The 57671-nt window shown below is 61.1% G+C and carries 42 protein-coding genes (2 of these 42 cut by a window edge); 21 read left to right on the plus strand and 21 right to left on the minus strand.

The features are described 5' to 3' along the window. From T370_RS0103795 to T370_RS0103810, 4 genes are all read right to left on the minus strand, one after another. A protein-coding gene (locus T370_RS0103795; protein WP_029434796.1) for an FAD-dependent oxidoreductase crosses the window boundary here: on the minus strand, nt 1–597 show its start. Its footprint begins 1092 nt before the window's first position; only the first 597 of its 1689 coding nucleotides appear in the window; the start codon lies at nt 595–597; its stop codon lies beyond the left edge, outside the window. A gap of 204 nt (nt 598–801) precedes the next feature. Then, nucleotides 802–2436 (minus strand): FAD-binding protein, encoded by a 1635-nt coding sequence (locus tag T370_RS0103800; protein ID WP_248604201.1) that lies wholly within the window; start codon nt 2434–2436, stop codon nt 802–804. Between the two features lie 2 nt (nt 2437–2438). Next, nucleotides 2439–4376 (minus strand): TRAP transporter permease, encoded by a 1938-nt coding sequence (locus T370_RS0103805; RefSeq protein WP_029434798.1) that lies wholly within the window; start codon nt 4374–4376, stop codon nt 2439–2441. A 173-nt stretch (nt 4377–4549) separates the two neighbouring features. Beyond that, on the minus strand, nt 4550–5542 hold the full coding sequence (locus T370_RS0103810; RefSeq protein WP_005024628.1) for a TAXI family TRAP transporter solute-binding subunit: 993 nt from the start codon (nt 5540–5542) through the stop codon (nt 4550–4552). A 240-nt stretch (nt 5543–5782) separates the two neighbouring features. Between T370_RS0103810 and T370_RS0103815 the strand changes: the two genes are divergently transcribed. Further along, nucleotides 5783–6700 (plus strand): LysR family transcriptional regulator, encoded by a 918-nt coding sequence (locus T370_RS0103815; RefSeq protein ID WP_009368625.1) that lies wholly within the window; start codon nt 5783–5785, stop codon nt 6698–6700. Nucleotides 6701–7009: 309 nt separating this feature from the next. Here the strand turns inward: T370_RS0103815 and T370_RS0103820 are convergent, their stop codons facing one another. The 5 genes from T370_RS0103820 to fdnG all read right to left on the minus strand — a co-directional run bounded on the left by T370_RS0103820 (nt 7010) and on the right by fdnG (nt 17188). After that, a complete protein-coding gene (locus T370_RS0103820) occupies nt 7010–11041 on the minus strand; it encodes a DEAD/DEAH box helicase (RefSeq protein WP_029434799.1) in 4032 nt (1343 codons plus the stop codon). Between the two features lie 519 nt (nt 11042–11560). Further along, complete coding sequence (gene mobA / locus T370_RS0103825) at nt 11561–12160, minus strand: molybdenum cofactor guanylyltransferase (RefSeq protein ID WP_029434800.1); 600 nt, start codon at nt 12158–12160, stop codon at nt 11561–11563. A 327-nt stretch (nt 12161–12487) separates the two neighbouring features. Continuing rightward, entirely contained in the window at nt 12488–12967 is a 480-nt protein-coding gene (locus tag T370_RS0103830; RefSeq protein ID WP_005024624.1) for a cytochrome c3 family protein, read from the minus strand. 24 nt (nt 12968–12991) lie between these two features. Further along, entirely contained in the window at nt 12992–13696 is a 705-nt protein-coding gene (locus tag T370_RS0103835; protein WP_029434801.1) for a 4Fe-4S dicluster domain-containing protein, read from the minus strand. 441 nt (nt 13697–14137) lie between these two features. Beyond that, complete coding sequence (fdnG, locus tag T370_RS0103840; RefSeq protein ID WP_081847476.1) at nt 14138–17188, minus strand: formate dehydrogenase-N subunit alpha; 3051 nt, start codon at nt 17186–17188, stop codon at nt 14138–14140. A gap of 587 nt (nt 17189–17775) precedes the next feature. Between fdnG and thiM the strand changes: the two genes are divergently transcribed. The 6 genes from thiM to T370_RS0103875 all read left to right on the plus strand — a co-directional run bounded on the left by thiM (nt 17776) and on the right by T370_RS0103875 (nt 25400). Further along, a complete protein-coding gene (thiM, locus tag T370_RS0103850) occupies nt 17776–18612 on the plus strand; it encodes a hydroxyethylthiazole kinase (protein ID WP_029434803.1) in 837 nt (278 codons plus the stop codon). Between the two features lie 484 nt (nt 18613–19096). Continuing rightward, entirely contained in the window at nt 19097–20008 is a 912-nt protein-coding gene (locus T370_RS0103855) for a formate dehydrogenase accessory protein FdhE (protein WP_029434804.1), read from the plus strand. 754 nt (nt 20009–20762) lie between these two features. Continuing rightward, nucleotides 20763–21719 (plus strand): tripartite tricarboxylate transporter substrate binding protein, encoded by a 957-nt coding sequence (locus T370_RS0103860; RefSeq protein ID WP_029434805.1) that lies wholly within the window; start codon nt 20763–20765, stop codon nt 21717–21719. Nucleotides 21720–21776: 57 nt separating this feature from the next. Continuing rightward, nucleotides 21777–23756 carry a tripartite tricarboxylate transporter permease gene (locus T370_RS0103865; protein WP_029434806.1) on the plus strand — a complete coding sequence of 660 codons (1980 nt, stop codon included), beginning with the start codon at nt 21777–21779 and terminating at the stop codon, nt 23754–23756. A gap of 193 nt (nt 23757–23949) precedes the next feature. After that, nucleotides 23950–24234: a UxaA family hydrolase gene (locus T370_RS0103870; protein WP_005024615.1), complete on the plus strand. Its 285-nt coding sequence runs from the start codon at nt 23950–23952 to the stop codon at nt 24232–24234. Between the two features lie 5 nt (nt 24235–24239). After that, nucleotides 24240–25400 (plus strand): UxaA family hydrolase, encoded by a 1161-nt coding sequence (locus T370_RS0103875; RefSeq protein WP_005024614.1) that lies wholly within the window; start codon nt 24240–24242, stop codon nt 25398–25400. Between the two features lie 114 nt (nt 25401–25514). On the opposite strand, the gene T370_RS0103880 is transcribed toward T370_RS0103875, so the two are convergent. After that, a complete protein-coding gene (locus T370_RS0103880) occupies nt 25515–26243 on the minus strand; it encodes a GntR family transcriptional regulator (protein WP_005024613.1) in 729 nt (242 codons plus the stop codon). 104 nt (nt 26244–26347) lie between these two features. Here T370_RS0103880 and T370_RS0103885 point away from each other — a divergent pair, with 104 nt between their 5' ends. From T370_RS0103885 to T370_RS0103915, 7 genes are all read left to right on the plus strand, one after another. After that, nucleotides 26348–27277, plus strand: coding sequence for a hydroxyacid dehydrogenase (locus T370_RS0103885; RefSeq protein WP_029434807.1), 930 nt, complete (start codon nt 26348–26350; stop codon nt 27275–27277). Beyond that, nucleotides 27274–28272 carry an Ldh family oxidoreductase gene (locus T370_RS0103890; RefSeq protein WP_029434808.1) on the plus strand — a complete coding sequence of 333 codons (999 nt, stop codon included), beginning with the start codon at nt 27274–27276 and terminating at the stop codon, nt 28270–28272. The genes T370_RS0103885 and T370_RS0103890 overlap by 4 nt, the downstream gene beginning before the upstream one ends. A 244-nt stretch (nt 28273–28516) precedes the next feature. Further along, the gene (locus tag T370_RS0103895) at nt 28517–29206 is read left to right on the plus strand and encodes an RraA family protein (protein ID WP_029434809.1); all 690 of its coding nucleotides are present in this window, start codon (nt 28517–28519) and stop codon (nt 29204–29206) included. Nucleotides 29207–29342: 136 nt separating this feature from the next. Beyond that, nucleotides 29343–29795, plus strand: a complete 453-nt coding sequence (locus T370_RS0103900) for a methylglyoxal synthase (protein WP_005024609.1) — start codon at nt 29343–29345, stop codon at nt 29793–29795. An 871-nt stretch (nt 29796–30666) separates the two neighbouring features. Further along, a complete protein-coding gene (locus T370_RS0103905) occupies nt 30667–32043 on the plus strand; it encodes an FAD-binding oxidoreductase (protein WP_029434810.1) in 1377 nt (458 codons plus the stop codon). A 252-nt stretch (nt 32044–32295) separates the two neighbouring features. After that, nucleotides 32296–33423, plus strand: coding sequence for a (Fe-S)-binding protein (locus tag T370_RS0103910; RefSeq protein WP_029434811.1), 1128 nt, complete (start codon nt 32296–32298; stop codon nt 33421–33423). Between the two features lie 135 nt (nt 33424–33558). Further along, a complete protein-coding gene (locus tag T370_RS0103915; protein ID WP_029434812.1) occupies nt 33559–34839 on the plus strand; it encodes a nickel pincer cofactor-dependent isomerase, group 22 in 1281 nt (426 codons plus the stop codon). A gap of 359 nt (nt 34840–35198) precedes the next feature. Here the strand turns inward: T370_RS0103915 and T370_RS0103920 are convergent, their stop codons facing one another. Further along, nucleotides 35199–35711, minus strand: coding sequence for a helix-turn-helix domain-containing protein (locus T370_RS0103920; protein ID WP_051643729.1), 513 nt, complete (start codon nt 35709–35711; stop codon nt 35199–35201). A 1654-nt stretch (nt 35712–37365) separates the two neighbouring features. On the opposite strand from T370_RS0103920, the gene T370_RS0103935 reads away from it, so the two are divergent. The 7 genes from T370_RS0103935 to T370_RS0103970 all read left to right on the plus strand — a co-directional run bounded on the left by T370_RS0103935 (nt 37366) and on the right by T370_RS0103970 (nt 46083). After that, nucleotides 37366–37578, plus strand: coding sequence for an ATP-binding protein (locus tag T370_RS0103935; RefSeq protein ID WP_005024604.1), 213 nt, complete (start codon nt 37366–37368; stop codon nt 37576–37578). Beyond that, nucleotides 37575–38729: a 2-oxoacid:acceptor oxidoreductase subunit alpha gene (locus T370_RS0103940; RefSeq protein WP_029434816.1), complete on the plus strand. Its 1155-nt coding sequence runs from the start codon at nt 37575–37577 to the stop codon at nt 38727–38729. The genes T370_RS0103935 and T370_RS0103940 overlap by 4 nt, the downstream gene beginning before the upstream one ends. 1 nt (nt 38730) lies before the next feature. Next, complete coding sequence (locus T370_RS0103945) at nt 38731–39531, plus strand: 2-oxoacid:ferredoxin oxidoreductase subunit beta (RefSeq protein ID WP_005024602.1); 801 nt, start codon at nt 38731–38733, stop codon at nt 39529–39531. Between the two features lie 3 nt (nt 39532–39534). Continuing rightward, a complete protein-coding gene (locus T370_RS0103950; RefSeq protein ID WP_005024601.1) occupies nt 39535–40092 on the plus strand; it encodes a 2-oxoacid:acceptor oxidoreductase family protein in 558 nt (185 codons plus the stop codon). Nucleotides 40093–40302: 210 nt separating this feature from the next. After that, the gene (gene sucC / locus T370_RS0103955) at nt 40303–41487 is read left to right on the plus strand and encodes an ADP-forming succinate--CoA ligase subunit beta (protein WP_029434817.1); all 1185 of its coding nucleotides are present in this window, start codon (nt 40303–40305) and stop codon (nt 41485–41487) included. Then, nucleotides 41484–42356, plus strand: a complete 873-nt coding sequence (sucD, locus tag T370_RS0103960) for a succinate--CoA ligase subunit alpha (protein ID WP_029434818.1) — start codon at nt 41484–41486, stop codon at nt 42354–42356. Before sucC ends, sucD begins: the two co-directional genes overlap by 4 nt. A 715-nt stretch (nt 42357–43071) precedes the next feature. Beyond that, entirely contained in the window at nt 43072–46083 is a 3012-nt protein-coding gene (locus T370_RS0103970) for a proline dehydrogenase family protein (protein ID WP_029434820.1), read from the plus strand. A gap of 303 nt (nt 46084–46386) precedes the next feature. Here the strand turns inward: T370_RS0103970 and T370_RS0103975 are convergent, their stop codons facing one another. The 10 genes from T370_RS0103975 to T370_RS0104020 all read right to left on the minus strand — a co-directional run. After that, on the minus strand, nt 46387–47133 hold the full coding sequence (locus T370_RS0103975; RefSeq protein ID WP_005024597.1) for an ABC transporter ATP-binding protein: 747 nt from the start codon (nt 47131–47133) through the stop codon (nt 46387–46389). A gap of 156 nt (nt 47134–47289) precedes the next feature. Next, a complete protein-coding gene (locus tag T370_RS0103980) occupies nt 47290–48051 on the minus strand; it encodes an ABC transporter ATP-binding protein (protein ID WP_029434821.1) in 762 nt (253 codons plus the stop codon). Further along, the gene (locus T370_RS0103985) at nt 48048–49088 is read right to left on the minus strand and encodes a branched-chain amino acid ABC transporter permease (protein ID WP_029434822.1); all 1041 of its coding nucleotides are present in this window, start codon (nt 49086–49088) and stop codon (nt 48048–48050) included. Before T370_RS0103985 ends, T370_RS0103980 begins: the two co-directional genes overlap by 4 nt. Then, on the minus strand, nt 49085–49990 hold the full coding sequence (locus tag T370_RS0103990) for a branched-chain amino acid ABC transporter permease (RefSeq protein WP_005024594.1): 906 nt from the start codon (nt 49988–49990) through the stop codon (nt 49085–49087). The genes T370_RS0103985 and T370_RS0103990 overlap by 4 nt, the downstream gene beginning before the upstream one ends. A 141-nt stretch (nt 49991–50131) precedes the next feature. Next, the gene (locus tag T370_RS0103995; protein WP_029434823.1) at nt 50132–51256 is read right to left on the minus strand and encodes a branched-chain amino acid ABC transporter substrate-binding protein; all 1125 of its coding nucleotides are present in this window, start codon (nt 51254–51256) and stop codon (nt 50132–50134) included. A 1182-nt stretch (nt 51257–52438) separates the two neighbouring features. Further along, entirely contained in the window at nt 52439–53614 is a 1176-nt protein-coding gene (locus T370_RS0104000; RefSeq protein WP_005024524.1) for an AI-2E family transporter, read from the minus strand. Between the two features lie 416 nt (nt 53615–54030). Further along, nucleotides 54031–54732 (minus strand): Crp/Fnr family transcriptional regulator, encoded by a 702-nt coding sequence (locus T370_RS0104005; protein WP_029434824.1) that lies wholly within the window; start codon nt 54730–54732, stop codon nt 54031–54033. A gap of 69 nt (nt 54733–54801) precedes the next feature. Then, nucleotides 54802–55125, minus strand: a complete 324-nt coding sequence (locus T370_RS0104010) for a 4Fe-4S dicluster domain-containing protein (RefSeq protein WP_029434825.1) — start codon at nt 55123–55125, stop codon at nt 54802–54804. Between the two features lie 32 nt (nt 55126–55157). Beyond that, complete coding sequence (locus tag T370_RS0104015) at nt 55158–56930, minus strand: adenylyl-sulfate reductase subunit alpha (protein WP_029434826.1); 1773 nt, start codon at nt 56928–56930, stop codon at nt 55158–55160. A gap of 107 nt (nt 56931–57037) precedes the next feature. Continuing rightward, on the minus strand, nt 57038–57671 hold the end of the coding sequence (locus tag T370_RS0104020) for a tripartite tricarboxylate transporter permease (RefSeq protein ID WP_029434827.1). Its footprint extends 857 nt past the window's final position; 634 of the gene's 1491 nt are visible here — the last part of the coding sequence; the start codon falls outside the window, past its right edge — the gene reads right to left on this strand; its stop codon occupies nt 57038–57040.

The following is a 57671-nucleotide window of genomic DNA, read 5'->3' on the forward strand; positions in this document are numbered from 1 at the left end:
GTAGGTGTCGAGCAGGCTTTGCAGGGTGATGTCGCGGCCCACGGTGACGTTGGTGCGGACCTGCACGCCGGAGGCTACTACGGCCCCGGTTTCGCGGTCCACCACATCCTTGGGCAGCCGGAAGTCGGGCACGGCATGGCGCGGCACCCCGCCCATGACCGGCGCGCTCTCGTAAACGGTGACGGCGTGCCCGAGCAGGGCGGCGAAGCGGGCGGTGGTGAGCCCGGCGGGACCGGAACCGACCACGGCGACGCGCTTGCCCGAGGCGGGCAGGGGAATGAAGCGGGTTTCATGCCCGGTGTCGGCGGCAAACCGTTCCAGCGCATGGATGGCGACGGGCTCGTCGTATTCGGCCCGGTTGCATTTGGTTTCGCACGGATGCGGGCACACGCGCCCGGTGATGCCGGGGAAGGGGTTGCGGGCGTGCAGCCGGGCGAGGGCCTTGCCGGTTTCTCCGGCGGCGATCAGCGTGTGCATCTGCTGGATGCCGTTGCCGAGGGGACAGGCATGTTCGCAGGGCGACGTGCGGCCCTGGCGGTGATCCCCGCGTACCTGTATGGTGATCCTGTTCCATTCCTTGCTGTAAATCGGAGGCATGATGCGTTCCTTCGTATTGACCGGATGCTCCGGCGTTGCGTCTGATAAGGCGGCTCCGTTTTCGGATCGGCCGGGGAGAATGCTCCTCCCGCACCGGGGCCGTTGCGCCGGAGGCGAAACGGCCTTGCCGGGTCAAGGGGCGGCTCGCCCCTTGCGGGGTTCCGAGGGGCAGCGCCCCTCGGCGGGGTTCGGGGCGGCGCCCCGTCAGAGCCAAAAAACTTCAGGCCCGTCCGCGCCCCGGCGTACGGCGAGCACGCGGTCGAGCGCCGGGTCCTTTTCGGGATAGTCGCTGCGGCGGTAGATGCTGCGCCCGCTTTCCCGGCGCTCGAGCGAGCACAGGGTGGACAGGGTGGAACTCTGGAGCAGGTGCAGGGACTCATGGGCAAGCATCAGTTCGTGCATGTTCGAAGCGGAAAGCTTGTCTGCCTGCGAACCTATGAAGGCAAGGCGCTCCAGCGCGACTTCCATCCCCTTGCCGTTGCGGACGAACCCCATGTAGTAGGACATGACCTGCCGGATCGAGGCTTCAAACATCGCTTGCGGCAGGGCGTCCCCGCGCGGGGCCAGAGGTGCGGCAATCCGGGCGCGCTCGGCTTCGATCTCGGCTTCCAGCCCGTCGAGATCCGGCACCGCACCGGCTTCACTTGCGGCGGAACGGCCCGCAAGGTAGCCGCTGCACATGGAGCCGGAGAACGTGTAGAAGACGCACCCGTTGTACAGGCCGGGCACCGTGCTCCTGAATCCGTCGTCCGTGGCGAGCATACCGCTGAACTCGATTTCGGAAAGCTCCACTTCCATCGGCGCGGTGGCGAAATCCACGCCGCGCTGTTCGCAGTAGTCAAGGAACGTGGCCTTGTCGCCGGGCATCAGCGTGTACTGGAGATGCCGCAGGCTTTCGGCATCGATATGGCGCATTTCCATGTAGAAAGGCGGCCCGTTGCCTTCGACCTGCTGCTGGTAGGTGCCGCCCACCTGAAACTGGCGGGGGCAGTTTTCCATCATGGGATGGTAGCGGCCCATGAACCGCTCGCCGAGGGCGTTGAGCTCGTGCGCGCCCGCGCTGTTGATGCCGTTCATCCCGGCGCAGCCGAAGCCCTTGGGGACGAGCGTGGCCTGTTGCTTGATGTCCATGTTGATGATGTCCGCCCCGGCTTCGTAGGCCAGTACGAACTGGCTGCCGGTATTGAAGGGGCTGTGCCACGTGTTGTAGGGGTTGCCCGTGGAGTTGGCGGTGGCGCGGTTGCAGCTGTTGCCGAGCGCGAGGATCACCCCCGCCGCCCGGATGACGTAGAAGGTGCCGTCGAGCACGTTGTATCCGGCCGCGCCGACCACCCGCCCGTCCTTTTTGAGGAGCTTCGTGATCATCACGTGGTCGAGCACGTCCGCGCCCATTGAGCGTATCTTGCGGGCTATGAGGCGTTTGATCATCTGCCCGTCGGCGATGTTGATGTACCACGCGGGTTCGCCGCGCCCCGCCGTGCGCAGGTAGCTGCCGTCCGGGTTGTGGAGCAGCTTCACCCCTTCGCCTTCGAGGAAGTCCATCATGGCGGGCATGACTTCGCCCCAGTCGCGGATCTGCTTTTCCGAATAGCCGCTGCTCGGCTTGAGGTAGGCTTTCACCAGATCGTCGATGGTGTCCTGCGGCTCGTCCGTATTGAGCACGGCGATGAAGTGGTCGTTGCCGCCGCCGAGGCAGCCGGAGCTTTCGAGTTTGCCCTTATCCACCATGAGAGTACGGATGCCCGCCTGCCGGGCCGCGAGGGCCGCCCCGCAGCCCGCGGCCCCGGTTCCGAGGATAAGGAGTTCGGTTTCAAGCCGGATGGTCTGTGATGCCGTCATAATCATTCCCCTTGGGGCTGCGCGAGGCAGACCGGATCAGGATTGTTCTTGCGGATAGCGTATTGATGGGCCGTGACCGCGCCGAGGATGGCGAAGCCGGTAAGGTCGGCCCACGTGTCGGGCCATACGAAGACCACGCCCGCCGCCATGAGCGCCAGCCGGAGCGGGAAGCGCAGGCGTCCGTGGAGATAGCCTTCAAGGCCGCTGGCGAAACTGTAGACCGCCGCTGTGGCGACCACCGCCGTCCAGAGGATTTCGGGGAGCGAGCCGTCGAGGATGAGCGCGGGCCGGTACATGAACACAAAGGGAACGATGTAGGCCGCGACGGCCAGCCTGACGGCCTGTACCCCCGTCGCGTTGGGGTCACCCTCCGAAATGCCCGCGGCAGCGTAGGCGGCCACGGCTACGGGAGGCGTAATGGCGGAGATGGCCGAGAAGTACACGATGAACAGATGCGCGCTCATGAGTGAGAACTTGAATTCCAGCAGGGCCGGGGCCGCCAGCGTAGCGGTGAGCACATAGGCCGCCGGGACGGGCATACCCATGCCGAGGATGATGCAGACGATGGCCACCATGCTGAGGCACAGGCCGCTCTGGCCGCCCGTCGCCGCGAATACGAGGCTGGTGAACTTCCCGCCGAGGCCGGTGAGCATGATCCCGCCGATGACCATGCCGGCGGCGGCCGAGGCGTTGGCCACGGTCAGGATGCCGAGCCCGGTCTTACGGATGACTTCGTATAGTTCCTTGATGCCCATGCGGTGGCCGGGAATGAGCCAGCTGATGACGACTACGGACGCGGTGGCGAGAAGGCCGACGACCGTGGGGTTCACGCGCTGGATGATCAGGGTCACGAGCAGCGCGATGGGAATGATGTAGAGCCAGTTTTCCTTGAGGACGGTCCACGCGCTTTCGTGGTCGGTATCTTCGGAAATGGGGCGCATCCCCTTGAGCACGGCGCGGTAATGGACCTGCATCATGAGGCCGAAATAGTAGATGATGGCCGGAAGGGTGGCGGCGATGGCGATCTCGATGTAGGGGATGCCCGCCACGTCCACCATGAGGAAGGCCGCAGTGCCCATGATCGGGGGCAGGATGGAAGCGCCGGAACAGGCCGATGCCGCCACGGCCCCGGAGAACGTCTCGCCGTAGCCGAGGCGCTTCATGAGCGGGATGGTGATGCTGCCGGTGGTGACGACGTCGGACACGGGGCTGCCGGACAGCGTGCCGTACAGGGCGCTGGCGATGACGCATATCTTGGCTGGCCCGCCGCGCATACGTCCGGCGATGGAAGCCGCGAGCCTGAAGAAGAAGTTGCCGCCGCCCGCCGCGTTGAAGACCTGCCCGAACAGCACGAACATGAACACGTAGGTACAGGCCACGCCGACCGGGGTGCCGAAGATGCCGTCGTAGGTGTAGACCATGCGGTCAAGGAAGACTTCCATCGTGGAGCCGCGATGTCCGAAATAGCCGGGCAGGTATTCGCCCACGAAGTTATAGACGATGAACACGAGGATGATCCCGAGCAGAACCGGGCCCACCGTGCGCCGCGTGACTTCCAGCGTCAGCAGCACGAAGGTCGCCGTGACCGCCCAGTCGGCGGGCGTCAGGGGATCGACGCCGGTCCAGCGGGTGACGAGTTCCGCCCCGTTCAGCACCATGTAGGCACCCGCCGCGAGGCTGATACAGGCCAGCAGGATGTCGGGCACGGGGACGTTTTCGGACTGTCCGGGCTCGGTGCGGATCGGGGTGTAGCAGATGAACGTCAGCGTTATCGCGAACGAGACGAACAGCGAGCGCAGGATGAACGAGTCAATGAACCCGAACGGCGCTCCATACAGTTCCACCGCCGCAAAAAGGACGACGAGCACGCCGACGATCCTGCTCCATAGGGGGGACAGCTTTCTGCGTCTGCCTTCCTTGAAGAACAATCCTAGCCTCATAACCATACTCCTTGGGGCGAACCCCCTCCGCGCGGCGCCGCCTGCGGAGTTTCCCCGCCCGCGCGGGGGATTGGCGTTTTCCCTATGGGCCGTTTTTCAGGGACGAGTCGAGCCCTGCGGGGAAAATCCCCGCACATGGGGGCCGGTGAAGGCCCCCGGGCAGGATGCGACAGTTACTTCTTGAGTTCGCGGAAGAACTTTTCCGCTGCGGGATGCATGGGGATGGATGTGTTGGCCGACATCGTTTCGGGCGAGAGGTCGCGCAGGTTCGCGTGGACGCTGTGCAGGTAGTCGATGTTCGCCGTCATGGCCTTGAGGACGCCCGTGATCACTTCGTCGGGCTGATCCGCGCTGGTGATGAGCAGGAGCTGCGAGGAGACGGTGGGACAGTCTTCCTTCTGGAAGGAATAGGTGCCGGCGGGGATGGTCAGGGAAGAGGTGCCGAGTTCCTTGTTCAGCTTTTCCTGATTGGCCGGATCGATGGGCAGCATGATCAGGTCATGCTTCTGGCCCAGTTCGTAAAAGCGGCTGGTGGGGAACTGGGAAACTTCGACGATGGCGTCCATCTGCCCGGCGTCCCAGAGGTCGGTCGCTTCGGGTCCGGGGATCTTGTGGACCTTGCCGCCCCACTTGGCGATGTCGCTGTAGGTGATGCCGTAGGTCTTGAGCAGCTCTTCCGTTGCTACGTCGATGAGCGTGCCCTGACGGTTGACGGTGATGCGCAAGGGAATCTTCTTGTCCTTGATGTCCTGAATGGACTTGGCCCCGGTTTTGGCGTCCACGAAGAACTGGAGCGCATTGATGGGGTTCATCACCGCGACGAGGCGGAGATTGTCGAGCTTGCGACCCTTGAACGGGGCTTCGCCCTTGATGGCCTTGAGGGTCAGGACGTCGGTCGCCAGCGCGAACTGGACTTCGCCCCGGCTGGTCATGACCTGATTGGGGCCGTCCTTGCCGGGTTCGGTGGTCACGCGGACATTGGGCATACTCCGCCGCAGGGTTTCGCCCACGCCTTCTGAAATGATGGCCCACAGGCCTCCCGAGCCGCCGCCGAGGATCGTGAGGTTGTGGGTGTCCGCCGCCAGTGCGGCTTGCCGGACGCCCGGACCGAACGCCATCATCCCTGCCAGAGCCAGTGCACATGCGAGACTTTTACGCCATTCCATAAGATTCTCCTCCGGGGGGGCGGTTTTGTCCCCTCCTCTTGCTTGTGTTTTTTAGAACATTTTGTGTATTCTGAGAAATATCTTTTTAGTCTGCATTGCATACTTTTTTGATATGCAGATGCGGGAGAGGCGGCTCAGCATGGCGTGTGATAAAATCATTCGTTATTTGAGCAGAATAGATATGCACAGTGTAAGGGATGGATGCCGTGCGGCACGGGGCAGCGCGGAAGCGGGGTGGGCATGGATTTGAAACGGCTAGAGTATTTTTGCGCGATTGTCGAAAAGGGACAGATCAGCAAAGCGGCGGAAGCCCTGCACATTTCGCAGCCTCCGTTGAGTATGCGCCTGAAGGAACTCGAAGAAGAGCTCGATGTCCAGCTTATTTATCGAGAGGGGAAGGCGTGGCAGGTGACGCCGGAAGGGGAGGCCCTGTATCAGCGGGCGCAGTTTATCCTTTCCTATGTTGCGGGTCTGGAAAAGGATATTCGGGAAAGCCGGAACAAGGTCTCCGGCCTGGTGCGGATCGGGGTGTGCCCGCCGTGCCTCTCGCTGGCAAGTACACCCATTCCGGCCCTGAACCGGGAATTCCCGGATCTGCGCTTCCGGGTCTGGGTCATGGACAACCAGTCCCTCGAACGGCACATGCAGGAGCGGAATCTTGACTTCGCGCTGGTCCAGCTTCCGGTGCAGAACGCCAACTACGCCATGCTCCCGTTGGCGCGGCAGGAATTCGTTGCCGTGTATGGGCAGGGGGTTCCCCCGCCCGAGGCACGATCCATCGGCGTTGAGGAACTGAGGGAAGCGCCGCTGATGCTCTCGCGGCGGCGTGACGGCGGAGGCGGCTATGATCTGATCATGCGCGCCTTTCAGGATAAAGGGGTACGCCCCAACGTGGTCTTGGATTCGCAGGATACCCGCCTGCTGCACAAGCTGCTCCGACAGGGCATGTCCGCCGTAGCCATACTCCCCGAGCGGGAAGTGGCCGCCGGGACGTTGGAATCTTTCCCGATGCGTCGGCTGGACGTGCCCGGCCTCGACCTTGCGCCCGTACTCATCTGGCTGGAACATGCCTATCTTTCCCGGACCGCCCGCCGGGTCATCCAGTGTCTGCACAAGGTCAACGCCGATCCCGGCGAACAACCGGATTTTGAGATATGAAAAAGGGCTGTCTGTCACGGAAAACGGCGGCCCGCGCCGCTTTTCGCGGCAGACAGCCGTACATTTTGTTTGCGTTTCTCCGCAACGGTGAACGTATCGTAACACGTGCTGCTTTTAGGGCTTTTACCAGAGAAAAAAGCGGCTTCCTCCGGGTAATCCGAAGAAAGCCACTTCTGCAAACAAACCGGGGCATCCCGTACTGATGGTCTGCCGAAAATCGGAAAGCGGCTCCACTTTGGAGTGCGAACTCCTTTTTTTGTGGGCTGCCAGCAGGTTATCGCCTTACAAATTTCATGGTGAGATACGCCGTTATCTGCGGATCAGATCCATGAGTTCGGCTTCGCTCAAGGGCACGTCCGTGCCTTCGAGGACGTCGGCGGCGAGGGCGCGCTTGGAACGGTGGAGCTTGAGGATGGACTCCTCCACGGTCCCGCGCGCGACCAGCCGGTAGACGGTCACGGGGCGTTGCTGCCCGAGGCGGTAGGCTCGGTCGGACGCCTGATCCTCCACGGCGGGGTTCCACCACGGGTCAAGATGGATCACGTAGTCGGCGGCGGTAAGGTTGAGCCCCTGCCCGCCCGCCTTCAGGCTGATGAGGAAGAGATCGCCCTTGCCCGACTGGAATGCCGCCACAGCCGCCTGGCGTTCCCGGTCGGGCGTGGAGCCGTCCAGATACTGATATCCGTATCCGGCGGCATCGAGCAGGCGGCGGGCCTCGGAAAGGCAGCCCACGAACTGGCTGAACACCAGCGCCTTGTGTCCGCCCCGCACGAGTTCTTCCACCAATTCCATAAAAGCCGAGAGCTTCGCGCCCGTGAGGCTGGTGCCGGGATCGATGAGCGCGGGGGCGCAGCAGGCCCGGCGCAGCTTCATCAACTCGGTCAGGATGCTGAATTTCTGGGAACCTTCGGCATCCTCTTGCTTGGCGGCCTCCAGCGAGGCGAGGGCATTACGGCGCAGCGCCTCGTAGAAAGCCCGTTCATCGTCGGGGAGATCCACTTCGATAACCTGTTCCGTGCGCGGGGGAAGTTCCGTAAGGACTTCACTTTTGGTGCGGCGCAGGATGAAGGGCCGGACAAGCGCGCGCAGGGCTTGCCGGGCGGCGGACTGGCCTTCCGAAACGGCGTTTTCCTCCGTGGACGGCGCGGATGCGGCGGCAAACCGTTTCTGGAACGATTGCCGCGTACCGAGCAGGCCGGGATTGATCAGGTTGAACAGGCTCCAAAGATCCTCAAGGCGGTTTTCGATGGGCGTGCCCGTGAGCGCCACGCGGAAGGCTGCCGGAATCTGGCGGCTGGCCCGGGCGCGGCGGGTGTCGGCGTTCTTGAGCGCTTGCGCTTCATCGAAAACGGCCACCTGCCACTCGCGCCCGGAGAGGCATTTGGCTTCCGTATGCAGCAGCCCGTAGCTTGCGACGAGCACGTCGCCGGGGCCGAGGGCCCCCACCAGTGCGGCCCGGTCGCCGGGGCCGAAACGGTGCACCGAGAGCGTGGGCGCGAAGCGGTCGAGTTCGTTTTCCCAGTTGTGGCAGACGGATGTGGGCGCAATGATGATCGACGGCCCCATCTCGGCCTGCGCCAACAGCACGGCGATGGTCTGCACGGTCTTGCCGAGCCCCATATCGTCCGCAAGACAGGCTCCCGCGCCCCAGCGGGCCAGCCGGGACATCCAGACATAGCCGTCAAGCTGGTAGTCGCGCAGCTCCGCCCGCAGCGTCGACGGCACGGCGGGCGTACCGCCGGGCAGCCGGATGCGGCCAAGCCAGCTTTCCCATGTGGCGTCGCCCTTGACCTCCGCCCCGTCAAGCAGATCGTACACCGTATCCGCCGCCAGCGGATGCACCCGGAGGCTTGCGCCGTCGCGTTCAGCCAGCCGTTCCAGCCGATCAAGCTGTTGCCGGAATTGCTTGGTCAGGGCGAGGAACGCGCCGTCCCCAAGGGGTACAAAACGGCCTTTCGACTGCGCGAGGCGTTCCAGCACCTGCGCCATATCCAGCACCAGAGACTCGTTGACCGCGATCTGCCCGTGCAGCTGGAACCAGTCGCGTGAATGGCGCACATCCACAGTGAGCCGTGCCGTCGAAACCTGCGGGCAGACCCGGAGTTTCTCTCCTTCGGGCCATTCCAGTTCCGGGCCGGCCTGTTCCAGTTCGAGAAGGCAATCCAAAGCCTCTTCAATATCTTCAATGCACCACGGGCCGATGCCGCCACGTTCGCGCAAGGTCGGGCAGGCACGCACAAGGGCCCTCGCCGCGTGGATTTCCTCTTCGAAATCCCGTTCCGCGCGCACGGCGCGGCCTTCGACCTCCGCCAACGGGGCCACCGGGCCGTCGCCCACAGGGAATGCCGGGGTGCCGGGCATCCCGAACGGACGCACGTGCAATGCGGCTTCAATGCCTGTACCGAGGGGGCGCAGGCGCACCAGCAGCCGGACCGATGCGGATACCTCTTCGGCCCGGATGACCGGGCGTACGACGTCTTCGTCCAGATTCCTGATCAGTTCCAACACCCTGGGGCCGCCTTCCGTGGGAACGCTCAGCCCATGCTCTCCAAGCAGATCGGCGGTGCCTTCCAGACGTCCCGGAAGATAATAGAGAATATAGGATCGCGGGGCTGCTTCCACGCACTGCATTTCCCCGCGCGGCATCCACCGCGAGAGCGCAAGGCTGTACCCGTTGCGCTCCTGCCGCACGACCAGTTCCACAGGTTTGCAGGCCAGCGAGATGGGCACGCGGTCCGACGCCCGGAGCAGGTTCGGATGGCCCGCCAGCGCGGGAAGCGCCCGGTACGGGTCGGCCTCGCAGGTCGTGCCGTTCCATGACCGCGACCAGCGCAAGGTGGCGAGCACGGAACGATCCTGTTCGGTGAGCCAGTCCAGCGTTTCGGATTCCTCGTGCAGCCGTTTGAGGGAAATGGCGCGCCCGGCGGTCCAGTCCTCGCCTTTGGAAGACTGTTCCAAGGCTTCCACGCGGAAACGCTCGGTATCCACGAGCCATGCGATGCGCTTTTTGGCTTTTTCTTTTACCACAGGCTGTTGCAGCTTGTGCACCAGCGCTTCGAAGACCCGCTCCCAATTTTCGCGGCGGTCCAGAAAATCGGTAAGCCGGACATGGCGTATCGGGAAGCCTTCGATCCATGCCTTCCACGGCCCTTGCGGGCGGAGGCGGGCCAGCGTTTCCGCGAACAGGCAGGCCGTGAGCGGCAGTATGCCTTTGAGCCGTTCAAACTGGCGTTCCGTGGGGCGGTCATCGTGCGAACCGTCATCAAGGCTGGCGTCCACGGCCCGGAAAACAGCCTCGGAGAGCGGATCGGAAGGCAGATCTTCAATGCGTTTGAGCATGGCGGCTTCGGAGCGTCCGTTGGCGAGGCCGAGAAGCGCCTTTGCAGCCGCAAGCCCTTTATAAGCGGGTTGGCGGGGGGACAGTTCGTGCAGTATGGCGGCGCATTCTTCGCGGAGTTCCGGCTGATCGGCGCGGATCAGGGCCAGCGCGAAGCACAGACCGCCGGGGCCGGGCAGGTTCGCCTTGCGTTTGCCGCGGGTCTTGCGGAAGCGTTTTTGTGCTTCCCGGAGCGCGGGCACGGCGTCCCCGCCTTCCAGGAAGGCGATGATGCCCTGAAACAGGGGGCCCCTGAATTCCGTCCTGTCGAGCAGCAGCGGCACAATCTGGGCGCGGGCTTCCGCGTAGCGTCCGGCGAGCGCGTCGAACAGGATCAGTGCCGGGCAGGGAGGCAGATCCGCCAGTGAGGAGCGCAGTTGCGGCAAAACGTCCAGGCAGTTGCGTAGGTTTCTGGTGATGCTCCCTGCCTCGACGAGCGGAATGAGGTTGTTGGTGATCACGTCCAGCCTCATGCGCGGAGGGAGTGCGGCCAGCCAGCCCGGATCGGTGGGGGTATCGGCAAACTGCCCGACGAAGGGATGGTTGCCGCCTTCCTCCATCGCTTGTGCGTCAAGCCGGGCCCTTTCATAGGCCTTGAGATCCCGTTCATATACGGCAAGGCGTAGCCTCAAGGCGGCGGTATGGATGCCTGCCCCCCGTTCCAGCACCTTCCGCACCGCCGGGGCCATGCGTTGCAGGCCCTCTATACAGAGATCATGCTCGAATTCCGCAACGACGCGGTCCTTGTCGTCGGTGAGCCCCATCTGGCGCAGGGTGTGGAGTGCGGTTCTGATATCCCCGGCGTTCCAGACCTGCCCGCGCGGCGGCTGGACACCCGCCTCACGCAGGCATTCCGGCAGGAGCGAACGCGAGAACCCGCCCGTTACGGCCTTGAGCTGCAGCAGCAGTCGGTACGGTTCCGACAGCTCCACGTACCGCTGCCGCAGGGATTTGAGTGGATTCATGGGAGCTCCTTGGGGGCGGGGAGGATATATCCCTCTCCTCTCATCCCCTAAACTTTTCAACTTTATCGAATCCCTGTTCACTGCTTTTGCTGTGAATGGAGGTGTCTTTTCCGTTGTTGCGGATTTGTAGAACCATGCAAAAGTACGGTCGGCTGCGGGAGCGGATGTGATGCCCGGACAGCGGGATACAGTACGCTGTTTTTGTATGGTTAGGGGAGCATCCGTTTTGAAATGGTAATGGTATTCCGTTTCAAAAGAGAACGGCATTGAGGGGATATTGATTTCGGAAAGATGGACATGCCTCAATCCTCGAACGTATGTAATGGATGTTAAAACAGTTTTTACATTTTTTTGCTCGGGCAAAGACGATGGTCGGCCCTTTACGTCAAACGGAGCCGACCTGATGCCCGCATACAAAAGTCTTTGGGGTGGGAGCGGGGAGGTTTGGAGGGGAGAGGGAGGGGCTTTCTCCAGAAAGCCCCTCCCTCTCCCCTCCAAGTCTTCTCTTCCTTCCCGTCTCTACATCCCGTCCCTCCTCATCAGCTCCGCGAGGCGGCGGGCGATTTCAAAGTCGGCGGGATAGTTGATGTTGAAAAAGGGCAAGGCTTCCGAGCGCGAGTAGGGGACATGGGTGCGCAGCTCTTCGGGGATGACCACGCTGAACTTGCGGATACCCTGTTCCCACGCGGCATCGAACCAAGGCAGACACGCGGGCTCGTACACCGCTACCAGCGCTTCGATGAATCCCGTTTCCTCTTGCTGATACGTGGTCATGATGGTGCCGGGCAAACGGGCTTCCCGCGCATCGAGCAGGCGGCGAAGCGTCGGGCCGTCCATGAACGGCAGATCGCAGGAGAGGACCAATATGGGCTTTTGCAGGCGGCGCAGTGCCGAATAGACCCCGCCGAACGGCCCCTGACGATCCACCTCGTCGGGAATGGCCTTGAAGGGGGCGGCGTCTTCGGGGGCGCGGCAGGAGACGAACACGTCGTCCGTGAAGCCGCCGAGCAGCTCCACCGTGCGCTCAAGCATGTCCTTGCCGTCGCCGTGAATCGAGAGACGAAGCTTGTTCCGCCCCATGCGGGACGACAGGCCACCCGCCATGACTATTCCGTACACGATGCCTCCCCGGCGGTACCTCTCAAGAGGATGGGAATGCGCTGATGTCTGGCTCTTTGTATCATATTCTCGGCTGGAGGCAAAACGGTTGCGGAAAAAAGGGCGTGCTCGTGACAAAGGGAACAGACAGGGGCTGGCTAAGTATTTTTTCCAAAAAAGTTTCTTTGGACAAGGGGCGGAATCCGTTGCGGAGATGGAAATCGGCAAACATCGGCGGACGGGGCAAAGGCTCTTGAGAGCGGATACACCGGCCTTTTCCGAAAAAAGGCGACTTCCCTTTGTGGAAAGCCGCCTTGTCCATAGACGGGAACCCGCTATGGCGGGGGGTTAGTTCAACGTCTTTTCAGCAACGGCCGGAGCCTTGGGATCCTTCTGAGCCTTTTCGTGGCAGGGCAAGCAACCCTTTTGGAACCCTGTGTACTGCTTACGCTTTTTCATATGGCAACCGTAGCAGGAATGATCGCTGTCCTTGGCGTGGAACGCTTTGAAGAGGCTCGGGGCGACGCCGTCGTCGCCACGGGGCACGGAGTGGCATTCCTCGCTCGCGCCGCAGGAGACGTACTTGGCGTCGATGTCGGAAGGCAGCGCGTGGTGGCAGGTCTGGCAACGGACGCGCCGGTGCGACGAGTGGTTGAACACGACATCCATCTTCTGCTTTCCGCCGGTCGCCTCAATGGTGATGGGATTGCGGATAACTTTGCCGACCTCCTTGATATCGCTGACGCCTTTGGGTTCTTCGTCATCGGCGGCGAAAGCGGGGACACACAGGAGACAGGCCACGGCAAGGGTCAAGAGTTCCTTTCTCACGTTTACAACTCCGGGTGCTGAGGACTAAGCCACAGGTCGGCGCAGTTTCGCAAAAAGCTGGCGGCGCGTCATCGGGTTGGCGTCGTTCTGAGCGAATACGGCGAACTTGTGGTACAGATTGGGATCTTCCGCGTACAAGTATATCACGTGTACGATGCCGTTGTCACCCAATACGGCATTGGGAAAACGTTCTTTAACTTCCGCAAGCCGCTGCTCGGCGAGGTTTTCCATATCTTCCCGTTCGCCGAAATTCATGCACCCGGTGGGACAGGACAGGACGCACGCGGGGAGCACACCCTGATGCACCCGGTCGTTGCAGAAGTCGCACTTGTGGATCTGCTTTGTTTGCGGGTCAACACGCGGGATATCATAGGGGCAGGCTTCGCGCACGGCCTGGCCGTCAAGCTGGGCGGTCAGGGGCGTGAACAGTACCGCGCCCGTCTTTTCGTCCTGCACGATGGCGCCGTCGATGGTCGAAGCGGTCCTGCACGGGGCCAGTTCGCAATGGCGGCATTGTTCAGGGAAGAACAACATCCTGAAGTCCTTTCCCTTGCCCACTTCGCGCATGTGCACGGTTTTGTAGGTCACGCTGGACAGGTCCGGCGGGTTCGTGTGTCCGCCGCGGTTCGTCGTTTCCTCGGCGGGCAGGTTCTTCCACTGCTTGCACGCGATTTGGCAGCCTCGGCAGCCCGTGCAGCGCGTCAGGTCGACAAAAAAGGCTTTCGCCATGATGGACTCCTTTATCGGGGTGGAGGGGAGGGAGCGGTGAACTTGGAGGGGGGAAGGGGACCCCTATCTGAAGAAGGGTTCCCCTTCCCCCCTCCAAACCTCCCCTTTTCCCTAGACTTTTATAAACGGGACGGGCGGCGTTTGGGACGGCCCGGCCGGTTTCCCTTGGCGGAAGTTTCCCGGAACGGCTGTTTTCTTGTTACGTGCTGGAAGGGCCGTTGCAAAGGATAATGGCTTTTCCGCCCGGCAAAATTTTCGCCACGAACATTTTTTCGGTTGCCCGGAGGGAGATTTACTAGGGAACCTTTGCCTTTCAGCCGTCCGGTCAACGGAACTCCCGTCGCGCCACCTCCCCTCCAGTCAAAGTTTTTGCGGGTGGGGGGCCGGGGAGGGCGCTTTTAAAAAAACGCCCTCCCCCGGTCTCGTAACCCATCTCAGTAACTACTCCGGCAAATCCTGATCAGGCATCTTTTCGATGTTGACCATGAAGGCCTTGGATTCCGGTATGGCGGAGTTGGGGTCGCCCACGGCGGCGGTGAGAAGGTTTGCGCTGTCGCCGCCGCGCTTGGGCACCAGCCAGCCGAAGTGCCAGGGAAGGCCGATCATGTGCACGGTTTTGCCGTTGGCGTTCATGGGCTGGAAGCGGTTGGTCACGATGGCCTTGGCAAGCAGGTTGCCGCGGGCGCTGCTGACGCGCACCACGTCGCCGTTGCCGATGCCGCGTTCCTTGGCAAGCTCCGGATCAAGCTCCGCGAAGACCTGCGGCTCGGCTTCCACCAGCCACGAGCAGCGGCGGGTCATGAGGCCCGTCTGCCAGTGCTCGGTGACGCGGTAGGTCGTGCCGATGAACGGGAAGCGCTCGTCCGCCACGGCCAGCACTTCGCCGATGGCCTTGAACGCCACGGGGTTGCTGCGCTGCGCGGAGAAGACGTGCTTCTCGAAGGGCGATTCCATCGGTTCGTAGAACTCGGGGAGCGGCCCGTCTTCGCGGCCTGGCCCGAAGAGCGCGCCCTGGCCGTCCTTCTGCATGATGAAGGGGTATTTGGTGCCGGGGTCGCCGCCGCCGTCCACCACGTCGCCGACCCACTTGCCGTCGCGCCACTGGATGACCGGCTTGTCCGGGTTCCACGGGCGGCCCTGCTTGTCCACGGAGGCACGGTTGTAGATGATGCGGCGGTTCATGGGCCATGCGTAGGACCAGTTCGGGAACAGGCCGATCTTTTCCTGTTCCGGCGTCTGCGTCTTGTCGCGGCGGGCCATCATGTTGCCCTCGTCCGTCCACGAGCCCGCGTGCAGCCAGTTGCCGCTGGCGGTGGAGCCGTCGGCCTGCAGCATGGCGAAGGCGGGGACCTGATGCCCGGCCTTGTACAGCTTGCCGCCGATGGTCACGTCGCGCAGGAAGTAGCCGTTCATGACCTTGGCGGTGTTGGCGGGCGAGAACTCGTGCCCTTCCATCCACTTGTCGATGCCGAGGCCAAGGATCGGTTCGGGGAAGACGCCGCCTTGCTCCTTATAGAGCTTGCGGATGGCGAGCATCATTTCGACCATGATGTCGCCGTCGGGCTTGGTTTCGCCGTAACGGTCGGGGCCGGCATAGCGCCACTGCATCCAGCGGCCTGAGTTGGCTATGGAGCCTTCCTTTTCAATGGACGTGCAGCAGGGCAGGAAGAAGACTTCCGTGGCGATCTGGGTCGGGTCCTTGCCGGGGCCGCGCCAGAACGAACCGGTTTCGTTGTCGAACAGGTTGACGTTCACCAGCCACTTGAGCTTTTCCATAGCCCCGCGGCTTTTGTTGGCGTTCGGGCCGGAGCAGGCGGGGTTCATGCCCCAGGCGAACAGGCCGTCGAGCTTGCCTTCGACCATGCGGTCAAAGATGGACATCCACATGTAGTCGGTCCGCTTCTTGTCGGCGTCGAGGCGCGGGACGTAGCTGTAGGCCACATCGGGCGTCACGCCGGGATAGAGCGACATGAGGAAGCTCGCCGTGTACTTGGGCCGGTTGCCCCACCAGTTCACGCTCTTGGGATCGTTGGTCTTGGGCGTGGTGGCGTTGTAATCCGCGAGGGTCGTCAGCGTGGAAGTGGGCACGGGCAGGTAGCCGGGCCAGATGTCCGCAAGGAGCGCCTGGTCGGTGGAACCCTGCACGTTGGATTCGCCGCGCAGCGCGTTGACGCCGCCGCCCGCCACACCGATGTTGCCGAGCAGAAGCTGGATGATGGACATGGCGCGGATGTTCTGCACACCCACGCTTTTCTGGGTCCAGCCCATAGCGTACATGATGGTCCCGGCCTTGTCGGGCGCACCGGTGGACGCGAAGGTTTCATAGACGCGCAGGAGGTCTTCCTTGGGCGTTCCGGTGGTCTCGGACACCTTGTCGAGCGTGTAGCGGTCGTAGTGCTTCTTGAGAAGCTGCAAGACGCAACGGGGATGCGTGAGCGTCTCGTCGCGCACGGGAACGCCGTTGGCGTCCATTTCGAACGCCCACGTTTTCTTATCGTAGCTCTTCTTGTCGGCGTTGAAGCCGGAGAAGAGGCCGTCGCTGAACCCGAAACGCTCGCCGACGACCGTGGGGCCGTTGGTGCTGTCGATGACGTACTGCTTGAAATATTTGTCGTTGTTCAGGATATAGTTGATCATCCCGCCGAGGAAGGCGATGTCCGTGCCCACGCGAAGCTGGACATAGAAGTCGGCCTTGCTCGAAGAGTGGGTGAAGCGCGGGTCGACGCTGACGACCTTCGCGCCCTTATCCTGAGCCTTGAGCACCCATTTGAAGGAAATGGGATGGTTTTCGGCAGGGTTGCTGCCCATGATGAGGATACAATCACTGTTTGCCAAATCGTTCCAGTGATTCGTCATTGCACCGCGTCCGAACGACTCTGCCAGAGCCGTAACAGTGGCGCTGTGTCAGAGACGCGCCTGGTGTTCGATATACACCAGGCCGAGGCTGCGGAGGATGGACTGATAGGCCCAGCACTCCTCGTTGTCCATTGCGGCGGAACCGAACGAAGCCATGGCTTCGGTGCGGTTGACGAGCTGGCCCTTGTCGTTCTTTTCCGTGAACGACTTGTCGCGGCTTTCCTTCACGCGCTTGGCGATTTCTTCCATCGCCCATTCCCATTCCACTTCTTTCCATTCGGTGGCGTGGGGGGCGCGGTAAAGCGGCTTCTTGGGGCGCTGATCGTTGACGGTAAGCTGCCACGTGGACGCGCCCTTGGGACAGAGGGAGCCCTCGTTGATCGGGTGATCCGGATCGCCTTCGACGTTGATGGCGCGGCCCTTGCCGAGCGGGTTGTCAGATGTGCTGGTGCTGACGATGAGCCCGCAGCCCACGGCACAGTAACAGCAGATGGATGTGGTCTGTTTCGTCCACTTGAGTTTGAATTCCTTGGCCTGCGCGAAAGCGGGGCGCAAGTTGAATCCGAGCCCGGAAACGGCGCCCGCCAGCGCGGCCCCAAGACCGAACTTCAGAAAGCCTCGGCGTGATACGCTCATGGTGATCCTCCCGATATTGGGCGGAAACGGTGGTTCCGCCGCAGGAATGCCGATATATGCTCATGTAAGCATATATAGTTTAAATCATTGCATGATCTGGTTACAGATACCCTACTGCTAGTCCAGCATAGGCCTTGTGTCAATCCTGTTTCGGAGAAAAAGGGGCTTGTGGAAATATTCCTTTGTAAAACGGAAAATAAGGGGAAGAAAAAGGCGGTCTTCCCGTAAAGCGAGGAGAGGCGTCTCGGCGAAATGTAATGGGTTCCCTACAGTGAAACGCCCAAGGAGTATGGCCGGAATGGTACGGGCAACATGGATGGCGGACAGGCAAAGCCCAGGCCTTCTCGGTTGCGTAGGGGGGAGTGAATGGCATAGACATGATGGCCAAATCATGGGATGCCTCGCGTCTGAAGGCAAGGTTTCCCGCCCGGAAGAAAGGCGCTGGAAAGGCTCTGATGGGTCGGCGGGTTTCCGCTGTACGGGCCGGTGTCCGGGAGCCGGTTGCCGAGGTCTGGTGAAAACGGCCCCATATGGCTGGGTCGTGTGCTTGAAGAACATCCCGCCGATGGGGAAAGGAAGGCTGAAGGATGAACCCATTTGAAAATATACTGAGCGCCGTACGGCAAAAAAGGCCGCTGGTGCATTTTATTACCAATTATGTCACCGTCAATGATTGTGCCAACATGACGCTGGCTTTGGGCGGTTCGCCCATCATGGCCGATGATTTGCGTGAAGTGGAGCAGATCGTCGGGCATTGCTCCGCGCTGGTGCTGAACATAGGCACGCTCAGCGAGCGGACGGTACAATCCATGCTGGCGGCAGGGAAGGAGGCCAACAGGCTGGGCCGCCCCGTGGTATTCGATCCCGTGGGCGTGGGGGCTTCCCGTTTTCGCAATGAAACAGCAGCGATGTTGCTCCGGGAAGTCCGTTTTGACGTCATTAAGGGCAATATTTCGGAAATCGCGTATCTGGCGGAAGGGATCGGCACAACCAAGGGGGTGGACGCGAACCTTGACGCCCTGAGTACGGAAGGCAATCTGCGCTGGCATACGGATCTTGCCCGGAAGGTCAGTACCCAGACTGGCGCGGCCATCGTGATCAGCGGTCCTATCGATATTGTCGCGGACAGCCATGAAGCATGGGCCATCCGTAACGGGCACCCCATGATGGCCAACATCACGGGGACGGGCTGCATGTCGGCGGGGGTCATCGGCTGCTGCGTGGGAGCCGACCCGCAGGCGCTTTTGCCGTCCTGCGTCTGCGCCATGTCGGCCATGGGGATTTGCGGGGAGCTGGCGTATGAGAAACTGCTGTCCGTGGACGGAGGTTCGGGGACGTACCGTGTCCTTCTGATGGACGCCATGAGCAAGCTGGACGGGGCGACGCTGACCCGCAGGAGCAAGGCGGAACGGTTGCGGATCTGAGGCTGCGCAGAGCAGGGAGGCCCGCTTTGTATCCCGTGGGGAAGCGCAGAGGAAAATGTGCAGCCTCCATGCGGCGGTATCCTTCGGGCTGGATCGGTTTTTGCCGTCTGCGCGGCTTCTTATTCCGAATCGGCGATGGGATCGCCCCGCAACTCCTTTTGGGGTGAAAAGGCTTTTTCTTCAAGGAACACTTGAACTATTAGGGAAGGATTGAGCCCTCCGCCGCAGGGAAGGGGGCTTTTTCAGACGCGGGTGAGAAAGAGTTTTTCGCGTGTGCCTGTATATGGCCCATGGTTGGGCGATCCGGGGAAGTTTTGACGAGGCGATCCCGGCGCTTGGATAAAGGAGGGTGCCAAAACGCCTTGCGCTGACACCGTTGGGCCGTTATGGATGAAGTTGATCAGCGGCGTGTGCCTCTCTTGGGCCTCGCTTTTTAGTATGCATTTTTGAGGTGCCGGCCCAGCGCCCGTGCACGGGAGGATAGATGGAAGCGTCGAAGAACGACAGATTGGTGAAGAAGTTTGCCGCACTTGAGGATAAGACGTGGTTTCCGCAGGAATTTTTGGAACTCGTAAAGGACGTATGCCGCCTGCAAGGTGAGGTGAGGGCTTCGTTGGCGGTTTCCGTCGATCCGGCTTTGGTCTGCGGCGATATGGAGCATCGGCAGGGGGCGCCGCTGCTGGCCAGGGAGCAATTCCCCGTCGATGCGGAGGGGGCCGAGAAGCTTTTCCGCTCTATCTTGGAAGTGGCGGAATCCCTGCCGCAGCTCCGCACGACTGCGCAGCTTGTCCGGGATAAGCTGATCCGGGGCGACATCCGGCCCGAAGAACTGTTCCGCGCCTACATGCTGGAAAACGCCGAACCCTTTGAGGCATGGGCCAAGGAAGCGCCCGACGCGCCCAATTTGCTGCCGTTCCTTGTGTACAACAGCATGGAGCCATGGCTCGAAGCCGCGGGCGAGGCGCTTTCCTCCGCCTATCCGCAGAACGACGTTTGGCAGCACGGGCACTGTCCGGTATGCGGGAGCCCGGCTTTCATCGGGCATCTGAGCGGCCCTGAGCCGTCGCGCAACGAGGGCCGGGACATCAACAAGGGCGGAAAGCGGATGCATACGTGTTCGTACTGCCGGACGACGTTCCGGGCCAAGCGCATCCAGTGCCCGTTCTGTCTTGAGGAAGATGCCAAGAAACTGGACTATTTCACGACGGAAAACGAACCGGGGTACCAGGTTCATGTCTGCCGCTCGTGCAAGAGCTATATCAAGATAGCCGACTTCCGCGAATTCTTCGGCCGAGAGAGCATCCCCGCGCTGGATGATCTCGAATCCCTCCCCCTCGACATCGCCGCCCAGAACGAAGACTTCCACCGGGTCGCGCCTTCGGAGTGGGGGCTATAAGCACTTTGCGTTTCGCCTCGTGAAATACGGGCCGTCCCATGCCAATAGGCGGGGACGGCTTTTTTTGTTTTAACCGAGTGGCGTATGAAACGGCGCGGGGTGGGCCCGGCCTCCTTGTCCGGAGGCGGTTTCGCGTAGCTCCGTAACAAGGGCATATCCGTTTCCTGCAGTATTTATTGTAATTATTTACACGAGATAGGCAGTTGGTGCCGGATGGATATCCGGCACGCCGTTGAGTGTGCAGGGGTAGTTCAAGCTTTTCTTAGGATGAGGCATTGAGAGAGGTACAATCCGCTCTAACGGCGTTTCAAAGCGAATCCGTTTTGACGTTCTATCTTGTGAAAAAAAGAAACTGAGTGTGCTGAAGCGGCGATGTCTTCAGGGTATTCACCAGGATAATGGATGCCACGGGGTTGAACAGCTTCTTTTTATAGAAAAATGATGTTTAGTTTCAAATGATTATCTATTTTAATGACAATCTGTGTTCTTTTTCACTTGACAATCTTATATAAGACATCTTACAAAAGATTCACAGTGAGAGGGACAATACGCGCCGAACCGGAGCATCTCGGCCTTGAAGGAGGCGGAACGTCCGGATTCGGAAGGAACCACCCGCGAATCTACGGGAAATCATGTTTTCCCGTGAATGGCGTTCTTGAAACTGATACCGCTTCAAGGATGGCCCGCTCAGGGGACGGCGCGTTGTCATACAGCGTCAGGAGTGTTGTATCACCGACAAGTAAGGAGAGCCTCTATGAAACTGTTGTCCTGTTTGCGTACGGCGTTGTGTCTGCTGGGGTTGCTGGCTATGCCCGCAGCGGCGGCCTATCCCGAGAAACCTATTAACATGATCATCGCCTTCACTGCGGGCGGTTCGAGCGACGTGCAGGCTCGGATTATGCAGAAGTACTGGAATAAGTATGCGCCGCAGCCGTGGGTGTTCGTGTACAAGCCCGGTGCGGGAGGCATCATCGGGTTTACGGAAATAGCCAAGGCCCGCCCGGACGGCTACACCATCGGCGGCTTGAACGTCCCCCACATCATCCTCCAGCCGCTGGCGCAGAACGCCCAGTTCACCCCTGACAGCTTCAAGTACATTTGCCAGGTCGTCAACGATCCCCAGTGCATCGCCGTCCGCAAGGACAGCCCCTACCAGTCGACCAGCGAAATCATCGCCGCAGCTCGTAAAAACCCCGGCAAGATCCGCGTCGGCCTCGTCGGCCCTCTGTCGGGCCACCACCTGATGTTCCTCGACTACGGCAAAAAGTATCCCGACGCCAAGCTGACCAGCGTATTCTACAAGGGTGCCGCAGACCAGAACGCGGCGCTGCTCGGCGGGGAAATCGACATGATTTTCGGAAACATCAACGATGTGATGCGTTCCATCGACGAGTTCCGGGTGCTCAATGTCGCCGCCGAAAAGCGCAATGGCTTCCTGCCCGACGTCCCGACGCTGCGCGAAGCGGGCATCGACATGGTGTCCGACATCCGCCGCTGTTTTGCCGCGCCCAAGGGCATCAAGCCCGCCGAGCTCGACGCTTTGCGGGTGCTCTTCAAGAAGATTTGCGAAGATCCTGAGTATCTGGCCGATATGAAGAAGGCCGGGCAGCCCGCCGAATACATGGACGGCGAAGCTTTTGCGGCCTACATCGCCGGGCAGCAGGCTCATGCTCAAGAGGCCCTTTCCGCAGCCGGATTGCTCAAGAAATAGTGTTTCCGCTCCCGTTATGGGAGCGGAGCGCTGCACCGCTTCGAAAGGACGTTTCGCATGACAGAATTCATTTTGCCGGCCACTCTCCACCTGTTCGAGCCGCTGAACATCATCCTGATGCTCGCGGGCCTCACAGGCGGGATCATCATTGGGGCGCTTCCGGGGCTCTCCGCCACCATGGGGGTGGCGCTCATGGTCCCGGCCACGTTCGCCATGAACCCGACCAGCGGCCTGATCATGCTCGGCGCGATATACGCTGGGGCCATCTATGGCGGCGCGAACTCGGCCATTCTCATCTGCACGCCGGGCACGCCTTCCTCCGTGGCGACCACGTTCGACGGCTGGCCGCTGTGCCAGAAGGGGAGGGCGGATCTCGGGCTGTACACGTCGCTTCTGTCCTCGGCCTTCGGGGGCATTGTGGGCACGCTGTTCCTGCTCTGCCTTGGCGGCTCGCTGGCGCGGTTCGCGCTCCAGTTCGGCGGGCCGGAAAGTTTTTGGCTGTGTCTCTTCGGGCTCTCCACCATCGCGGTGATGACCCCGGACAACATGGGCAAAGGCATCGTTTCCGGCGCGGTGGGCATCTTGGTTTCCACCATCGGGCTCGACCCCAACACCGGCGCGCCGCGCTTCACCTTCGGGACCTATGACCTCTTGCAGGGCGTGTCCGTGATACCCTGCATGATCGGCCTGTTCTCATTCTCGCAAGTACTGTACCTCATCGGTACGGACAAGAGCTTCATTGCGGAGTACCACCCGCACAAGGGAGCCTTCGGCAAGGTGTTCCGGTATCTTGCCGCCCATTGCAAGACGATCCTCGTCCGGTCCTCCGTGCTCGGGACGTGGATCGGGATGCTTCCCGGCGCGGGAGGCGAGATCGCTTCGATCATCTCCTACAACGAGTCCAAGCGGTGGGACAAGGACCCTTCCCGCTATGGCAAGGGGAGCCTTGAGGGGGTCGCCGCCTCCGAAAGCGCGAACAATGCGGTCATCGGCGGCTCGCTCATCCCCATGCTGACCCTCGGTATCCCCGGCAGCGCGGTGGCGGCGGTCATCCTCGGGGCGCTCATGGCTCACGGCATCCAGCCGGGATTCAAGATATTCACCGCATCCGGCGATCTGGCCTATACGTTCATCATGTCCCAGTTCGCGGTGAACCTGCTGATGATCCCCGTCGGCTTCGTGCTGTGCCAATGTATGGCGCGCCTTCTGAGCATCCGGCTTACGCTGGTCGCCATCGGCATCGTGGTGTTGGCCTTCATCGGGGCCTACGCCATCAGCAACAGCCTGGTGGACATATGGGTAGTGCTCGCCTTCGGGCTCGTCGGGTTCTTTGGCGGCAAGGTGGGCATGGACACCGGTGCAATGGCTCTTGGCGTCATCCTTGGGCCGATGATCGAGGAGAACCTTGGAAAGAGCGTGGACTTGTCCCGTTCGGTGGACGGCGGCCTGATGTCCGTCATGTTCGAAGGCTCGATCAATAAGGTGCTCATCGCCGCGCTGCTCTTGTCGTTGCTGACGCCGTTTCTGCTCAAGCTGCGTAACCGCAAGCACGCCGCTCTGCTTCCTGAAGGCCCCCGTCCCGGCTGGAAGACGGATCTGTTCGCGGGGATTGGTTTCCTCGCCATCGCCGCCGCCTTCCTTGTCCAGTACGAAGGTCTGGAAGGGGTCAGCCGTGTCTTTCCTGAAGTGCTGACTAAGCTGATCGGCGCGGGTGGAGCGTATTTCGTCGGCAAGGGGTTGTGGCGCCGCTCCCGTGAGGCCGCCGAACCCGAAGGCGGTGAGGCTGTGGCGTGGTGCAAGATCGGCATCATCTGCGCGACCTCTTTGTGCTACGCCGTGCTTATCCCGGTGTTCGGCTTCCTCGTCACCACGATGGGGTTCATCGCTGGCTCCACGCTCATCCTCGGCGATCACAGCCGCGGCCTGCCGCGTCTTGCGCGAACGGCGATCGCATTTGCGATTGGCTTCAGCTTGCTGGTATGGGCGGGCTTTACGCTGCTGCTCAACGTTCCGGTACCTGAGGGGATGTTCCTTTAGCCTGCCGTGTGCGTTGCCTGTTTCCGTGAAACATTCATAACCCGTTCTTAACCCCTGGCCTGAAACGTTTTAGAAGATATAGTTTTATCTATATTAAAACGTTCGTCCGGAAAGGATCAGTTGTTTACTTGACAGTCTTATATAAGACATAATACAGAAGAATCGCATTTGAACCAAACCTTAGGAGGCAATCATGTCAGTGCAATTTCTGGTTCATGAAGACGGCGACAGCGTCGGCGTCATCACCGTGGAAGGCGTGAAGGCCGGTCAGGAACTGACTGGCTGGATCATGAAAGAGGACAAGACCATTACGTTCAAGGTTCTCGATGATATTCCGATCGGGCACAAGATCGCTCTCAAGGATTTGAATGTCGGCGATACCGTCTTCAAGTACGGCACCGATATCGGGAAGGTTGTCAAACCCATCCGTCAGGGCGAGCATCTTCATGTCCACAACGTCAAGACCAAAAGGTGGTAGGTCACATGCAAAAGTCATTTTTCGGTTATCGCCGCGACAACGGCCGCGTGGGCATTCGCAATCATGTGCTGATTTTGCCCCTGGACGACCTTTCCCAGCCCGCTTGCAACGCCGTTGCCAATAACATCGGCGGCACCGTTGCCATCCAGCATCCTTACGGCCGTCTGCAGTTCGGTGCCGACCTTGACCTCCACTTCCGCACCTTGATCGGCGCCGGCAGCAACCCGAACGTTGCCGCCGTCATCGTTATCGGCATCGAAGAAAAGTGGACCCAGGACGTGGTGGACGGCATCGCCAAGACAGGCAAGCCCGTTGCCGGCTTCGGCATCGAGCAGCACGGCCAGATCGACACCATCGCCCGCGCTTCCCGCAAGGCGAAGGAGTTCGTGCAGTACGCTTCCGCCCTCCAGAAAGTGGAGTGCCCCATCTCCGACCTGTGGGTTTCCTGCAAATGCGGCGAATCCGACACCACCTCCGGCCTGGCCTCCTGCCCGACCGTCGGTAACGCGTTCGACAAGCTGTATGAAGAGGGCTGCACGCTGGTGTTCGGTGAAACCACCGAACTCACCGGCGGCGAACATCTGGTGAAGGCCCGTTGCGCCAATGACCGGGTCCGCAGCGAATTTACCGCGTTCTTTGACCGTTACGCCAAGGTTATCGACGACCACAAGACCTCCGACCTTTCCGACTCTCAGCCGACCAAGGGCAACATCGAAGGCGGCTTGACCACCATCGAGGAAAAGGCCCTCGGCAACATTCAGAAGATCGGCACGAAGGCGCCCGTCATCGGCACGCTGGACAAGGCTGTGACGCCTACCGGCCCCGGCCTGTGGTTCATGGACTCCTCCTCCGCCGCCGCTGAAATGATCACCCTCGTGGCCGCCGCCGGCTACGTGGTGCACTTCTTCCCCACCGGCCAGGGCAACATCATCGGCAACCCGATCGTGCCCGTTATCAAACTGTCCGCCAACCCGCGCACCATCCGCACCATGTCCGAACACATGGACGTGGACGTGTCCGGTATCCTGCGCCGCGAAATGAATCTCGACCAGGCTGGCGACAAGCTGCTCGACATGATGTTCCAGACCATCGCCGGCCGTATGACCGCCGCCGAAGCTCTGAAGCAGAACCAGTTCGTTATGACCCGTCTGTACGAAAGCGCCTAATATCGCTGGAATCCCTATAAAAAAGAAGGCGGGAGGGGAACCTCCTGCCTTCAATATATCAGTCCAAAGAATCTCCGAAACCGCTTCGGGGGCTCAGGGACGGAAGGGGCGCGCTCAGCGCAGGTCGGCGCGGTACACGTGGTTGCCCGTGTTGATCCGGCTGATGCGAAATTCGACGGGGCGGTCCTGAAGGTCAAAGGATGTGCGGGTCACCAGCAGCAACGGATGGTTCCGCTCTATGTTAAGCCGCTTGAGGTCTCCGCTGTCCGGCATGGTGACTTCGATCTGTTCCGTGGCGTGGGCCACGGTGATGCCGAAATGGATTTGATAGTGCTCGTAGAGGGTGTTCGGCACTTTATCGAACTCGAAGTTGAAATGGGGAAAACGGGCGGTCGGTAGCGCGACCCGTTCGTTGATGACCGGGAAATCGTTGAGCATACGTACACGGTCGATGTGGATGACTTTGGCGTCCGGAGCAAGCTCGAGAGCCGCCCGTTCGGCGTCCGACGGCGTGGCGAGCCGCACGCCGTAGATTTGTGAAAGCGGGTAGACGCGTTTTCCGTTCCTGTCGCTGAGAAGGAAGAAGGGGAACAGGGAACTGTCTTCGTCGAGTACGGCCACAGCGGTTCCCTTGCCCTGGTAGCGGACCAGCCGTTTTTCGCGGGTAAGCGCATTAAGGGCCTTGCGCAGCGTTCCTTGGCTGACTCCGTATTCTTTAGCGAGTGCGATTTCACTGGGCAGGAAGCTTCCCGGCCCCCATTCTCCGGCAATGATGCGGTTGAGAATGGCCTTTTTCACCTGTTCGTACAGTGGAGCGAATGTGAGTTTCGATGATGGGGTCATGGTTCCTCCGGAGAATCTTTCAGTACTTTTTATCTTATATAATATAGAAGATCAAATGGCTTGAACGCTTTTTCCCCGGAAGGCGGGCGGGCCGGGAGTACGACATGGCAGAAATCGTTATTTCAGAGTTCATGGATGAGGCCGCCGTCGCCGATCTGAGGGCGTCGTTTGATGTTCTTTATGACAAAACCCTCGTGGACAGGCCCGAGGAACTGGCCGCCGCCGCCGCTGGGTGCCGCGCGCTCATCGTCCGCAATCGGACGCAGGTGCGTGGCGCGTTGCTGGAAGGCGCACATCTGCGCGTAGTGGGCCGCCTTGGCGTGGGCCTTGACAATATTGACTGCAAGGCCTGCCGGGAACGGGGCATCGCGGTTATTCCGGCCACAGGCGCGAACAACACGGCGGTGGCCGAATATGTGCTCGCCGGGCTGCTCATGCTCGCCCGAGGCTGCTATTGCGGAACATTCGCTGTCGCCGCCGGGGCATGGCCCAGGGAACGTATGGTGGGCGGCGAGATATCCGGCAAGGTGCTCGGTCTTGTCGGATTCGGAGGGATCGCCCGGGACGTGGCGCTGCGCGCCCGTGCCTGTGGGATGCGGGTCATGGCCTATGATCCTTTTTTGCCGGCGGACGCACCGGATTGGGAAAAGCTGGGCGTGGAGCCGGTGATGCTGGAAACCCTGCTTGCCGAAGCGGATGCCGTGAGCCTGCATGTACCGCTTACGCCTGATACCCGCCAGCTTTTCGACGCGGGACGGCTGGCGCGCATGAAGCCGGGAGCTGTACTGATCAATACGGCCCGGGGCGGCATTGTGGAAGAAGCGGCCCTTGCGGATGCGCTCCGCTCAGGTCGGCTCGCCGGGGCGATGGTCGATGTCTTTGAGAAGGAGCCGCTCCCGGCGGGTTCGCCATTGGCGGACGTTCCCAATTGCCTCTTGACCCCCCATATCGCCGGGGTAACCCGTGAATCCAACGTCCGGGTCAGCGCCGTCGTGGCACGGAAGGTTGCCGAATGCCTGAGAGGTGCCGCATGATTTTGACTCCCGAACAGCTTCAGGATTTGGGCATGGCCGTATTCAGGGAAGCGGGCGTGCCCGAGGAGTCCGCCGCCAGCGTCGTGGAGGCGCTGGTGCGGGCCGAACTGGATGGGCTCCCCTCACACGGGTTCTCCCGCATTCCCTTTTATGTGGATCAGGCTCTGTCAGGCAAGGTAAAAGCGCGGGCCATTCCGCTGGTGCGTCAGGCTGCTCCTGCGGCCGTGCTGGTGGATGCGGGAAACGGGTTCGCTTTTCCGGCCATTCTGGCGGGGCTGGAAAAAGCCATACCTCTGGCGCGCCGCAACGGGGTGTCCGTATTGGGAGTCACCCGGTCGCACCATTGCGGCGTGGTTGGGCTGTATGCGGAACGGATCGCGGAAGCGGGGCTCATATCATTGATTTTTTCCAACACGCCGGCGGCGATGGCTCCGTGGAACGGATCAAAGGCGTCCTTTGGGACGAATCCGCTAGCCTTTGGCTGTCCGAGGGAGGGGAAGCATCCGCTGGTGATCGATATGTCCCTGAGCAAAGTGGCGCGGGGCAAGATCATGGGCGCGAAACAGCGGGGTGAGGCGATCCCCGAAGGTTGGGCTCTGGATGCGGCGGGCCGGGCGACCACGGACCCCGTGGCGGCGCTGGGCGGAACGATGATTCCCGTCGGGGATGCCAAAGGGGCGGCCCTTGCCCTGATGGTGGAAATCCTTTCCGCTACGCTCACGGGTGCCAATCACGCCTATGAAGCCAGCTCGTTCTTTGAGCCTACGGGAAGCGCGCCCGGCATAGGACAGACGTTCATCCTGCTGGACCCGAAACCGTTGAATCCTGATTTTTCGGCACGGCTTGAGGCCTTGTGCGGGCACCTGCTCGGACAGGAAGGCGTACGTCTGCCCGGGGAACGGCGTTTCGCGCTGCGGGAACGAAACCGGATTTCAGGCGTGAACCTGCCAGAGGCACTGTATAACGATCTCCGAAAAAGGGCCGGGGTTGCCTAAATCCGACAGAAGTTCGGTGGACCTTTCTTAAAAAAATCAGAACAGATTGATGGAAAGGGTATCCATGCTGGTTACCTTTTCCTTGATAGCCTTGTGGAGAGGCTTCAAACGATACGTTGAAATTGGAGTTCCATACACGAAAGCCTCTCTCGGCGGGCCGTGCCGCTCTCTCCCCCCGAGCGGTGCGGCCCTTTCCGTTGATAGCTGCAGCCGGAAGCGGTGCTTCCGCCATCCCGAGGTTCTTATGTCGGTTGGTTTTCGTATTTTTACCCAACGTCCTCTGCCTGATCCCGAATTGGTCCGGGCCTATGGAGCGTTCGCCACGGCTCCGGTCGCGGATGCCATGCACCGGATGTGCGCCATGACTCCGGATGTGCGTCTGCTCTCGGACCCGGTCGGAACCATGTCGGGTGTGGCCTTGACCGTGAAGGCCCGTCCCGGCGATAGCCTTATGATCCATAAAGCCCTCAACATGGCGGAGGAGGGCGACGTGCTCATCGTGTCTGGTGGGGAATCGGGGCGTTCCCTTATGGGTGAACTCATGTTCCGGTATGCCGCGTCCAAAAAACTCGCCGGGATTGTGGTCGACGGCCCGATCCGGGATGCGGATTGCCTGCGCGGTTTTCCGCTGCCCGTGTATGCCTCGGGATTTACGCCGGGCGGACCATACCGCGAAGGCCCGGGCGAAATCAACGTCCCCGTCGTGTGCTGCGGCCAGAGTGTGGAGCCCGGGGACATCATCCTCGGGGACCGCGACGGCGTCATCGTCATCCCGTCGGGAGATGCGGCCAGTCTGTACGACGCGGCGCGGCAATCCCATGAGCGGGATCTGGCGAAGACCGAGAATGCCCGCCGGGGGCTTTTTGATCGTGGATGGGTAGACGGCGCGCTGGAACGGAAGGGCTGTGAGATTGTCGAGGGCCCGTGGCGGTAGCCGGGCACCACGGAAAACCTTTTTCTTGACTCCGTCCGCGCCTCTCGTATCCTTTTGCAGGAACGCCCGCGCCGTTTCGGAACAGGCTGGGGGGAGGGCGTCGTTCTTTGTTATCTTCTTTTCCAAAGGAGCTTTCATGAATATCGCGCTGGTGGCGCACGACAACTGCAAAAAGGATTTGGTCCGGTGGGCGCGGGAGCATGTCAACGAACTGAAAGGCCATCGCCTGACCTGCACGGGGACCACGGGACGTCTTATAGACGCGGCGTTACGCGAGCTGCTTGGCGACGAGAGCCCGTCGACCCCCGTGGAGTGCCTGAAATCCGGTCCGCTCGGGGGGGATCAGCAGATGGGGTCCCGTATCGCGGAAGGCAGGATCGACGCCCTGATCTTTTTCTGGGACCCCATGCTGGCCCAGCCGCATGACGTGGACGTTAAGGCCCTGCTGCGCATTTCCAATCTGTACAATATCCCTACAGCTTGTAATGTCGCCACAGCAAACTGCCTTGTCTCGTCGCCGGCCTTCTTGCAGGAACATCCTCAATCGACATACGATTTTTCCGAGTATACCGAACGTTCGCTCAGCTAGCGCTGACCTTTCCCCGGAACGGCGCGGGCCGCCGGGCTTCCCGTAAGGCGTCTCAGAGGGCTTTCCCTGTGAGGCGTCTCCTTTTTTGCGAGTAACAGGGTAGAGCGGAGGCTTCCGGTGTGCCCTTTTCCCTCTGTGGTCCCCGTTCGGTACTAGTAAAAAGCCATCCGTGGGCACGGCTCCTCGCTATGGCCATTGTTTACGCTTTAACGGACTGGTGTTTACGGTCATTCCATTCCAATGCCGGAATCTTCTCTTGGGGGGGCTTCCAACATTCTGCCTTTGCGGACTGTATGATTCATTAACTTATGAATATTCAACGAAAAAAGAATTGTAGAACATCACTGTTTTATTTTTATCTCATAATCATAAATATTATGTTACTTTTTATCCATAGCTCTCAAGCCGAACCTAACCCAAACCGCAACAATACAGTAACGCATGGCCCTCGACCGAAATGTTCCCCTCATGTCCGCCCTGTACCGACCCCATCCTAATGGGATACCTTGTTCATTGTTGGGGCAACGTCCCGGAGCATTCAATTGTCTTTTATCGGTTGTAATGGAAGAAAAATTTTTTTCAGTACGTTCCGTGCCCGGTTTACCCCGAGCGCCCGTGTTCCGATCGGATCCAGAGGCCTTTTCTCCCTCCCCTTTAAACTACAATATATTGCCATAAAAATACTTTTCGTGGATATTTGCTTTCTCTCCGCTGGCGGTGTTGCGGAAAAGGGCGCTTGCCCAGACGGTGGGGAACGTCCTATGTAGTGTGGCAACCCCATGCAATTCCCATTGTCCCCGTGACGGAGCACGCCGCGCCCACCGGGGCCAGGTTACCGATTTTTCCGGCGCACGCCGACAAGGAGCAGGCAATGAATGCAGCAAAACCGGCCCTCACGCCGGAACAGCGTTCTTTTCTCGAAGCGCTTTTCAAGGATGACGCGGCGTTCGAGGAAGACGCGCTGCGTGTATACGCGTCGGACGCCAGCCTCAGGAGAGGCCCCGTGCTGGCGATGGTGCGCCCCCGTACGGTCGAACAGGTGCGGGAACTGATGCGCTGGGCCGAGGTCGAACGCATCCCTATCCATCCACGCGGGCGGGGAACCAGCCTTTCCGGGGGGTGCGTGCCCACCAGGGCGGGGGTGGTTGTGTCCATGCTCGGCATGGATCGCATCCTTGATATTTCCAGTGAAGATTTTGTGGCGGTCATCGAGCCGGGCGTCAACACGCTGGCCTTTCAGCAGGCCTGCGAACAAAAGGGGTTGTTTTACCCGCCCGATCCCGCCAGTGGTAAGGCCACGTCCGTGGGTGGTAACGTGATGACCTGCGCCGGGGGCCTCCGCGCGGTCAAGTACGGGGTCACGCGGGACTACGTGCTCGGCATGGAGGCCGTCCTCCCCGGCGGGAAGCTGCTCAAACTCGGCGGGCGGACCCACAAGGACGTGATCGGGCTGGATATCTCCCGTATGTTCGTGGGCAGCGAGGGCACGCTCGGCATTGTCACCAAGCTGTATTTGAAACTCCTTCCCAAGCCCGAATCCTCGGCGTCGGTCCTTGTCGGCTACCCCTCGCTCGACGCGGCGCTTTCCTCCATGAGCAAGGTCTTCGCCGCGGGCATCCTGCCCTGTGCCGTGGAATTCATGAACGAAACCGTACTGGAAATCCTGTGCAGAACCGGCGACGTGCCGTGGCCGGATACGGTCAGATCGCTGCTGCTCTTCCAGGTGGACGGCAGCAGGGAGACGGTGCCGCTGGAAAACGCCCGCCTCGCCGCACAGCTTGACGACGCGCTTTGGAGTATGCAGGGCGTCGGAAAGGAAGAGGAAGATCGGCTCTGGGCATTTCGTCGCCGGGTCAGCTCCTCAGCCTATGTGCTCGGCCCGGATCGCATTGGCGGGGATATGGCCGTGCCGCGCGGTTCGCTCCTCAAGGCCGTGCGTCGTTTCGAGGCTATCGCCGCCAGTCACGGCAAGCGCCTCATCGGTTTTGGGCACGCCGGAGACGGCAATATCCACGCCAACCTGCATTACGACGCGTCCGACCCCGACGACGCGCGGCGCACGGCGGCGGCCCATCACGAGCTTGATGACGCAGCGCTCGAATTCGGCGGGAGCCTTTCCGGTGAGCACGGAGGCGGCTGCCTCAAGGATGTGGGCAAGCAGCTCGGCGCTGACGAGCTTGAAGCTATGCGTGCGGTCCGCCGCCTGTTCGATCCCCAAGGAATCCTCAATCCCGGCAAGGGCTACTGAGACCGTACCGACAGTAGGGGTTCCGCAGCGGAAAGGATGCGGGGGCGGGCATCCCTAGACAGTCCGCAGTAATGCAGCGGTACGTTCTGGCCGTGAAGCATTGGTATCAAATTGTTGAAAGGCTTTTGCAGAGCCGTTTTTTGGGCACCATTAGGCCGGAAGGAGAGCTGTTTTCCTTGCGGGCAGGCCCCGCGTGGGAGGGGGTAACATGTTTCGATTCAGCACGGGGCGCACTGCTCCGAAGGATTGCCTATGAAGCGGGGATGTACACAGTGCGGCGATTGTCTGGATGTCTGTCCGATCTTCGCCCTTTACCGCCGGGAGGAATACTCCCCAAAGGGGAAACGTCTGCTCATGGAGCCGCTGGACGGCTGGGGGGTGGGCGAGACGCCCCTGCCCTGGAAAACGATCCGCAGGCTTTCCCGGCTGTGCGCGGGCTGCGGACGGTGCGCCCGCCGATGTGCCCGCAAGCTCTCCACCAGCGAGCTGCTGGCTGATTTGCGTTCGCAGCATCCCCATTGGACCCAGTTTGTCTGGGATATCTGGATTCGGCGGGTTGGCCCGCTCTGGCCGCTTGCCGGACGCATCGCCTCGTTGCCTTTCCTGCCGGGCGGTTCGTCGTTGGAAACCGCCCGCGCCCTGTTGCCACAGGAGCCCGCCGCGCCGTGGGTGCGGATCAAGCCCGCCGTGCAGGTGGGGGTGGGGACGCCTGTGGCTGTGTTCGCCGGATGTACGGCGCGCAACGCCCGCCCCGGTTGGATTGCGCGGGCTGAGACGCTGTTGCGGCGCTGGGGCTATGTGGTTCTCGACGGCGGCGGATTCACCTGCTGCGGCGGCACGCTCCACCATGCGGGGCTGTTTGCGGCACAGGCCGAAGTCCGGCGGCGGAACATCGAACGCTGGCGGGATATGGGCCGCCCAGTCATAGCCGCGTTTTGCGCCTCGTGCAAACACGGTCTTGACGCCTATGCCGAAGAGGGCGGCATGGAACCCGAAGAGGCCGCGCTGTGGAAACGGCAGGTACGCGGCCTTTCAGCTCTTCTGGCGGCACCTGTCTGTGAGACCGTGCCCGATGCTCCGGCCCGCATTGGCTACCATCAACCCTGTCACTGGGGTGAGGACGACCCTGATTTGTCGTTCCTCAGGCAGGCGTTCCCCCTTATCATGAAAGGTACGGGACTGTGCTGCGGCATGGGCGGCATCCTCAAGATGACCGACGCCGACGTGTCCGCCGCCATTGGCCGCCGATGCGTGGAGGGCTTCGCGGACTGCCGCCATATCATCACCGGATGCAGCGGCTGTACGCTGCAACTGGCTTCCGCAGCCCCTTCCGGCGTGACCGTACGCCATTGGCTCGATGTGGTGGATATTTCAGTATAATGCACTATTTTTATTTTTTTTCGATATATGGTACAGCCCCTTCCCCCATTGGGGAAACGCCGCTGAAACGACACCCGGCGGGAAGGCGCTTTCTCCCCCCAATGGGGTGTTCTACCCCAAAGAAGCGAGGCCCCTATGACAGAAACCCGATGCCCATTGCCCAAGATGGCGCGTATCCGGCAGACCTTCGCCCGTCCGCGCGTTGACGATATAGCAGCGGAAATGCGCGAACAGATGCAGGTGCTCACGCCCCTGATCAGGCCAGGCATGACGGTGGGGCTGACCGTGGGCAGCCGGGGAATCCAGAACATCCTGACCATGCTGGAAGTCGCCGTTCAAGCGGTGCGCGGCTGCGGCGCGTCCCCGGTGCTTCTGGCGGCGATGGGCAGCCACGGCGGCGGTACCCGTCAGGGACAAAAGGACGTGTTGGATAGCCTCGGCATCACGGAGGAACGCCTCGGCGCGCCGGTCATCACCTGTGATGTGACCCGCGCCATTGGGGAAACGCCCGGCGGACTTGTGGCGTACATGCTGGAGTCGGCGTTCGGTGTGGACGCAATCATCCCCATCAACCGGGTGAAAACGCACACGTCGTTCAAGGGCTGCGTGGAGAGTGGGCTGTGCAAGAAGCTCGTGGTGGGCCTTGGCGGGCCGGGCGGGGCAGGCCAGTTCCACAGCCTTGGGCAGGCCGAACTTCCCCGCCTGCTGGTGGAGGTCACCAAGGTGATCCTCGGCAAGATGCCCGTGCTTGGCGGGGTGGCCATCGTCGAAAACGCTTATGAGGAAACCGCGCGCATCAAGGCGATTCCCGCCGAGGCGCTCATCGAGGAAGAAATCCGGCTGCTGGCGTGGTCGAAGTCGCTCATGCCCGCCCTGCCCACGGACAGGCTGCACGGCCTCATCGTGGAGAAAATGGGGAAGAATTTCAGCGGAACCGGAGTCGACACCAATATCATCGGACGGCTGCGCATTACGGGCGAACCGGAAATGGAAAGCCCGCGCATCCGGTACGTTTCGGTACTGGACCTTTCGGAAGCCTCGCACGGCAACGCTACGGGCGTGGGTCTTGTGGACTTCGTGACCCGCAGGCTGGTGGACAAGATCGACCGTAAGGCCACGTACTTGAATAACCTCACCACTACGTTCGTCACCCGCGCGTTCACGCCCCTGTGGTTCGATACGGATCGGGAAATGCTGGAAACCATGATGTTTTGCCTGCGGAGCGTCCCGCTCGCCGAAACGCGGCTGATCTTGATCCCCAATACCCTGTACCTTGCGGACTGTTATGTATCCGAAGCCATCCTTCCGGAGCTGGCCGATACCGGACGTTTCGAGGTAGTTGGGCCGTTGCGGGAACTGGCCTTCGACGCGCAGGGAAACCTGATCTCGCGCATTGGCCTGCCCCGCACGAGCTGAGCGGGGCAAGCCGATGGACGGCTTGTATGAACGCTGATGCGAGACATCATGCCGTATCATACGGCACACGGCGAAGGTTGCGGCCTTCTCCATCAGGGCTGTCTCCGGCTGTCCTATCCTTTCCCCTCGGAAGGTACTGCGAGGGCCATCTTCCCTATGCATGGGCTCGGCTCAATTGCCATCTGATGAGCCGGTTTTGCAATCTGCGGGGATTTCCTTGCCTGCCTGTGTTGAGGCCGGATTGCCTTTCCATCGTACAATCCAGCCACATCCAGCCGCTTTATGCTTCTGCATCGCGGAAACAGCAGGCTGAATGGGCGTGGGGCCTTTCCGTATCGGCAACGAGTGCCCCGTTCACTCTATTGCTGGAAATCTGCCGTGGGAGCCTTCCGATTTTCATATGAAGAGGAAAGGCTTGGCAGCGTCTTGTGGCGAATCCATCCGAGCGGATTGGACGGGCTGGGCGCTTGCCCGTCCGTGCGGCCCGGATCGGAGGGGGCAGCTGGGGCGGCGTCCGGTTCCGGGGCTTCGTACTGCGATCCGTACAGCGGGATCCAGCAGGACGGATCGGGAGGCTCGCCGCCTGCGCCGCAGCTGGGGATGAAGTCGGGAAAACCGCTCAGGCAGGCCGTCTGCGGCAAGCCCTGATGTTCGGATTTGCCGAGCAGGAAATCGATAGAGGTGTCCAGCGTGTTGGCGATGCGGATGAGTGTGGCGTAGTCGGGTTCGCTGCGCTGGGCGACGTAGTTGTTCATCCGGGATCGGCTGACGCCTATGCGATCCGCGAAGTGCGCCTGCGAAATGTTCCTTTCATCCAGCAACTGCCGCAGACGGTTGCCGAACAGGACGTCAACAACGTTTTCCGGTTTCAAGGCGATCATCCTTTGGCGTTGGGGCGGAGGCCCTTGCGGGTTTCAGGCGTTCGGGATTCCGATAGTCAATAGACGATATTCATGTGCAAAACCATGCGTCATGATTGCCAAAATAATCTCTAGTCTTCTCAATTAAGGCCCTACCAAACGCCTCGCTCCGGTGTCAACGGAAACGCGATGAAAAGGAAAAAATCGTATTTTTGGCGATCGAAAATCCCCATTTTTATGACGGAAGGGCTCCGTCTTGCCGGAAAAGAAGGGTTCGACGGAAACAAGGCGGTGGGTGCCTGTTTCACAGGATGCCCCGTCCTGGAAAACTGTACCCGTTCGGTAAATGACGGGGCCGGGACAACGGATGCCCCGGCTCCTTCATGCTTTTAAGAGAGCCTATGGCAATGGGGGCCACTTGGAAGACGAAAGCCGACGCTGCTGGAAGATCTGATGCTACTCCGCATCCCTTGGTATTTTTCCCAGTTTCTTGTTTTCCTCCATAAGCGCCGTAGCGGAAAGCGAGCAAGGGATGCGCCCTGTCGCATAGTTATGGACTGAGGAGCAAAACCATGCCCGGTTTTGGGATACTGGCGCTGCGCGGATACGGAGCCTTGCGGCGTGGCGCGACAGGCGGCTCTCTCCGATGGGCTTTGGCGGCGCAGAAACGGGTTCCTGTGCGGCTAATCTTTTCCCCTACCCGCCCCTGGCCCCTTCCCCGTTCCGTGCGATGCCATGCAACGTTCCCGTCTTTTGGGATGATCATTGTGAATATAGAGACATATTCAAAAAGGCGTTGACGTAGCCTGATTTTGTGCTACGTATGGCTTAATGCTCTGTTGTAAGGCCATATGGAGAACTCTTATGGCCTGAAATTACTTCTCTACGCTTCGTTTCGCCTCAGTATAGGGTGAAATTTCCTCTTTTTGCGCTTCATAGCACCTCTTTTTCAGTATTTTTACTCGATTCAGCAAAAGAATCGCCCTCCCAAAGCGATATATACGATATAAGGTATGCGCTCCTGTTCCGTTTTCTTGCGAGAACCCGGAACAGGCCTGAAAAGGTTCCAAGGCCGCCCCTTCCATAGGAGGCTTGTCTCGGCGGTTCCGCCAGATACCTTGAGCTGTACCGGAATCCCCGCGTCGTTTCTGTGCCCGTACCGCATGGCGGCTTGTCTCCGTGATGGGGAGTCCCACATGCCTGCGAATTCCTTTGGAGCCTCTCCTTTTTCCCCGCGTCGGCTGTCAGGCCGTTTTCCGTCAGGCGAACGGGAAGCGGGGCGGATTCCATACTGGTATGGGCAGAGTCGGCGGAGGCGGGGCCTCCCGTCCTCATAGAGGTGTTTCCGCCGCCCTGTTCGGAGCGGAACGGTTACGCTTGCTGGATTTGCCGCAATGGGGAAGGGCCGGGCGCAATTCCCGGCTAATGAGGATGCAACTCATGTGTATCATTGGTAAAAACACAAGGTATGGCGGGGGTGGCGAACCCAGCGGATGAAGCCTGTTGCCCGATAGGTGTTCCGCCGGTGCCGACGGTTGGGAATTTGCGGCCTGCGGTCGGAAAGATTCGAGTCGGTTCAGTGCGGCGGCGGTTCCGGGGGGATCGCTGTCAGGGGTACGGGATCTGCAACGGCGGGATGCCGGAGGGTGTCCCAAGGGGTAGGCGTATGAAAGTCCTCATCAATCTGCAATGGTGCAAAGGCTGTGGGGTGTGCGTGGCGTTCTGCCGTTCGGGTGCGCTTTCGCTGGACGGGGACGGGAAACCTGAATATGCCCCCGCGCTGTGCGTGGGCTGCGGCCTGTGTGAGTTGTACTGCCCGGATCTGGCGGTGGAGTGCCTTGGGGAAGACGGACCGGGGGAATCCGGGGAGGGTGCATGAACGGCGAAAAGGGCATTCTGTTTACTCAGGGCAACGAAGCCTGCGTGCGTGGGGCACTCTATGCGGGGCTGCGTTTTTTCGCGGGGTATCCGATCACCCCGTCCACAGAGGTGGCGGAACTGCTGTCCGAGAAGCTGCCGCATGTGGGCGGCAGGTTCATTCAGATGGAGGACGAGATTTCCTCATTGTGCGCCGTGTGCGCGGCGTCGGTGGCTGGGGACAAGGCCATGACCGCGACCAGCGGCCCCGGTTTTTCGCTCATGCAGGAGGCCCTTGGTTACGCGATCATGGGGGAAATCCCCTGCGTGGTGACCAGCGTGCAGCGCGGCGGGCCGTCCACGGGCCTGCCCACGAAGGTGGCGCAGGGCGACGTGAATCAGGCCCGGTGGGGGGTGCACGGCGACCATGCGATCATCGTGCTGACCGCCTCTTCGGTGCAGGACGTCTTTGCCATGACGGTGGAAGGCTTCAATATGGCGGAAACCTACCGCACACCGGTGATCCTGCTGTTCGACGAGGTGGTGGGCCACATGCGCGAGCGTCTTGATATGCCGGAACCCGGCGAACTGCCCGTGGTGGAGCGGCTCCGTACCTCGGTGAAGGCCGGGGTCAACTATTACCCCTACCTGCCCCGTGAGGACGGCCGGCTCCCCATGTCCGACTTCGGCGGGGTGCACCGCTACAATGTGACCGGCCTCTACCATGACATCTGGGGTTTTCCCACGGAACAGCCCGAGACCGTCAACAAGCTCCTTTATCACCTTGTGGACAAGATCGAGGCCAAGGCCGCCGAAATCGCCCGCTGGAAGGAATACTTCCTCGACGATGCGCAGCAGGTATTCGTTTCTTACGGTAGCGCGGCCCGTAGTGCCCTGCACCTTGTGCATACGCTGCGCGGGAAGGGCATCCGGGCGGGCCTGCTGGAATTGCAGACCCTCTGGCCGTTCCCGGCGGAACTCGTGCGCGACCGCACCGAGGGGGCGCGCAACGTCTACGTGGTGGAAATGAACATGGGGCACATCATGGCGCAGGTCAGGCAGGCGGCCTGGAAGCCGGATAGGGTGTTCCTCGTCAACCGGGTGGACGGGCAGCTCATCACGCCCACCGACATCGGCAAGGTCATGCGCGTGATCGAAGGAAGGGGGTTCTGATATGGCCATCCGCTCGTTGATCCGGGAACGTTTCTTTCCGCACCTGTGGTGCCCCGGCTGCGGCCACGGGCACGTGCTCAACGCCATGCTGCACAGCGTGGACGATCTGGGCTATGATCCCTCGTCCCTCGTCATGGTGTCCGGCATCGGCTGTTCGGCCCGCATAGCGGGGTACGTGGACTTCCACACCATGCACACGCTGCACGGAAGAGCGCTGGCCTTCGCCACGGGCATCAAGATGTCGCGGCCCGACCTGCACGTCATCGTGCCGATGGGCGACGGCGACGCGTTGGCCATCGGGGGCAACCATTTCATCCACGCGGCGCGGCGCAATATCAAGCTCACCGCGATCGTCATGAACAACCGCATCTACGGCATGACCGGAGGGCAGTACTCGCCGCTCTCCGGGATCGGGGTGTCCGCGACGACGGCGCCCTACGGCAACATCGACCGCGAGTTCGACACCGTGCGGCTCGCCCTCGGCGCGGGGGCGACCTTCGTGGCGCGGACGACCACCTACCACATGCGCGAGATGATCTCGATCTTCAAGAAGGCGCTCCAGCATGAGGGCTTCGCTGTCGTGGAGGTGCTGAGCCAGTGCCCCACGTACTTCGGGCGCAAGAACAAGCTCGGCGACGCCGTACGGATGATGGAGCGGTACCGCGACCATACGGCTCCGGTGGGCTCCCCGAAGCTGGCGGAAAACCCCACGCTGGTGCCGCGCGGCATTTTTACGGATGAGGATCAGCCCGAATACTGCGCCCGCTACGCCTCGATCATCGCCAGCCAGCATCAGGAGTGAGTCATGGAAAACGCGTATGCAGTCTCCCGTTTCCTGTTGTCCGGTTCCGGCGGCCAGGGCGTGATCACCATGGCGATCCTGCTGGCCGAAGCCGCTGTGAAATATGAAGGCCTCGTTGCCGTGCAATCACAATCCTACGGGCCTGAAGCGCGCGGCGGGGCCACGCGTTCGGACGTGATCCTGTCGCACAAGGCTATCTATTACCCCAAGGTGGAGCAGCCGAACATCCTCGTAGCGCTCACCGATGCGGCCTGCGTCAAGTACCTGCCGCTGATCCGCCCCGGCGGGCTGTGCATCTATGATACCGAGCTCGTGCATCCGGGCCGCAAGGTGGAGGCGCAGTTCAAGGGTCTGCCGCTCTGGGGCGCGGTCAGGGAACGCCTCGGTTCGGCGGTTTCGTACAACGTGGCCGTGCTCGGAGCGCTCGTGACGCTGACCGGAGCGGTACGCATCGGCTCGATCGAGATGGTGCTGGCGGAACGTTTCCCGGCGGCACACCACGAGGGCAATTTGCGGGCCCTGCATCTTGGCGTCGAGCTTGCGGAACCGTTGCTCGACTGACGCCGGGCCAGCACGGAGGCGTTCCCCCCTGGCGCCTCCCGCCCCTTCCGCACGGGCCCGGCGGGCGGAAGGGGCACCTCCCCGCCCAGCGCGGCGGAGGCATCCGCCGGTTCTCCGCAGGGCGGGGCCGCGGAGGGCAAGGCAGCCCATACGTACAGGGAAAGGCGATGGCGGAACAAGGCTCTCCATACCATAACAGGGGGCATTTCCATGCATATCCACGAATATCAGGCGAAAAGGCTCTTAAGCGCATACGGGGTACCCACGCCGGAGGGACGGCTTGCCGCCACACCCGGAGAAGCGGAGCAGGCCGCACGGGATCTGCCCGGCCCGGTGTGGGTGGTCAAAGCGCAGATCCATGCCGGGGGCAGGGGCAAGGCTGGCGGCGTGAAGGTGTGCCGCAGCCCGGAAGAGGCCCGTGAGGCCGCCGCGTCCCTGCTCGGCGCACGGCTGGTGACGCCCCAGACCGGGCCGGACGGCGAGCGCGTCAATGCCGTGTGGATCGAGCGGGGCACGGCGAGCGCCCGGGAGTGCTATCTGGCGGTAGCTCTTGACAGGGCATCCCAGTGCCTGACCGTCATGGCTTCGCCGGGCGGCGGCATGGACATCGAGGCTGTGGCGGCCTCCTCGCCGGAGCGGGTCTTCACGGCCCGGCTGGACGGAGGTCACTACCTGTGGCCTTTTCAGGCCCGGAACCTGTTGGAGGGCTGGGGGCTGGAGTCCGGCCCGGCGCGGGAACTGGCCTCTCTGGTGCGGAGGCTGGCGGCCCTTGCCGCCGAAAAGGATATGACCCAGCTTGAGATCAACCCGCTGGCCTTGAGCGAAGGGGGCGGATTTGTGGCGTTGGACGCCAAGATGAACTTTGACGACAGCGCGCTGAAACGGCATCCCGATATCGCGGCCCTCAGGGATAGGGAGGAGGGCGATCCGCTGGAGCGCGCCGCCGCCGAAAAGGGGCTCACCTATGTTCGGCTGGGCGGTTCCATCGGTACGTTGGTGAACGGGGCCGGGCTTGCGATGGCCACGATGGACGCCATCAAGCAGGCTGGGGCCGAGCCTGCCAACTTCCTTGACGCCGGGGGCGGGGCCAGCGAGGAGACCGTCGCCGCCGGGTTTTCGATCATGCTTTCCGACCCGCATGTCCGGGGCATCCTTATCAATATTTTCGGGGGTATCCTGCGTTGCGACATCGTGGCGCACGGCATTGTGAACGCGGCCCGCAAACTGGACATCGCCGTGCCGCTGGTGGTGCGGCTCGAAGGGACCAACGTGGCGGAAGGGCGGCGCATCCTCCGGGAAAGCGGCCTCCGGTTCCACACCGCTTCCTCCATGTCCGAGGCGGCCCGCCTGATCGTCGGGCTCGCGGCGGAATCCCCTCAGGAGGCAGGTGTATGAGTATCCTGATAGACGACGGGAGCCGGGTGCTGGTGCAGGGCATCACCGGCCGGGAAGGGCAGTTCCATACGGAACGGATGATCCGCTACGGGACTCGCGTGGTCGGCGGCGTGACCCCCGGGCGGGGCGGGCAGTCCACGCTCGGCGTGCCGGTGTTCGATTCGGTGAGACAGGCCGTCCGCGAGACAGGGGCCGACGTCAGTGTGGCGTTCGTGCCCGCGGCGCTGGCGGCGGACGCGGCCTGCGAAGCGTCGGAGGCGGGCATCCGGCTCGTGGTGGTCATCGCCGAGCATGTCCCGGTTCTGGATATGGTGCGGGTGAAAGCCTTCTTCAGGGAACGCGGCACGCTGCTCGTGGGCCCCAACTGCCCGGGCATTATCAGCCCCGGCAAGTGCAAGGTCGGGATCATGCCCGGCTACATCCACCGCCCCGGCGGCGTCGGGCTGGTGAGCCGCTCCGGGACGCTGACCTATGAGGCCGTGCACCAGCTCACGGCGGCGGGGCTCGGGCAAAGTTCTTGTGTCGGCATTGGCGGCGACCCCATCCACGGGCTGAGCTTCGTGGACCTGCTCAAGCTGTACGGAGACGACCCGGAAACCGAGGCCGTGTGCCTCATCGGGGAAATCGGCGGCGACGCCGAGGAGCGCGCGGCCGAATATATCCGCTCAAGCCGCTATCCGAAACCGGTATTCGGGTTCATTGCGGGCCTGACCGCCCCACCCGGAAAGCGCATGGGCCATGCCGGGGCCATCATCAGCGGCACGTCGGGCCGGGGCGAGGACAAGATCGCGGCCTTTGAGGAGGCTGGCGTAACCGTTATCCGTGAACTCGGCTCCTTCGGAAGCGTCGTTGCGCAAAAGCTGCTTTGAGCGGAGAGCTTTGTCGCCGTCAGCAAGGCTCGGCTTCTTTCCCATTACGCATGGGGGCAAGACTTCCCGAGCCGCTGGGCCTCCCCGCTCCGTGAAGGGATGGCACTATCCGGGCTTTCATTGTTCCGCTTCTTGCCAACCTTTTCACGGTCGGCACCGGATACGGCTCCCCGTCTGCTGCTTGCCGTTCTTTCCCTGAAATGGAGGAAAGTGTCCATAAACGGCATAGTGTTTTCCAACTGCCTTGGTTTTATGCAAAGAATAAAGTTGTTCATGGATTTGAAGTATGGGTTCTTGAACACATCCATTCAAGACTAAAGATACCTGCCAAAAATATAAAAAGAACCGCCGAAAATATCCATATGATAAGTATCCGGTATGAAAATTTCGGAAAAAGATTTTATTAGTATTCTTTGGCACTCATTCTTTATGTGATTTTTTTATTCAGATTGATCAAGTGAGCGTTTTACATTAACAATCATTATAAGGAATAATGTCTCTCCAATAATGATTGCAGGAGAGGCAGTGCCTTTCTTTATACCTTTTTATAACGCCCTTTATGCGGCTTTGAGCGGCATTGCGGGACGTTTTCCTTACGGTGCAGGTATCCTGCCCCATTCTGGCCGCAGGGAGGTGAGTTTCCGAGGGTGCCAGCCTCGACAGTTTTTTGTGATCCGACGACATACTTCCCGTTTCAATGCGAAAGGAGTTCTTCATGGATCAGCAGATTGAACAGAAAATCGTAGAGCGTGGGCAAGAATTCTTCAACAGCATCAGCGGAGAGGCCCCTTCCATTTTCAACAAGGGCTGGTGGACTGGAAAAGTCATGGACTGGTCCATGAAAAACGAGGACTTCAAGGTGCAGTTGTTCCGCTTCGTGGACGTGCTGCCCTACCTGAACACCTCGGAATCCCTGCTGCGGCATATCCGCGAGTATTTCGCCTCCAGCGGCTCCGAAGTGCCCTCAGTCCTGCGCTGGGGCGCGGGGAAGGCCGGGCTCGGCGGCGCGCTGACCGCCAAAATCATGGGCGGGGCCATCCGTTCCAACATCGAGAGCATGGGCCGCCAGTTCATCATCGGCCAGAACGTCAAGGAAGCGATGGGAGGGCTGGCCAAACTGCGCAAGGACGGCTTCGCCTTTACCGTCGACCTGCTCGGCGAAGCCTCGGTCAACGAGGAGGAAAGCGACGCCTATGCCGCCGGTTACCATGAGGTACTGGACGCGCTGGCGGAGGAGCAGAAGAAATGGCCCGCCCTGTCTGGGAACGGGCCTGACAACGGGATGGATTGGGGATCCATGCCCAAGGTGAACATCTCCATCAAGCCTTCGGCCCTCTATTCACGGGCGAACCCCGTAGCGCTGGAGGATTCCGTGGAAGGCATCTACCGGCGGCTGGCACCCCTCTACCAGAAAACCATCGATATGGGCGGGTTCATGTGTATCGACATGGAACAGCTCAAATACCGCGAAATCACCGTAGAGCTGTTCAAGCGCCTGCGTTCCGCCCCGGAATTCCGCCATTATCCGCATCTTTGCCTTGTCCAGCAGGCCTATCTGAAGGATACGGAACAGGCTGTCCGTGATCTCATCGCTTGGGCTAGGAAAGAAAAGCTGCCCATCGCCCTGCGGCTGGTCAAGGGGGCGTATTGGGACGCGGAAACCGTGTTCGCGAAGCAGTGCGACTGGCCCGTCCCGGTGTGGACGCACAAGCCCGAAAGCGACATGGCCCATGAGAAAATTTCCCGCCTCATCCTCGAGAACCACGACATCGTCTATTTCGCGTGCGCATCGCACAACGTGCGCAGCATCGCGGCGGTCATGGAGTATGCGCGGCAGTTGGACGTTCCCGAAGAACGCTATGAATTTCAGGTGCTTTACGGCATGGCCGAACCCGTACGCAAGGGCCTGCGCAACGTGGCTGGCCGTGTGCGCCTCTATTGCCCCTACGGAAAGCTGATCCCCGGCATGGCCTATCTCGTGCGCCGCCTGCTGGAAAACACCGCCAACGAATCCTTCCTGCGCCAGAGCTTCGCGGACGGCGCGGCGGTCGAGCTGCTGATGGAAAACCCCGCCGTCACGCTGGAACGAGAACTCGCCGCCCGGCAGGAGAAGGCGCCGCCAAATGAGGAAGGGCCCTTCCCGCCGTTCAGGAACGAGCCGCCGGTGGACTTCACCATCCCCGAAAAGCGGAAGGCGTACGCGCAGGGCATCGCTGCGGTGCGCGCGGCGGAGGGCCGGACCCTGCCGCTCTACATCGACGGCAAGGATGTGGCCACGGAAACCCTGCTGCCGACGGTCAACCCCGCCGATCCCGGTGAAGTGCTGGCCCAAGTATGCCAGGCGGGCCGGGAAGAGATCGACCGCGCCCTTGCCGGGGCCAAGGCCGCCTTCCCCGCGTGGCGCGACACCCCGCCGCTGGAACGCGCGCAGTACATGCACAAGGCCGCTGCCGTGGCCCGGCGGCGTATCTACGAAATGGCGGCGCTCCAGACGCTGGAGGTCGGCAAGCCTTGGGAACAGGCTTACGGCGACGTGGGCGAGGGCATCGACTTCCTCGAATACTACGCCCGCGACATGCTCCGCCTCAGCGTGCCCCGGCGCATGGGCCGCGCGCCCGGCGAGCACAACGTCCTGTTCTACCAGCCCAAGGGCGTGGCCGCCGTCATCGCGCCGTGGAACTTCCCCTTCGCCATTGCGATGGGCATGGTTTCGGCCGCAATCGTCACTGGCAACCCGGTGGTGTTCAAGCCTTCGTCCCTGTCCTCGGCCATCGGCTACAATCTTGTGGAAATCTTCAAGGAAGTGGGGCTCCCCGCCGGGGTCTTCAACTATTGCCCCGGCCAGAGCTCAGTCATGGGCGACTATCTGGTGGAACACCCGGACATCAGCCTCATCTGCTTTACCGGTTCGATGGACGTGGGCCTGCACATCGTGGAAAAGGCGGCCAAGGTGCAGCCGGGCCAGCGGCAGGTCAAGCGGGTCATCGCGGAAATGGGCGGCAAGAACGCCACCATCGTGGACGACGATGCCGACCTTGACGAAGCCGTGTCGCAGGTCGTGTATTCGGCCTTCGGTTTTCAGGGGCAGAAGTGCTCGGCCTGCTCGCGCGTGATCGTGCTCGACGCCATCTACGACACTTTTGTCCAGCGTCTGGCGTTGGCGGCGCAATCCCTGCGGATCGGCCCCGCCGAGAACCCGGAGAACTTCCTTGGCCCGTTGGCCGACGCTTCCCTGCAAAAGAACGTGCTCGAATACATCAAGATAGCCGAAGCCGAGGGGAAGACGCTCGTCAAGCGTTCCGATCTGCCGGACAAGGGCGCGTATGTGCCGTTGTTGATCGTTGAGGATGTCATGCCGGAACACCGCATTGCGCAGGAAGAGGTCTTCGGCCCGGTGCTCGCCGTGATGCGGGCCAAGGATTTCGACGAGGCCCTTGAGCTCGCCCTGTCCACACGCTTCGCCCTGACCGGGGCCGTGTTCTCGCGTAGCCCTGAAAACCTCGCCAAGGCGCGCGAAAAATTCCGGGTGGGCAACCTTTACCTCAATAAGGGCAGTACCGGCGCGATGGTGGGCCGCCAGCCCTTCGGCGGGTTCAACATGTCGGGCGTCGGCTCGAAGACGGGCGGCCCCGACTACCTGCTCCAGTTCATGGACCCGCGTTGTGTGACGGAAAATACCATCCGGCGCGGCTTCACGCCCATCGCCGAAGACGACGACTGGGTATAGCCGGAAAAGATGCGGGCGTGCCCATGCCGCCTTCAGGGGAGTATGGGCACGCCCCAGAATGGAGCCGCACCGCCGGATCGGGCGGGTAACGCTTCCCGCAACAGGGCTAAGGGGCTATAGGCTCGCTTGAGCGCGGTACCCTGCTCAGGGGAAGGGCGGCGGATGCCCGGGGGCATGGCAACGCAGGCGGGAAGGGCCCTCAAGGAAGGAATAAGGACTTTTTTTGCCTGTAAGAAGGTTGCTGGGTAAACCAAAAGCGGAACGCGATATGGCGTTCCGCTTTTGGTTTCTCCGGTGGGGGGCTCAGTTTTCTTGCCCATTTTCCTGCCCGCCGCCAAGGTAGGCCGCCTGCACGTCCGGATTGGCGAGCAGCGCTTCCGAGGCGTCTTCCATGACGACCCTGCCCACTTCGATGACGTAGCCGCGCGAGGCGAGCTTCAGGGCGGCGCGGGCGTTCTGCTCCACGAGGATGACGGTCACGCCCTGGCGGTTGATCTTGCGCACGGAGTCGAAGATCGAGCGCACCAGCAGCGGCGCAAGGCCGAGGGACGGCTCGTCGAGGAGCAGCACCTTGGGGTCGGCCATGAGCGCGCGGGCGATGGCGAGCATCTGCTGTTCGCCGCCGGAGAGGGTTCCGGCAAGCTGCCCTTCCCGTTCCGCGAGGCGGGGGAAGAGGTCGAATATCCATTTCCGTATCTTGGCGGAACGGCCTCTGTCCTTGCTCGTGAAGGCCCCCAGATCGAGGTTTTCCCGTACGGACAGGGTACCGAAGACGCGCCGCCCTTCCGGGGACTGCGTAATGCCCAGCCGCACGATTTCATGGCTCGGTATGGTGTGCAGGGGCCTGCCCTGAAAAAGGATGCTTCCTCCGCTCGGTTTCCTCAGCCCGCTGATGGTCGTGAGCGTGGTGGTTTTCCCCGCCCCGTTGGCACCGAGGATGGTGACGATCTCGCCTTGTTCGACGTGTACGCTGATGCCGTGCAGCGCTTCCACTTTGCCGTAGCTCACGCGCAGATCGCGCAATTCCAGATAGGTGGTGGCCTCGCTCATATGACTCCTTTGGGGCGTCCCCCTGTCCCGCCCGCGGCGGGGGTGGCCCGCGGCGTGCATCCGCCGCCGGTGCGGTTTCGTTTGGGGGCGGCACGCCGGTTCAAAATATGCATACCCCGGGGAAACAGGATGTTCCCTCCGCAGCGTCAACAGCCCCTAGCCTTCCGCGCCGAGGTAGGCCTCGATGACCCTCGGGTTTCTCTTGATCTCGGTGGAAGTGCCTTCGGCGATGAGGGCCCCGTTTTCCAGCACGACGATCTTTTCGCAGACGCGCATGACAAGGTTCATGTCGTGCTCGATCAGCAGGATGGTAATGCCCCGCTTCTGGATGGCCTTGATGAGCAGCATGAGATCCGCCGTTTCCTGATCGTTCATGCCCCCGGCCGGCTCGTCGAGGATGAGGAAGCGCGGTTCCGAGGCCAGCGCCCGCGCGATCTCCAGCAGGCGCTGGTTGCCGTAGGCAAGGTTCCCCGCAAGGTTGGCGTACTGGTCGTCCAGCCCGACGAAGGCAAGCTCGCGCATGGCGCGTTCCACGGCCTGCCGTTCCTCGCTGCGCTGCGCGGGGGTGCGGAAGAGGGAGGGGAACAGCCCCGCCCGCATACGGCAATGGCATCCCGCCAGCACGTTCTCGAGGACGCTCATGTCCTGAAACAGCCGGATGTTCTGGAACGTCCGGGCGATGCCCAATTCCACGATCTTGTGGGTGGGCCTGCCGGTAATGTCCTTCCGATCGAAGATGACCTCGCCGGAGTCGGGGCGGTAATTGCCGGTGATGATGTTGAACGTCGTGGTCTTCCCGGCCCCGTTGGGGCCGATCAGCCCGACGATGCTGGCTTCGTCCACGCTGAAGGTGACGCTGTTCATCGCCACCAGCCCGCCGAAAGTCTTCAGGAGGTTGCGCAGGATGAGCAGGCTCATAACGCCTCCTCCCTTGCGGGTTCGGCCCGCTGCACGCCTCGGGGGAACCGGCCGACAAGGAACCGGGCGTTGTAGAACCTGCGCCGCGGCGGGAGCAGCCCCTGCGGGCAGATGATCATCATGACCATCATGGCCGCGCCGAAGATGAGCATACGGGCGCTCTCGAACTCCCGGAACACGTCTTGGAGCCCGATGAGCAGGAACGCGCCGAGCACCACGCCCGCGATGCTGCCCGAGCCGCCCAGAATCACGATGGCGAACAGGATGACCGATTCGTAGAAATTGAATGATGTCGGCTCGATGGTCCTGATATTGGCGGCGAACAGCGTGCCGACCATACCCGCCCAGAATGCGCCCACGGTGAAGGCCATGAGCTTGTACCGGGTCACGTCGATGCCGCAGCCCGATGCCGCGAGATCGTCGTAACGGATGTAGTTGAGCGCCCTGCCGAAGCGGGAATGCTCCAGCACGTAGAACAGGAACATGGTCAGGATGGTGAAGGTCCAGATGAGGTAGAACTGGCGCTTGGGCGACGAGAACACCATCCCGAACAGGGAAGGCCGGGCGATGCCGTAAATACCGTTCGCCCCTCCCGTCAGCCCGAAGAGGTTGTTCGTCAGGGCGATGCGCACGATTTCCACGATGCCGATGGTGACGATCAGCAGGTAGTCCCCGCGCAGGTGGATGATGGGCTTCGCCAGCACGAAGGCGAAGATCGCGGCCAGCACCCCGGCTATGGGCATGGTGGCGAAGACGGGCCAGTGGTACACGGTGTTGAGGATCGCGGTCGTATACGCTCCCATGGCGAAAAAGGCCGTATGCCCCATGTGGAACAGGCCCGTCTGCCCCAGGATGAGGTTGAGCGAGAGGGCCAGCGCCGCATAGATGCCGATTTTGTTCAGCATGTCGAGCTGGGCGATGCCGCCCCCGCCGAGCCCCGCCAGTTCGAGGATCGTGGGCACGCAGGCCATGACGAGGCAGAAGATGCCGCCCGCCACGGGGTAGAAATACCGTTTTGAAAAAAGAGAGTCGCTCATATCTTCTCAGCCACCCTTTCCCCCAGCAAACCTGTGGGGCGGAAAATGAGGATAAGGATGAGCACAAGGAAGGCTATGGCATCCTTCCACGCGATGGACACGTAGGCCGCGCCCATGGCTTCGAGCACGCCGAGCAGGATGCCCCCCACCATCGCGCCGGGGATGTTGCCTATCCCTCCCATGATGGCCGCCGTGAACGCCTTGAGGCCGAAGCTGAACCCCATGTCATAGGTGATCTGGCCGTAATACAGCCCCATCATGACCCCGGCGGCCCCGCCGAGCGCCGGGCCGATGAGGAAGATCATCGAGATGATGTTGTCCACATTGATGCCCATGAGCTTGGCTGTGTCCTGATCGATGGCGACGGCGCGGATGGCCGTCCCGATGCGGGTATGGTTGATGAACCAGTACAGCAGGAGCATCAGCACCACCGTGCCCACGAACATGACGATGCGCATGAGCGGGATGTCCACGCCAAGCAGGCTGACCGCCACGGAAGGCAGGATGCCGTTCGGGTACACCTGGCTCCGCGCGCCGTAGACCAGCATGATGGCGTTGGAAAAGAAGATGGATGCGCCGAGGGCCGACACCACGGCGGCGAGCCGGTTGGACCCGCGCAGGGGCCGGTAGGCCACCCGTTCCAGCAGGTAGCCCACGACGGCCACCAGCCCCATCGACATGACGATGAGCGCCCCGCCGACGAGGATGCCGCTCATCTTGCCCTGCAGCCCGAGCGAAAACAGGAGGGTCAGGCCGAGGTAGGAGCCCAGCGTGAAGAGATCCCCGTGGGCGAAGTTGATAAGCCGCAATACGCCGTAGACCATAGTATAGCCAAGCGCGATGAGGGCGTAGATGCCCCCGACGGCGAGCCCGTTGGTCAATTGATGAAAAAATTCTTCCATACTGCTGACACCCCCTGAGCTAGAGGTGGCGGAGGGCGCGCGTCCCCCTAGGAGAGAGGGGACGGAGGGGCCTCCGGAAAGGCGACAATGCCCGTGCGGTGGGAAGAAGGCCCGGAAGCTCCGGGCCTTCGGAAGGATGCCTTACTTGGGCTGGAGGATGAATTCGTCCTTGGCGTTCACTTCATAGAGGCGGTAGAGGTCGCCCACGCGGTCGCCCTTTTCGTCAAAGGATATCTGGCCGGTGAAGCAGTCGAGGTTCTTCAGATCGTTATGGAGGTAGCCCGCAATGGCGGCGGGGTCGGGGCCCTTGGCCTTGATCGCGGCGATGAGCACGTTGTAGGCGTCCCCGGCGAGCACGGACCAGATGGAGCTGGGCAGGCTGTGGTACTTCGCCTCGTACGCCTTGAGGAACGCCTTGGCCATCGGGGTGTCGATGTCCGCGGGCATGATCGGGGAAATGAACCGATACCCGGCGGCCGCGTCCCCGGCGATCTTCACGAGATCCGTGTTGTTGGTGGCGTCGCCGCCGATGATGGGCACGGCCCACTTCATCTCCTGCATCTGGCGCAGCAGCAGGCCCGCTTCGGGGTAGTAGCCCGTGAACAGGATGGCGTCCGGCTTGACGCCCTTTATCTTGGTCAGGATGGCGGAATAGTCCCGCTCGCCCGGTACCAGCGCGTCAAAAAAGACGATGTCCGCACTCTTCTTGTCCAAGATGCGCTGCTTGGCCTCGTCCGCGAGCCCCTTGGCGTAGGCGGAATTGTCGTGCAGGATGGCGATCTTTTTGAAGCCGAACTTCGCCAGCGTGCTCTGGGCCACGCGGCCCTGCTCGTCGTCGCGCGGGCAGGTGCGGAAGAAGCGCTTCATTCCCTTGGCGGTGAGCCGGATGGATGTGGAGCCGGTACCGATCTGCACGATCCCCGCTTCGTCGTAAATGTCCTGCGAGGCCTCGGTCACGGCCGAGCCGTACGTCCCGATGGCGGCACACACGTCGGCGGCGACCAGCCTGCTGGCGGCGGTTGCGGCGGAGCGCGGCGTGGAGCCGTCGTCCTCTATGACAAGCTGTACCTTGTTCCCGTTGATGCCTCCGGCCTTGTTCAGCTCTTCCGTCATGAGTTCGCAGATTTTCTGCATGTCCTGCCCTTCGCTGGCGAAGGCCCCGGTAATCGGCGCCATGAGGCCGATTTTGATGGGGGCGGCAAAGGCGAATGAACTGCACAACATCGCGGTAGCCACTGCGGCGACTATACCCATTCGTTTCTTCATGCTGTCCTCCTTGGAGGAAATGTAAAGATGAGCAATGCGGAATACGCGGCCGAGGAACGACCTCCCTTATACAGGTGTTGGAGGGTGAAAAATACGTAAAACCAGGTGAGTGGCACGTCGGATGGTACCAAGTCCGACGAGGATGCTGCCGTGCGGATGCACCGCAGTGGAGAAGGGGATATCCCGAAAGGGAAGATACGGCCCGTAAGGTTCCTTGAATGGCCTATGCCAGACAGAGGAATCCTCTCTATGGTAACCTAGTACAATCGAATATCCTGTGCAATAAAAAGAAAAAAATCACATTATGATGAGCATATCGCATCATTTTTACGTTTTACAAAGACGCATTAAAGGATTTTTTTGCCTCTTGTAAACACGGTGCAGTCCGTAATGAACATCCGTTTTCTGATACGGTGCAGGCCCATGCGGAAAAATGGCCTGTAGTGAATTGGCATTGGCAGGACGCTATAACCGCGTACAGGCAGAGACCGAGGTGCGATGGCCTCTGACCAAGAAAAAACGGAAAGCCACACGGTGGGCTAAGGCTTTTGGGCTTGGGGCGGGCGTGTGCATCAGGAAAAGAAAACCAGGGGAGAACGATGCGGAGGGTAGCCTATGCGGCTCATGCATATACTCACCATTATGAACAGAATATATTGCGGAGCGTGGATAGTTTCATCATCCCTGTTAGGGGTAGGAACGGGAAATGAGAACAAAAAATTGGGTAAGGATTAAGGATTGGAATACAGATAATATATATTGATGGCTTTCAGTAATGATTACCCAAAAATACATTTGATCTTTATCAATATATACAGCCATCATAATATGTAATTACAATATATATTATTTAATACAGTAAGTATATAAACTGTTATGCGAACCATCACAACTGATAGGCAATGAAAGGCTATAAATAATTTCACGAGATAATATATCCATAAAGATTTCTAACTGTTTTTAATATAGAAATCATGCATACAGATAAAAGGCCGTTTTTGTATCACCTGCACTTTCTTGCATTGACTGTTCCCTCATAACCACTGAATGGTACTCCCCAAAAACAACAGGCCCCACACGAACTCATCATGCGGGGCTTGCTGTTTCTACGAGGAATCGGGAGTCAAAGTATACTGGAGAGGCCCACTATCAGGTGGGCGGACTTTCCTATTTTCGAAAGGATTACCGTTGCCCTCGGGATTTGCGCGGTGCCTTGCTTTTCTTTGCTTTCGTGGGGACGGAACTATCCGGCTGCGGCCTGACGGGGATAACGCCGGGTATAGCGGAAGCTGCGGGGGAAACCGGCGCGTTTGCCCCGAACTCCGCAATGAAAATCTGCCAGACGGTCACGAACAGCACGGCGAGCGTGGGGCCTGTGACGAAGCCGTCCATGCCGAAAAAGACGAATCCCCCCAGCGTGGACAGCAGCACGAGGAAGTCCGGCAGCTTGGTGTCCCGGCCGACGAGCAGCGGGCGGAGGATGTTGTCGGCGAGGCCGATCACGGTGGAACCGTACGCCAGCAGGATGCCGCCGTCCCAGTAGTCGCCCGTGAGCAAAAGGTAAACCGCCACAGGCCCCCAGACGAGCGCCGCGCCCACAACCGGGATCAGCGCCAGCGCGGTCATGACCACACCCCACAGGAGCGCCGCGTGGATGTCGAGGAGCCAGAAGATGACCCCGCCGAGCGCGCCCTGCGCAGCGGCGACGAGGAGACTGCCTTTCACCGTTGCCCGCGTGACTTCGGCGAACTTGCGGAAAAGCAGCTTTTCGCGGTGATCCCCGAAGGGCAGGGCCTTGATGAGGAGTTCCTGTATCTTGGTGCCGTCCATGAGCAAGAAGAAGGCGATGTAGAGGACGAGCGCCAAGTTGGTCAGGAATCCCAGCGTGTTCTCGCCTAGGGTGACGGTGTTCCTGGCGAGAAAGCTGCTGGCGGAAAGAGCCGCCTTGGTCAGAAGGCTTTTAATGCGCTCAAGGTCATACCCGGCGTAGTGGAGCCAGTCCTGGAGGAACGGATAGGAATCCTTGATCCGGTCGATGTAGCCGACGAAGGAATTCTGATCGGAGTGCAGCCTTTGATAAAGGAGGGTTGCCTCAACAACACAGTTATAGAGGATGTACGAGAGGGGTATGATGATCAGGACGAGGCAGAGCAGGATGGTTATGAATGCCGATAAGATACGTCCCATTCTCCATTTTTCGGCAATGGTTCTGTAGACGGGATGGAATAGGATGCCGATCGTCGCCGCCCAGAAGATGACGTCGAAGAAGGGCAGCATCATCCAGAGAAAAAGGGCCGTGACGCCGATAAGCAAGGCCAGAAAGGCACAGTCTTCCGTTTTCCGATTGGCTGTCAGCATGGTCTCACAAGGGTTGGGGGGTGGTAGAGGGGGGGCGGCTGGAAAAACCGCCCGTACGGAGAGAAACCCAAACCATTTTTCTCTATTGCTGGCAACAGGTCAATCCATGAAACGGCAACACACGTCGCAGGATTGTGCCGTATAACGTGCCCCGTTCGGCAACAATGAAAAAGGCTGTGTGCTGAGTATAGGCCATTTTCGCAATGTGACAATTGTTGTGATGCAAAAGTCATACACTTGTTGGCTCATCATTGCCATGTTGGACTGAAGGCTGTCGTCGTCCTTCCCGCATCCATCACATAAGAAGCCCACCGATAGAGAGAAGGGCAAGTGCACACTGGATGTGGGGATGGCTAGCCCTTGTTCAAACCGATCATGATGCATGAGGGTACCCGTCCATCCCTTTCGAGCGGCGTTCAGTCCTCGATGATTTCTTCGGCGTGGGCGAGCAGGTGGAGCGGGTTGCATATCGTGATTTGGCGGTGGGCAATGGCTATCAGGCCCGCTTTGTGCAACTTCTGGAGCAGGTCGCTGACTGTGGGCTGCGTTGAGCCGGTCATGGAGGCGAGCTGTTCCTGGGAGATGCGGACCGGAAGTGCGACGGGCTTGGCCCATGCCTCGGCATCAGGCAGCAGGTCGTACACAAGCGAGATCAGCAGTTTGATGAGGCGGCTCATGACGCTCCCCGTGGCGAGATTGCTGAGCCTGTCGCCAAGATAGCGGACCCGGCTGCCCAGCATGGTGATCACACGGCGGGCCAGCACGTAGTCTTCTGCGAGCAGGGAATCGAATTCCACGCTCGGCATCGCGTAGAGTTCCGTGGGCATCAGCGTTTGCGCGTTGGCCCGGCGGGGGAAGGCGTTCAACACTTCCGAGAGGCCGAACAGTTCTCCGGGGCGGCGTAAAAAGAAGATGGATTCCTTGCCCGAATCTGTAATGCTGAAAATACGGACAAGCCCGGAAGCGACATAAAAACAGGAGTCGCCTGTGTCGCCTTCAAAGAAGACGATATCGTTTTTGGGAAGTGTCTTGCGGATGGCGCGTTGTAAGAAGCGCTGCCGCTGTTCTTCCAACCCGGCAAAAAAATCCCGATCCTGCAAATACCACAGATTTTCCATTACACCCCCAAAACAACGCGGCCCCTCCGCGTATGACGGACGGGCCGCGTTGACGAGAGCGCGTCCTGGCTAGCGGAGCCGGTTGACGTATTTGTATACGGACTCCCGACCGTGAATATCCCGGCACTTCCAAGTGATGCAGTCTTTCCCCATGATCGGCCGCAGTGTGGCCTTGTAGTAGCCTAACTGATAGGGAATCCGGGTTTCCAGAGCCCCGCAGGGGCAGGCCTTGACGCAGGACATGCAGTCCCAGCACTCATTCGTCGCGCGGCAGTAAGCCTTGCCGTTTTCAGGGGAAACCGCCATGAGATCGCCGGGGCAGGCCCGCTCGCAGCAGGATTCCGCGCTCCCGGCGCATCCGGTGCATTTCCGTGTATCAACTTTAGGTGGCATGGTAAACCTCTGCTTCGTTTTTCTCAGTAACATCAAGCGGTATGGCGATCGCCGGGGATGATCTGTTCATACGGGCGGGTAAACGTGGACACTTCGCCCGTCGCCGGGTCCCTGCGGCTTTCGATGAAGCAGTCGAAGTGCGCGTCGTCGCGCTCGGGGTAGTCGGAGCGCGTCTGCCAGCCAGCCCAACGGGTTTCCTTGCGGGCCTTGAGGTGGTGCACCACGGCTTCGGCCACGTCCACACGATCGATGGTTTCCATCGCCTGCATCAGTTCGTGGCTGTCCGTGGCGCGGAGATAGCGGAACTGCGATTGCAGTACCGCGATATGGCGCAGGGCGTAGTCGAGGCGTTCCTCGTTGGTGCGGTAAAACTGGCTGATGCCGCCCGCGTACTCATCCATCAGGCGTTGCAGGCGTTCCTTCATTTCGACGGGGCGGATGCCCTCCTCGTCACGGGAAAGCAGCGGGGCGTATACTCGTTCCATTTCCCCCTTAACCTGGGCCTCATCAAGGGGCGGTAGATCCAGACCCTCCATGTAGGCCACGGCCCCACGCGCGGCGAGCTTGCCCTCGGCGCAGCAGCCCCCGACGAATTTGTTGGGATTGCCGCCAGCCGTCTCCCCGGCGGCGAACAGGCCGGGCACGGTCGTCATGCGTCGCATGTCCACCCAGAACCCGCCTCCGGTGTGCCCGCCGAGGATGTAGGGATCGGAGCCATAAATCTCGATGGGCTCCTTGGTGACGTCCTGCCCCCGGCTGGCGAGGAACAGCACGAAGGAAGGCCGCTCGTTGAGGTAGTCCTCCATCATGGCCTTGCTGGTTTCCGGGGTCAGGTGCGTGGTGTCGCAGTAGCACGGCCCGCGCCCGGCAAGCCACTCCTCCATGGGCGCGTTGGCCCGGATGTAGCGCGGCGCGGCGTCGCCGCCGAGCGCGGCATAGCGGCTCATGACCCGTTCGCCTTTGGCGTTGACGATCGGCGCGCCGTAGCCCACGGAGATGGTATCGACCGGCCCGCAGAAATCCTTCGTCCGGGTGGCGACCCAGCGCTGTTCTAGGCTCGTCAGCTCCGCGCCCTGCCGGAAGCCCATGGCGTACCCGGATCCCACGCAGTAGGGGCACATCCATATCTGGGCGCCGCTGTCCGTGGAATCCGCCGTATAGGACTTGTACAGCGTGCCCGCGCCGCCTGTGGCCATGACCGTGGCCTTCGCCCGGAACACGTAGAATTTCCCGTCGCGGACGCCGAGGCCCATCGCCCCGACGCAGCGGCCCTTGTGCATGAGCAGCCCGGTGCCCGCGACGCGGTTGTACACGTCGGCCCCGCTCTCGAGAGCCTTTTCCGCCATGATTGGCTTGAGCTGCTCGCCGTGGATGGAAATGTCCCATTTGCCGCGGTAGCGCACGTTCCCGTCCCCGTCCCGCAGGATGGGCAGGCCCCAGCGTTCGAGGTCTTCCACGGACTCGTTCAGCTCCTCGGCATTGGAAAGGGCGAGATCCTCGCGGAGCGGCCCGCCGCCCACCTGCGCGCGGCTCCACCGGACCAGATCTTCAGGCGTCTTCCCTTTGGGGATGTACGTGTTGATGGCGTCCATGCCTGCGGAACAGGCGCCGGAACGCATGATCTCCGCCTTTTCCATGATCACGACCTTGAGCGAGGGATCAAGCTTCGCCGCTTCCGTCGCCACGAAACACCCGGCGTTGCCGCCGCCGATGATCAGGAGATCGCATGTGACGACCTGCATTTCGATGTCTGACAACTGTTTCGGATGGAAAGGGTGCATCCGGCTGGCTGCAATATTGGCCATAGTGGTTCTCCTGAAGACGATCTCTGAATGTGGTATCCATCTAGAAGATAAGATACGGGCATACCGTCCTCTGTTCTATCAGTCAGGGAATAGTTTTTAGGGCGGCGTTACTTTTTCCTGCCCGCAGCCAGCACCGACTTCACGATGATGAAAAAGGTCATGAGCATCAGGACGACCGCCACCGGCCTCGTCAGGAACATGTACGGATCCTGCTCCGAGGCGATGATTACCTGTTGGAGCGAGGTTTCCCAGATCGGGGCGAGGATGAAGCCGATGATCAGGCAGATGAAGGAATAGTCGAACTTGCGCATGAAATAGGCCAGCAGCGAGAAACAGAGCATCAGCGTCACGTCGAAGACGGCGTATTGGGCGAGATAGGCCCCCATCACGCATGTGAAGATAATGATCGGGTATAGGATGACCGAGGGAATCTGCACCACCTTGCAGAACAGGCGCAGGCCGAGCCGCCCCACACCGAGCAGGAACAGGTTGGCGATGATCAGGCTCCCGTAGATGGCGTAGATGAACTGGGCGTTCTGCTCAAACATGAGCGGGCCGGGGATCATGCCGTGGACGACGAACGCGCCGATGAGCAGCGCCGCCGCCATGTTGCCGGGGATGCCGAGGGTGAAGAGCGGGATGAGGCTGGACGCGACCACCGCACTGTTGGCGGATTCGGAAGCAGCGATGCCCTCAAGCCTGCCCTTGCCGAAGGTTTCGGGCTCCTTTGAGTGCTTCACG

Origin of the sequence: Bilophila wadsworthia ATCC 49260, assembly GCF_000701705.1 — a bacterium.
GTDB lineage: Bacteria > Desulfobacterota > Desulfovibrionia > Desulfovibrionales > Desulfovibrionaceae > Bilophila > Bilophila wadsworthia.

Bases quoted from the DNA above. Each gene is read 5' to 3' on its own strand.
- T370_RS0103800 (WP_248604201.1), bottom strand. From the start codon at position 2,436: ATGACGGCATCACAGACCATCCGGCTTGAAACCGAACTCCTTATCCTC.
- T370_RS0103805 (WP_029434798.1), bottom strand. From the start codon at position 4,376: ATGAGGCTAGGATTGTTCTTCAAGGAAGGCAGACGCAGAAAGCTGTCC.
- T370_RS0103810 (WP_005024628.1), bottom strand. From the start codon at position 5,542: ATGGAATGGCGTAAAAGTCTCGCATGTGCACTGGCTCTGGCAGGGATG.
- T370_RS0103815 (WP_009368625.1), top strand. From the start codon at position 5,783: ATGGATTTGAAACGGCTAGAGTATTTTTGCGCGATTGTCGAAAAGGGA.
- T370_RS0103820 (WP_029434799.1), bottom strand. From the start codon at position 11,041: ATGAATCCACTCAAATCCCTGCGGCAGCGGTACGTGGAGCTGTCGGAA.
- T370_RS0103835 (WP_029434801.1), bottom strand. From the start codon at position 13,696: ATGGCGAAAGCCTTTTTTGTCGACCTGACGCGCTGCACGGGCTGCCGA.
- thiM (WP_029434803.1), top strand. From the start codon at position 17,776: ATGAACCCATTTGAAAATATACTGAGCGCCGTACGGCAAAAAAGGCCG.
- T370_RS0103855 (WP_029434804.1), top strand. From the start codon at position 19,097: ATGGAAGCGTCGAAGAACGACAGATTGGTGAAGAAGTTTGCCGCACTT.
- T370_RS0103860 (WP_029434805.1), top strand. From the start codon at position 20,763: ATGAAACTGTTGTCCTGTTTGCGTACGGCGTTGTGTCTGCTGGGGTTG.
- T370_RS0103865 (WP_029434806.1), top strand. From the start codon at position 21,777: ATGACAGAATTCATTTTGCCGGCCACTCTCCACCTGTTCGAGCCGCTG.
- T370_RS0103870 (WP_005024615.1), top strand. From the start codon at position 23,950: ATGTCAGTGCAATTTCTGGTTCATGAAGACGGCGACAGCGTCGGCGTC.
- T370_RS0103875 (WP_005024614.1), top strand. From the start codon at position 24,240: ATGCAAAAGTCATTTTTCGGTTATCGCCGCGACAACGGCCGCGTGGGC.
- T370_RS0103880 (WP_005024613.1), bottom strand. From the start codon at position 26,243: ATGACCCCATCATCGAAACTCACATTCGCTCCACTGTACGAACAGGTG.
- T370_RS0103885 (WP_029434807.1), top strand. From the start codon at position 26,348: ATGGCAGAAATCGTTATTTCAGAGTTCATGGATGAGGCCGCCGTCGCC.
- T370_RS0103890 (WP_029434808.1), top strand. From the start codon at position 27,274: ATGATTTTGACTCCCGAACAGCTTCAGGATTTGGGCATGGCCGTATTC.
- T370_RS0103895 (WP_029434809.1), top strand. From the start codon at position 28,517: ATGTCGGTTGGTTTTCGTATTTTTACCCAACGTCCTCTGCCTGATCCC.
- T370_RS0103900 (WP_005024609.1), top strand. From the start codon at position 29,343: ATGAATATCGCGCTGGTGGCGCACGACAACTGCAAAAAGGATTTGGTC.
- T370_RS0103905 (WP_029434810.1), top strand. From the start codon at position 30,667: ATGAATGCAGCAAAACCGGCCCTCACGCCGGAACAGCGTTCTTTTCTC.
- T370_RS0103910 (WP_029434811.1), top strand. From the start codon at position 32,296: ATGAAGCGGGGATGTACACAGTGCGGCGATTGTCTGGATGTCTGTCCG.
- T370_RS0103915 (WP_029434812.1), top strand. From the start codon at position 33,559: ATGACAGAAACCCGATGCCCATTGCCCAAGATGGCGCGTATCCGGCAG.
- T370_RS0103935 (WP_005024604.1), top strand. From the start codon at position 37,366: ATGAAAGTCCTCATCAATCTGCAATGGTGCAAAGGCTGTGGGGTGTGC.
- T370_RS0103940 (WP_029434816.1), top strand. From the start codon at position 37,575: ATGAACGGCGAAAAGGGCATTCTGTTTACTCAGGGCAACGAAGCCTGC.
- T370_RS0103945 (WP_005024602.1), top strand. From the start codon at position 38,731: ATGGCCATCCGCTCGTTGATCCGGGAACGTTTCTTTCCGCACCTGTGG.
- T370_RS0103950 (WP_005024601.1), top strand. From the start codon at position 39,535: ATGGAAAACGCGTATGCAGTCTCCCGTTTCCTGTTGTCCGGTTCCGGC.
- sucC (WP_029434817.1), top strand. From the start codon at position 40,303: ATGCATATCCACGAATATCAGGCGAAAAGGCTCTTAAGCGCATACGGG.
- sucD (WP_029434818.1), top strand. From the start codon at position 41,484: ATGAGTATCCTGATAGACGACGGGAGCCGGGTGCTGGTGCAGGGCATC.
- T370_RS0103970 (WP_029434820.1), top strand. From the start codon at position 43,072: ATGGATCAGCAGATTGAACAGAAAATCGTAGAGCGTGGGCAAGAATTC.
- T370_RS0103975 (WP_005024597.1), bottom strand. From the start codon at position 47,133: ATGAGCGAGGCCACCACCTATCTGGAATTGCGCGATCTGCGCGTGAGC.
- T370_RS0103980 (WP_029434821.1), bottom strand. From the start codon at position 48,051: ATGAGCCTGCTCATCCTGCGCAACCTCCTGAAGACTTTCGGCGGGCTG.
- T370_RS0103985 (WP_029434822.1), bottom strand. From the start codon at position 49,088: ATGAGCGACTCTCTTTTTTCAAAACGGTATTTCTACCCCGTGGCGGGC.
- T370_RS0103990 (WP_005024594.1), bottom strand. From the start codon at position 49,990: ATGGAAGAATTTTTTCATCAATTGACCAACGGGCTCGCCGTCGGGGGC.
- T370_RS0103995 (WP_029434823.1), bottom strand. From the start codon at position 51,256: ATGAAGAAACGAATGGGTATAGTCGCCGCAGTGGCTACCGCGATGTTG.
- T370_RS0104000 (WP_005024524.1), bottom strand. From the start codon at position 53,614: ATGCTGACAGCCAATCGGAAAACGGAAGACTGTGCCTTTCTGGCCTTG.
- T370_RS0104005 (WP_029434824.1), bottom strand. From the start codon at position 54,732: ATGGAAAATCTGTGGTATTTGCAGGATCGGGATTTTTTTGCCGGGTTG.
- T370_RS0104010 (WP_029434825.1), bottom strand. From the start codon at position 55,125: ATGCCACCTAAAGTTGATACACGGAAATGCACCGGATGCGCCGGGAGC.
- T370_RS0104015 (WP_029434826.1), bottom strand. From the start codon at position 56,930: ATGGCCAATATTGCAGCCAGCCGGATGCACCCTTTCCATCCGAAACAG.